The sequence below is a fragment of the Undibacterium sp. Ren11W genome (assembly GCF_049340485.1).
GTDB lineage: Bacteria > Pseudomonadota > Gammaproteobacteria > Burkholderiales > Burkholderiaceae_D > Undibacterium.
Genome location: NZ_JBMPPB010000005.1, coordinates 345,698 through 387,576, shown reverse-complemented (window position 1 = coordinate 387,576; position 41,879 = coordinate 345,698). Strand labels below are relative to the sequence as shown.

General features: G+C 51.4%; 28 protein-coding genes and 1 pseudogene (1 of these 29 cut by a window edge). 10 read left to right on the top strand and 19 right to left on the bottom strand.

All coding sequences use genetic code 11. The features are described from left to right. Nucleotides 1-609 precede the first annotated feature (609 nt). The 4 genes from ACO0K8_RS14200 to ACO0K8_RS14185 all read right to left on the bottom strand — a co-directional run bounded on the left by ACO0K8_RS14200 (nt 610) and on the right by ACO0K8_RS14185 (nt 5,598). On the bottom strand, nt 610-2,205 hold the full coding sequence (locus tag ACO0K8_RS14200; RefSeq protein WP_422947304.1) for a DHA2 family efflux MFS transporter permease subunit: 1,596 nt from the start codon (nt 2,203-2,205) through the stop codon (nt 610-612). A 22-nt stretch (nt 2,206-2,227) separates the two neighbouring features. Continuing rightward, nucleotides 2,228-3,436 (bottom strand): HlyD family efflux transporter periplasmic adaptor subunit, encoded by a 1,209-nt coding sequence (locus ACO0K8_RS14195; RefSeq protein ID WP_422947303.1) that lies wholly within the window; start codon nt 3,434-3,436, stop codon nt 2,228-2,230. A gap of 72 nt (nt 3,437-3,508) precedes the next feature. After that, complete coding sequence (locus ACO0K8_RS14190; RefSeq protein ID WP_422947302.1) at nt 3,509-4,930, bottom strand: efflux transporter outer membrane subunit; 1,422 nt, start codon at nt 4,928-4,930, stop codon at nt 3,509-3,511. Nucleotides 4,931-5,061: 131 nt separating this feature from the next. Then, nucleotides 5,062-5,598 (bottom strand): MarR family winged helix-turn-helix transcriptional regulator, encoded by a 537-nt coding sequence (locus tag ACO0K8_RS14185; protein WP_422947301.1) that lies wholly within the window; start codon nt 5,596-5,598, stop codon nt 5,062-5,064. 773 nt (nt 5,599-6,371) lie between these two features. Between ACO0K8_RS14185 and ACO0K8_RS14180 the strand changes: the two genes are divergently transcribed. Beyond that, nucleotides 6,372-8,117 carry a methyl-accepting chemotaxis protein gene (locus ACO0K8_RS14180; protein WP_422947300.1) on the top strand — a complete coding sequence of 582 codons (1,746 nt, stop codon included), beginning with the start codon at nt 6,372-6,374 and terminating at the stop codon, nt 8,115-8,117. 141 nt (nt 8,118-8,258) lie between these two features. On the opposite strand, the gene ACO0K8_RS14175 is transcribed toward ACO0K8_RS14180, so the two are convergent. From ACO0K8_RS14175 to ACO0K8_RS14140, 8 genes are all read right to left on the bottom strand, one after another. After that, nucleotides 8,259-8,474 carry a TOBE domain-containing protein gene (locus ACO0K8_RS14175; protein ID WP_422947299.1) on the bottom strand — a complete coding sequence of 72 codons (216 nt, stop codon included), beginning with the start codon at nt 8,472-8,474 and terminating at the stop codon, nt 8,259-8,261. Between the two features lie 128 nt (nt 8,475-8,602). Beyond that, entirely contained in the window at nt 8,603-9,511 is a 909-nt protein-coding gene (locus ACO0K8_RS14170) for an ATP-binding cassette domain-containing protein (RefSeq protein WP_422947298.1), read from the bottom strand. After that, the gene (ssuC, locus tag ACO0K8_RS14165; protein WP_422947297.1) at nt 9,508-10,389 is read right to left on the bottom strand and encodes an aliphatic sulfonate ABC transporter permease SsuC; all 882 of its coding nucleotides are present in this window, start codon (nt 10,387-10,389) and stop codon (nt 9,508-9,510) included. The genes ACO0K8_RS14170 and ssuC overlap by 4 nt, the downstream gene beginning before the upstream one ends. Before the next feature lie 14 nt (nt 10,390-10,403). Continuing rightward, entirely contained in the window at nt 10,404-11,543 is a 1,140-nt protein-coding gene (ssuD, locus tag ACO0K8_RS14160) for an FMNH2-dependent alkanesulfonate monooxygenase (RefSeq protein ID WP_422947317.1), read from the bottom strand. A gap of 25 nt (nt 11,544-11,568) precedes the next feature. Beyond that, on the bottom strand, nt 11,569-12,555 hold the full coding sequence (locus tag ACO0K8_RS14155) for an aliphatic sulfonate ABC transporter substrate-binding protein (RefSeq protein ID WP_422947296.1): 987 nt from the start codon (nt 12,553-12,555) through the stop codon (nt 11,569-11,571). Between the two features lie 9 nt (nt 12,556-12,564). After that, entirely contained in the window at nt 12,565-13,563 is a 999-nt protein-coding gene (locus ACO0K8_RS14150; protein WP_422947295.1) for a sulfonate ABC transporter substrate-binding protein, read from the bottom strand. A 103-nt stretch (nt 13,564-13,666) separates the two neighbouring features. Next, nucleotides 13,667-14,245, bottom strand: a complete 579-nt coding sequence (ssuE, locus tag ACO0K8_RS14145; RefSeq protein WP_422947294.1) for an NADPH-dependent FMN reductase — start codon at nt 14,243-14,245, stop codon at nt 13,667-13,669. 43 nt (nt 14,246-14,288) lie between these two features. Beyond that, nucleotides 14,289-15,308 carry a sulfate ABC transporter substrate-binding protein gene (locus tag ACO0K8_RS14140; protein WP_422947293.1) on the bottom strand — a complete coding sequence of 340 codons (1,020 nt, stop codon included), beginning with the start codon at nt 15,306-15,308 and terminating at the stop codon, nt 14,289-14,291. Nucleotides 15,309-15,453: 145 nt separating this feature from the next. Here ACO0K8_RS14140 and ACO0K8_RS14135 point away from each other — a divergent pair. The 7 genes and pseudogenes from ACO0K8_RS14135 to dnaB form a co-directional block, all read left to right on the top strand. Then, a pseudogene (locus ACO0K8_RS14135) lies at nt 15,454-15,828 on the top strand (ATP-binding cassette domain-containing protein); the annotation flags it as partial. Nucleotides 15,829-16,489: 661 nt separating this feature from the next. Further along, nucleotides 16,490-17,788, top strand: coding sequence for a tyrosine-type recombinase/integrase (locus ACO0K8_RS14130; protein ID WP_422947292.1), 1,299 nt, complete (start codon nt 16,490-16,492; stop codon nt 17,786-17,788). A gap of 100 nt (nt 17,789-17,888) precedes the next feature. After that, nucleotides 17,889-18,860: a hypothetical protein gene (locus ACO0K8_RS14125; protein ID WP_422947291.1), complete on the top strand. Its 972-nt coding sequence runs from the start codon at nt 17,889-17,891 to the stop codon at nt 18,858-18,860. Nucleotides 18,861-18,967: 107 nt separating this feature from the next. Further along, nucleotides 18,968-19,192, top strand: a complete 225-nt coding sequence (locus ACO0K8_RS14120; RefSeq protein WP_422947290.1) for a hypothetical protein — start codon at nt 18,968-18,970, stop codon at nt 19,190-19,192. Then, complete coding sequence (locus ACO0K8_RS14115; protein WP_422947289.1) at nt 19,185-19,481, top strand: hypothetical protein; 297 nt, start codon at nt 19,185-19,187, stop codon at nt 19,479-19,481. The genes ACO0K8_RS14120 and ACO0K8_RS14115 overlap by 8 nt, the downstream gene beginning before the upstream one ends. Before the next feature lie 303 nt (nt 19,482-19,784). Next, nucleotides 19,785-20,612 carry a YdaU family protein gene (locus tag ACO0K8_RS14110; protein ID WP_422947288.1) on the top strand — a complete coding sequence of 276 codons (828 nt, stop codon included), beginning with the start codon at nt 19,785-19,787 and terminating at the stop codon, nt 20,610-20,612. Next, entirely contained in the window at nt 20,609-21,949 is a 1,341-nt protein-coding gene (gene dnaB / locus ACO0K8_RS14105) for a replicative DNA helicase (RefSeq protein ID WP_422947287.1), read from the top strand. Before ACO0K8_RS14110 ends, dnaB begins: the two co-directional genes overlap by 4 nt. 1,325 nt (nt 21,950-23,274) lie before the next feature. Here dnaB and ACO0K8_RS14100 read toward each other — a convergent pair. The 4 genes from ACO0K8_RS14100 to ACO0K8_RS14085 all read right to left on the bottom strand — a co-directional run bounded on the left by ACO0K8_RS14100 (nt 23,275) and on the right by ACO0K8_RS14085 (nt 36,575). Further along, complete coding sequence (locus tag ACO0K8_RS14100; protein WP_422947286.1) at nt 23,275-23,793, bottom strand: CHAP domain-containing protein; 519 nt, start codon at nt 23,791-23,793, stop codon at nt 23,275-23,277. A gap of 461 nt (nt 23,794-24,254) precedes the next feature. Further along, nucleotides 24,255-24,953, bottom strand: coding sequence for a transglycosylase SLT domain-containing protein (locus tag ACO0K8_RS14095; RefSeq protein WP_422947285.1), 699 nt, complete (start codon nt 24,951-24,953; stop codon nt 24,255-24,257). A gap of 69 nt (nt 24,954-25,022) precedes the next feature. Then, nucleotides 25,023-29,606 carry a hypothetical protein gene (locus ACO0K8_RS14090; protein WP_422947284.1) on the bottom strand — a complete coding sequence of 1,528 codons (4,584 nt, stop codon included), beginning with the start codon at nt 29,604-29,606 and terminating at the stop codon, nt 25,023-25,025. Between the two features lie 9 nt (nt 29,607-29,615). After that, a complete protein-coding gene (locus ACO0K8_RS14085) occupies nt 29,616-36,575 on the bottom strand; it encodes a hypothetical protein (protein ID WP_422947283.1) in 6,960 nt (2,319 codons plus the stop codon). 616 nt (nt 36,576-37,191) lie between these two features. Here ACO0K8_RS14085 and ACO0K8_RS14080 point away from each other — a divergent pair. Then, complete coding sequence (locus tag ACO0K8_RS14080; RefSeq protein ID WP_422947282.1) at nt 37,192-37,782, top strand: recombinase family protein; 591 nt, start codon at nt 37,192-37,194, stop codon at nt 37,780-37,782. A 10-nt stretch (nt 37,783-37,792) separates the two neighbouring features. Beyond that, the gene (locus ACO0K8_RS14075; RefSeq protein ID WP_422947281.1) at nt 37,793-38,512 is read left to right on the top strand and encodes a hypothetical protein; all 720 of its coding nucleotides are present in this window, start codon (nt 37,793-37,795) and stop codon (nt 38,510-38,512) included. 298 nt (nt 38,513-38,810) lie between these two features. On the opposite strand, the gene ptuB is transcribed toward ACO0K8_RS14075, so the two are convergent. From ptuB to ACO0K8_RS14060, 3 genes are all read right to left on the bottom strand, one after another. Continuing rightward, nucleotides 38,811-39,563, bottom strand: a complete 753-nt coding sequence (gene ptuB, locus ACO0K8_RS14070; protein WP_422947280.1) for a retron Ec78 anti-phage system effector HNH endonuclease PtuB — start codon at nt 39,561-39,563, stop codon at nt 38,811-38,813. After that, on the bottom strand, nt 39,560-41,014 hold the full coding sequence (locus tag ACO0K8_RS14065; RefSeq protein WP_422947279.1) for an AAA family ATPase: 1,455 nt from the start codon (nt 41,012-41,014) through the stop codon (nt 39,560-39,562). The genes ptuB and ACO0K8_RS14065 overlap by 4 nt, the downstream gene beginning before the upstream one ends. 352 nt (nt 41,015-41,366) lie before the next feature. Next, nucleotides 41,367-41,879 carry the end of an NACHT domain-containing protein gene (locus ACO0K8_RS14060; RefSeq protein WP_422947278.1) on the bottom strand. Its footprint extends 5,937 nt past the window's final position, so only the last 513 of its 6,450 coding nucleotides appear in the window; its start codon lies off the right edge, out of view; its stop codon occupies nt 41,367-41,369.

The following is a 41,879-nucleotide window of genomic DNA, read 5'->3' as shown; positions in this document are numbered from 1 at the left end:
GTTTAACTAACTACCGAAGTAATTAGCCGCGCTCTTTATCAAGTGCCCACATTTATTGACTGTTAATTGTTAAAGATCACTATTCTGTATTTTTCGCTTCACTATCGATTTGCACCGACTGCGTTGCGTTTCTGCCAGATTGCTACAAAGCGTTTTGTTTGTAAGCAGCAGAGAGATGAGATTATGCGGCATTTCCTTCTGCTCGTCAACCCCTTGTTTTACTAGCGCTTGAATTTACTGTAGTTCTCAATTCAAACCAGGGACTGCTTCGCCTGCCTTACTTTCTTCATTTCGCCCCGCTCTTCAGCGGGAGGCGAACTATAGCAAAGCTTGCTCTGGATTGGCAAGCTTATTTGCGATCCAATTAGAATTAGTTACCCGCGAGACCAAACTTACGGGTATTTTTTGTTACGATGACTTCGACCAAGTGGCAGCAGCAGATCACCTCCGTCATCACCGCTACGCATGCTTAATAGCAAATCCTTACTAACCTCGCTAGGCAATTGCAGCGCCCTAAACCTAACGCTGAATCTGAAGTAAGCAAGTATGCCTTAGCTTACAGCTACAACTGATCGACAACGACAAAATCGCGGAGAATTGCACGGCAGGTCAATGCGCACCACCCGCATCGCCCCCTGCGCCGCCCCCTTTTACAGGGCGGGCCAGCCAAACTATGCCAAGCAAAAGGATAAAGACAATTGAAGAGGCGAAAAAAATATCATTCGCCGACATCATGTAAGCCTGCTGATCAATGCTGCGATTTATCTGTGCCAGCGCTTGCTGCATGCTTAAGCCTGATGCTTGCATACTATCAAGCGTTTGAGTGGCGGTCATATTAGCCAAATTAATATTTTCCGACAAATGCGCATGATGCATAGCCGCACGACTCTCCCACAAAGTGGTCGCGATGGAAGTGCCGAAAGCTCCGGCGGTGATGCGGGCAAAATTGGATAAACCAGACGCCGCCGGAATCTTATCCGGTGTCAAGCCAGACAAAGTCAAAGACACCAGTGGGACAAAGAAGAACGCCATCGCGACACCCTGAATGACCGTGGGAATGAGTATCGTCGCTATATCTGCTTGCACATTAAATCGCGAACGCATCCACAGCACCAGCGCAAACACGATAAATGAGACGGAGGCAAGAAGACGTGGATCAACCTTCCCTATATTTTTCCCGACCAAGGGCGACAATAAGATTGCCATCACGCCCACCGGTGCCAGCACAATGCCCGCCTGAGTAGCGGTATATCCCATGTATTGCTGCAACCAAAGCGGCAGCAACACCACATTACCAAAGAAGACCCCATATGCGAGCGACAATGAGACCGTACCGGTCCAGAAATTACGGCTCCTGAATAAATGCAGATCAACCACAGGATGCTCGTCGGTCAACTCCCACCCGATAAAGAAAGCAAAGCCGACTACAGCGACGATAGCCAGCGCGATGATTTCGCCAGATTCAAACCAGTCAAGCTCCTTACCCTTGTCCATCATGATTTGCATAGCACCGACCCACACGACCAACAAGAACAAACCAACTTTATCAATCGGCAGCTTGTGAATAATAGAATCGCGCTCCTTATAAAGGCTCCAGGTGATGCCGATAGAAATAATGCCGACAGGTACATTGATATAAAAAATCCAGGCCCATGAAATATGATCAGTAATCCAGCCCCCCAGCAAAGGACCCATCACCGGTGCGACCATCGTGGTCATCGCCCACAGAGCTAATGCATGACCCGCTTTAGCCTTAGGATAACTAGACAACAGCAAGGCCTGCGACAATGGAATAATCGGCCCGGCAACCGCCCCCTGCAATACCCGAAACGCGATTAGCGATTCTATATTCGGAGCAAAACCGCACAACCAGGATGCGATTACGAACAGCAGGATACTGATCACGAACAAACGTACCTGACCAAATCTTTGGGTCAACCAACCAGTGAGTGGAATTGAGATCGCATTGGCTACTGCAAATGAGGTGATCACCCAAGTACCCTGGGCAGGACTCACTCCCAAATCACCAGAAATTGCGGGGATGGAGACGTTAGCGATCGATGAATCCAGCACTATCATGAAGGTAGCCAATGCCAGAGCAAATGTGCCCCAGATTAAAGCGCTACCAGTGAGAGGAGTATGGTGTACATGCCGCATCGCCGGTTTAGGCGAGTTGGCGGCATCGTGAGAAATAGCCTGGGACATGGTGAGTCAGTGCCAATCAGGGTTAGTGAGATTTGCCAGAATGCGATGCTAAATTACTGGCAATAATTTTTTTTATCTCGACATCGGCCTCTTTGTTTTTTGGCAAAAATACTTCTGCTGCATTGTCGCTTTTGATCGTATCAGCCAAAGCTTTGCCGCTCTGATCTGCCACCTCAACATCGACCTCCATCGACAAGCCTATCCGCAAGGGATGGGCAGCCAAGTCCTTGGGATCCAACTTAATACGTACCGGCACGCGCTGCACCACTTTGATCCAGTTGCCGGTCGCATTTTGCGCTGGTAACAAGGCAAAGGCGGCGCCGGTCCCCATTCCTAGCCCCTCGATAGTGCCGTGATAACTGACTTTATTCCCGTACATATCGGCTTGCAGATGAACAGGCTGGCCGATGCGCATAGTACGCAATTGCACTTCCTTGAAATTAGCATCGACCCAGAGTTGATCCATAGGCACGATCGCCATCATCGGCGCACCGGCTTGTATGCGCTGCCCCAATTGAATACTGCGTCTCGCCACATAACCGGTCACCGGAGAAACCAGATCGGTGCGCTGCAAGTTAACGTAGGCTTCGCGGAATCTGGCCGCCGCACGTTGTACATTCGGATGCTGCTCTATGCTGACGCCATCAGTAAGCGTTTTATTCGAGTTTAATTGTTCGCGCGCGGCGAGCGCACCTGCATGCGCCGCGGATTGAGCACTTTGAGCAGTCACCAAGTTGGCCTTGGCGTGTTGTAGTTCTTCATTAGAAACCGCACCGGTACCAATCAAGGATTGGCGGCGCGCAAGATCGTCACGGGTACGTGCCAGCTCATTGTCGGCCCTTGCAATGTCTGACTCACGCAAGATCACGTTAGCGGTGAAGGTGTCATTGTTCGCGTACAGGTTACGCACTTCCCTGACAGCTTGTGCCAACTGCGCGCTGGCCTGCTCTAACACTACTTGCGCGTCAGTCGCGTCCAGTTTGACAAGACTCTGTCCAGCGCGAACAAAATCAGTATCCTGTACGGCAATTGAAGTGACGGTACCTGAAATTTGAGGGGTAATCTGCACGACATTTCCCTGAACATAGGCGTTATCCGTCGTTTCGTGTTTGCCGTGACTGACAAACCAATACGCACCGTAGCCGATCGCGGCAACGGCAAATATGCCGGTCAGTGACAACATTATCAATTTGCGATTGCCATTTTTACTGTTTGTGGTTTGAGTATTCATCATGTTTTCTGTTCTGTCCTAGCCTAGATCGACGTGCGACGGCTTATGGCGATAATTTATATGTTTGAGCTTTTACAAAGTGTCTGCGCTAAGCGGTGCACCAAAACCGCCACCTAAGGCACGATTAAGATTGACACTCAAATCCAATGCCCTGGCCTTGAGTTCAATCGCAGACTTACGTTGCTGCAACACCGCGCTTTGGGCGTTAAGCGTGCTTAATTTACTCACCATTCCGGCACGCTCACGCTGCTGCTCCAATTGGTAGCTAGACTCGACAGACTGCTGCAAGGCTACTTGCTGCTTCTGCTGCAGCGCCAATGACCGCAATGCAGCAACTTGATCGGCAACGTCATGCACCGCCTCAAGTAAAGTCAGGTTATAACTTTCCAGCGCGGCGTCATAGTCCGCTGTTTTACCGCGCAAATTCGAACGCAAGCGACCACCATCAAAAATCGGCAAGCTGAGTGCTGGTCCAATGCCATAATCCCGACTACTGCCATCAAACCAATGACTCAATCCAAGACTAGAAAACCCTACAAACGCCGTCAGGTTAACGTTGGGGTAGAACTCTGCTTTAGCGACCTCAATTTGCTTACTTACCACCATAACGCGCGAGCGGGCGGCAGCAATATCCGCACGACGACCGATTAAATCAGCCGGTATTGCATCGGGCAAACTACTAGTGACTATTACAGGCAGGCTCGCGGTCAATTCACTGGTAGAACCCTGGCCGCTACCAGTCAAGGCAGCCAAGACATTGCGCATAAGAGCAATATGCTCTTCCTGCCTAATAGTCTCGGCGCGAATCGCGGGAATACTCGCTTCCGCCTGATTCAATTCGAACTGACTGTCCATGCCAGCAGCGACACGTTGCGAGATCAAGCTCAGCAATAGCTCATGCTGCGCCAGCATCGTTTGTAAATTCCCCTTCTGCTCTAAGGCCCCAGCCATACTAAAATAGCTCTTGGCGACACTGGCGGCAATCAACAGCCTGGCCGACTTCAGTTCTGCCTGCGCCGCGCTTTCGGAGCTCAAGGCCGCATCGAGGGCTGCGCGGTTTTTACCCCAAAAATCGATTTCATAACTGGCGTTGAGCATGAAAGAATTGCTAGAGTTGGTTGCACCTGCAAATGGAGGCGGGATTAAACCATTCTCGGTAAAACGCTCGCGTATCGACTGTATGCCAAGCCCCAGCTGAGCAGATTCAAGCGATCTTGCGTTGGCACTTAGTGCAGCAACTTGCGCCAACCTGGCTTGAGCAAGCTTGATCCCCGGATTATTCGCCAGCGCCTGAGCAATCAACGTTGAAAGGACTGGATCTTTATACGCACGCCACCACTGCTCATCCGGCCACTGCATTGGTGTCGATGAAAGTGACAAATCGGTCGCGGATTTACTCTGGGACTGGGGCTCGATGCCGCTGAAATTGGCGCAAGCTGCCAACATCGCGGACGCGACCACAGAAGCGAGGCGGGACAAACGGGTAGATTTCATATTAATTCCGTAAATAATCGTCTCAGCACATAGCTGCGTAGTCGGTAATTGCCTAGGCAATCAATTAAATAAAAAAGTACATGCATTTTTAATCAATAAAATAATGAATCAGGAATAAATGGATAGAAAAACTACAACGACAGTCCGTTACTTATCATCTGTTGCAATAAGCGTTTTAAGGTTTCAAACTCATCGTTTGAAAATCCACGCAGATGGTGATTGATGGCCGCGCACAAACCAGTTGGGATTTGCGCACAAATACCTAGTCCCTCTTCGGTTAACTCCAGATGCACCACTCTACGGTCTTGCTCGCAACGTTTACGCACCAGCAAATCTTTGGCCTGCAGCCGGTCTAGCATACGTGTCACCGCGCCGGTATCCATGTTCATCTCTTTTGCCAGCACTGCCGCCGTTTCACCTTTACCCTGCGAGATCAACCAAAGTGGTCGCCATTGCATCGCAGTTAAACCATGCACTTGCATTTCCACATCTATCGTTTTCAGCATTGAAAGATGCAAGGTTTTAACTAGGTAGCCTATGGTTTCTTCAGGCTTACAATTTCCAGGAAAATAAAATTCACCAGAAGACAAATGCTCAGCCAGATCCGCGACTGACACCTCCCCATTGCGGGAATCGGGTACGGGGATGATTTTCTGAGTATTTGCCATACGCAAGAATATAGCTGCCTACGCAGCTATTGTCAAGGCAGCCTATATGAATTTAGTTTTTTACAGAATGTCTTGCTTAAGACTCTTTGTCTGAGAAGAAAAAGCAAACATGGAAGAGGTAAGTTTAGTTGGATTTATACTGGCCGTCAGCAAGGAGCTCGCCGACATAAATACCACCAAAACAACTTACTATAATCAGGATTAGAAGCAATTGGAAAACGTTCCTCCAAAAATTGAAATTTGATTGACGAAAAAAACAAAAGACTTGCAAAAAAAATTTTAATCCTTTGCTTTACAACGAATTACCTAACTCTAAGGATAGGTATTGAAAATTTTACCGGCATTCTTTTGTGTGTCAAAAAGCAGGAATAACTTGCGGAGTACCTTGCACTCTCTTCATTGGGTTAGACCTGCATTGCTATCCTCAGATAAACGCCCAGAAGCGAAAAACATTCCTAATTGGCGCTCTTACACTGTTGGCGGCCGCGCTAATGCACTTGACCGCCTGAATCAAATTCAACTGACTACGACAAAAGTTATCACGCAAGTTGCCGGGCAGCTTTCATCATTAAGGGACTAGGTAATACCTCATGATACAGGTCGCTACTGGCCTCATATCGAATTCTAAAGGCCAAGTGTTGTTGAAATCGGAAACGTATCACAGGTCTTTTTCAATGTGCGTCCACAAATAGTATATTCTTTACGTGAGTTCTTCTCATCGCGCCTAATTGCGACGGTCATTTATTGTTTAGCTTTTATTGGAAGGTTTTCCCATGAAACAGTTTTACAACCTCAAAATTTCCGCAAAATTATTTGTGGGCTTTATCCTTCTGCTCACGCTCACTGGTTTTCTTGGTGGGTTTTCAATTTATCAACTATCACGCGTGAATACCACGGCCTATGATCTGGGTACGAATTGGATGCCATCCATCAACGCAGCGATGGGGATTAAAGAAAGGATTTCGCGTCTGCGCACTCAGGAAATGCAGATAGTTTTATCGGCCGGAGATAGTGCGGCACTGGATAAATATCAAAAACGCTGGAGTGACTACGTTGCTGAACTAAAAAAATATGAAGAAACTTATGCCAAGCTGATCACTGAGCCAGAAGAGAAAATATTGTATGCGGAATATCTAAAACTCTGGGATCTATATGTGATTGAAGCCGGAAAATTAACCGAGCAGGCGCGTGCCAATGATATGGACGCAGCACGTAAAACATTGCGCGGCGACTCTTCTAAGCTAAATGCCGAAATGCTCATCAGAGCCGACAAAATTGTGAAGATAAATTCAGACGGCGGGGTAGCGGCATATCAATTGGGTGAAAAAATTTACGCCAATTCCCGCGCCCTGATCATCGCCGTTTTGTTAGGTAGCATCGCGCTGGGTTTGACTCTGGCATATTTTATAGCGCGCGTTGTTTCCCGTCCTTTGCAAGAAGCGGTACGGGTGGCGAAAACTGTGGCTTCTGGCGATCTGACCAGTCAGATTGAGGTAAAAACCACGGATGAAACTGGCGAACTGCTGCAGGCGCTCAAGGAAATGAATAGCAGTCTATTATCGGTAGTCGGAGAAGTGCGTAGCGGCACGGATCTGATCGCGACAGCATCCAAACAGATTGCCGTTGGCAATATGGATTTGTCGTCCCGCACCGAGACTCAGGCCAGTTCGTTAGAAGAAACTGCCTCGTCCATGGAAGAAATTACCTCCACCATCAAACATAACAGCGACAATGCCAGGCAGGCGAATCAATTGGTGCAGTCGGCTTCCGAAGTTGCACAAAAGGGTGGCGCCGTGGTATCGCAAGTGGTGAGCACCATGGGTTCCATCAATAACTCTTCCAAGAAAATCGTCGATATCATTGCGGTCATCGATGGCATTGCCTTTCAAACCAATATCCTGGCCTTAAATGCGGCAGTAGAAGCGGCGCGCGCCGGTGAACAGGGCCGTGGCTTTGCCGTCGTGGCATCCGAGGTGCGCAATCTGGCGCAACGTTCTGCCAGTGCCGCCAAAGAAATTAAGGAGCTGATCAACGACTCTGTGGATAAAGTCGATCAGGGCACCAAGCTGGTCGATCAGGCGGGCAGCACCATGTTAGAAGTGGTGGCCAGCGTTAAACGCGTTAGCGACATCATCAGCGAAATTACCGCAGCGGGACTGGAGCAAAGTGCCGGCATAGATCAGATCAATATCGCCATCACCCAGATGGATCAGGTAACACAGCAAAATGCGGCGCTGGTTGAAGAAGCCGCCGCTGCCGCCGCTTCTATGCAGGATCAGGCTAGCAATTTGAGTCGTGTGGTGAGTGTATTTAAATTGGATCTGAACGAAGCCGCAAAAAGCCAGATCGATAAGCCCATGAGTGTGCATGCGTCGCCCAAGATTCAAGCCGCAAAAAAAGGCGTGACCAAAGCACCTGTAAGTAAGCGAAGTGTGACGCCAGCGCTAGCAAAGCCAGCAACGGTAAAAGCTAAGCAAACTACACAAGGCGCACAAGCTGACGACTGGGAAGAATTTTAGACATTTCTTGTGACTGCTGTCGCCACGCGGAATACGGCATAGCTCAACAAAAAGCGGCATTCGACAAATAGTTCGAATGCCGCTTTTTTTAGTACTTATTTTTTGCGTGATCGACCTTTTCCACAGCAGCCTCTGACGCCCTTAAAGCTTGGCAATGGAGACTTCCGTCGCCTTCACCAGCGCGACCACTTCGGTGCCGACGACCAGACCCAGATCGCGGATGGAGCGGGTTGTGATGACCGAGGTGACAATGCCGGCTGGCGTTTCTACATCGACTTCCGAGACTACCGGTCCTTCGATGATTTCCTTGATTTTTCCGCGGAATTGATTGCGTACATTGATGGCTTGAATGGTCATGGTGATTTCCTTTGTATAGAGCGTGCGGGGATATACTCCCCTATAAATATTAAAAAATGTGCCAATTACGCACGAATGTAAAGCGCTAATGAAAAATACTGGGTGGTGTATATGGTTTTAAGAAAAAGTTAGATCGCCCAGGAAACCTGACTCACTGTGCGTAATAGTGAGACATCACCGAGTTCGCTATCGAGTGCTACCGCTGGATGATTGAGTACCCGCGACAATATCTTTGCTTCCAACTCGGCAAATGCCAGATTGCCGCGAACGCGCGGCCTTGGCAGATCAACCGTTTGATCCAGCGTAATCTGGCCGTCTTCGATCAGTATCACGCGATCGGCCAGCGCCACGGCCTCCTGCACATCATGGGTTACCAGCAGCGCCGTAAAGCCGCGCTGTTGCCACAGGCTTTCGATCAGGTTTTGCATCTCTATGCGCGTCAATGCATCGAGCGCGCCCAGTGGTTCGTCCAGTAGCAACAGAGCTGGCTCGTGGACCAAAGCTCTGGCCAGTGCAACGCGCTGACGCTGTCCGCCGGAGAGCACTGATGGCCAGTCGCTGGAACGATCGTACAGCGCGACCTTGTCCAACACTGCAGCGGCTGCTTGTTTGCCATTTTTCAATCCCAATGCGACGTTGTTCAAGACGTTTTTCCACGGAAGTAATCGTGAATCCTGAAACATCACACGAATTTCTGGTCGGCCAGACGCATCGTCAAATTGCACGCCACCGCTGTCAGCTTGCTCCAGACCTGCAACCAGACGCAACAGCGTACTTTTGCCGCAACCGCTACGTCCGATCACGACGATAAATTCGCCCGCCTTCACTTGCAAATTGAGCGACTTGATTACCTGACGGCCTTGATACGATTTTTGCAGCATGCGTATCTCGAACGCGCTTCCCTGGCTTGGCCGCTTGGCAGGCAAAGCCGGCTCTGGCCATTCATCCTCGGTATTCCAACTAGGGCTGAGCAGGTCTCTTAACGCAGCAATCTCAGCCACGGCAGCACTTGGATAAAGACTATTTAAACGATTCATACTGACCTCTTTTGATAGCCCGGATGCCAGCGCAACCAGTAATGTTCCAGCGCACGTGAAAGCACGTCGGCCAACTTACCCAACAAGGCGTACAGCAAGATCCCGACCAACACCACATCGGTTTGCAGAAATTCACGGGCATTCATCGTCATGTAACCGATACCGGCTTGCGCTGATATGGTTTCTGCGACGATCAGCAACACCCACACCAGTCCCAGCGAGAAGCGCACACCGACCAGTATCGATGGCAAGGCACCAGGCAGTATCACATCGCGATACAAGGCCCAACCTGACAGGCCGTAACTTTGCGCCATCTCGATCAAGCCCTTATCGACTGAACGGATGCCGTGAAAGGTGTTCAGATACACGGGAAAAAACACGCCGACCGAGACCAGAAACAGCTTGGCAGTCTCATCAATACCAAACCACAAAATCACCAGCGGGATCAGTGCCAGTGCCGGAATATTCCTGATCATTTGCAGCGTCGTGTCGAGCAGGGTTTCTGCTAGCCGGAAGCTGCCCGTCAACAAGCCCAGTAGCAAACCTAGGCCACCGCCGACCGCGAAGCCTGATATGGCGCGCCACAAGCTAGTCTTGGCATGGAGCCAGATTTCGCCAGAGACGGTCAAGGTCCAAAATGCCTTGGCCACGGCCAGCGGTTCCGGCAGTATCCGGCTGGACAACCAACCTAGCTGCGCGGCGATTTGCCAGAACAGTATCAGTGCCAGAGGTACCGCCCACGGTGCCAGCCGGTACAGCAGATCATGCAAGGGCTGGTGTAGATTCGATGCGCGCCTTCCGACGTCGCTCGCTGCCAGCACATTGAACGTGCTGGCATTGCCGGATTTTTCTACAAATGGAGTGATGAACTGACTCATGTTAGTCACCTCGCCTAGGCGGCCTTAGGCACGACACTATTGGCGATGATTTCGCCAAACGGACCGGTCAGGCTGCTAGTCACGGCCGGATTGCCTTTGCCAAGCAAAGGAAACACCAGCTCGGAAAAACGATACGACTCTTCCAAATGCGGATAGCCCGAGAAGATGAAGGTTTCTATCCCCAAATCGGCATATTCTTTGATGCGTGCCACCACGGTTTCCGGATCGCCGACCAGCGCTGTTCCTGCTCCGCCGCGTACCAGGCCAACACCGGCCCAGAGATTAGGCGACACTTCCAGCTTGTCACGTTTGCCGCCGTGTAAAGCAGTCATTCTTTGCTGGCCGACAGAATCCATCTTGGCAAAGGATTTCTGTGCACGAGCAATCACATCATCGTCCACATACTTGATCAGGTCTTCGGCCGCCTGCCACGCCTGTTCATTGGTCTCGCGCACGATCACATGCAGGCGTATGCCGAAGCGCAGGGTACGGCCATGTTTTGCCGCACGGGCACGCATGTCGGCAATCTTGACCGCTACCGCTGCCGGTGGTTCGCCCCAGGTCAGGTACACATCAACCTGTTCTGCTGCCAGCTCATGCGCTGGCTCCGAGGAACCACCGAAATACAGCGGAGGATGCGGTTGCTGAACCGGCGGATACAGCGTTTTCGCTCCTTTCACTTGCAGATGCTTACCTTCAAAGTCAAAGCCGGCATCGCCGCCCTCCCCCGCCAATGAAGCACGCCAGACACGCAGAAATTCATCGGTTATTTCATAGCGCTTTTCATGATCGGCAAACACGCCGTCCGCTTCCAGTTCAGCTTGATCTCCACCAGTGACGATATTGACCAACAGGCGTCCGTTGGACAAACGATCAAAGGTGGAAGCCATACGTACCGCCAAACCAGGGCTGCTCAGTCCCGGGCGAATAGCGACCAAAAACTTCAGATTGCGCGTCGCCCCTATCAGGCTCGACGCAACCACCCAGGCGTCTTCGCAAGAGCGTCCCGTCGGCAGCAAGACACCATCAAATCCTTGGGTATCGGCAGCCACCGCCACTTGGCGCAGATAGTCGTAATTAATCGCCCTTGCGCCCTGACTGGTACCTAGATATCGGCTATCGCCATGGGTAGGAATGAACCAAAATATTTGCAGACTCATGATATGACCTTTATATTTTTTAAAGCTTGCTGCCAGGCGGTAACCAGACGGCGTCTTTGATATTGACGGGTTTAGGGATTAGCTTCTGCTGATAAAAATTGTCGGCCACGCGTTGCTGTTCATCGACGATGTTTTGCGTCAGATACACCACTGGCGAGCGTGGGCGGCGTTCCAGAAAAGCGGCAATCGTGGGCTTATCCAAACCCGTGCTGGCGGCAATTTCCGCGATTGCCTCAGCGCGATTTTTCTGTACGAAGTTGTCGCTCTTGGTCAGCTCTTCAAACAAGAGCTGTATCACTTTCGGGTACTTGTCGGCAAAACTGCGGTTCGATAAATAGTGCGACAAATTGTTCACCAGGCCTTTGCCGGTCACCAAGATCCGGGGCTTGGCACTTTGTTCGACTGCAGCCCAATAAGGGTCCCAGATTGCCCAGGCATCCACGCTGTCACGCTCAAACGCGGCGCGCGCATCGGCCGGAGCCAGATAGATAGGCGTGATATCGGACCATTGCAAACCGGCTTGCTGAACAGCACGCAAGACATGGTAATGCGCGCTGGAGCCCTTCTGAAACGCGACTTTCTTACCCTTCAGATCGGCTAATGTCTTGATGCTGGAATCAGGCTTTACGAGAATTGCGCTGACGCCTGGCTTAGCCGGCTCGGCGCCCACATACACCAGATTGCTACCTGCAGATTGTGCAAATATCGGCGGCGGCTCGCCAGTGGTGGCGAAGTCGACGCTACCGACCGACAAAGCTTCCAACATTTGTGGTCCAGCGGTAAATTCAAACCAGCTAATTTTCACGCCTTTCAATTGCTGCTCCAGCGCCTGACGTTGTTTTAACAATGTCAGGTTGACGGAGCTCTTTTGAAATCCGATGCGAATTTCTTTGGGTGCGTCATTGACTGCAATTGCTGCTGTTGCCAGCGCTGGCAACAATATTGTCACGGCGCTCAACAGCCATAGAATTTTCCGACGAAAAGTTATTAGGGTTTGCGTATTCATGGCAGGACCTTAAAACTTGATGCCGACGACCGCATCCCTGATATTGATTTTCTTAGGAATCAATTTTAGATCTGCGAAGGTATCCGCGATATTTTGCTGCTCTTTGATAACCTGTTCACTCAATGGTCTGACACCGAACGAGAAACGATTGGTAGAGATGTCAACGATAGCCGGCTCCAGACCGATCTGAGCAGACAAAATCGCTGTCACCTCCTTCAAATTTTTGCCACCCCATTCATCGATCTTGACCAATTCTTCCAGCACAATGCGCAGCACTTCTGGTTTTTTTTGCGTATATGCTCGAGAGGCCAGGTAGAACTGATGATTACTGACGATGCCTTTGCCATCGACTAGCACGCGTGCACCCAGCTGTTTTTCTGCCGCGGCCTGGAACGGATCCCAAATCACCCAAGCATCGACGCTGCCACGCTCGAAGGCAGCGCGTGCATCAGCTGGCGGCAAAAAGACAACATTGACGTCCTTGTAAGCGATGCCGGCTTTTTCTAGCACCTTGACCAGCAGGTAATGTACGTTGGAGCCCTTGTTGAGGGCAATTTTCTTGCCCTTCAAATCAGCCGCAGTTTTCAATGTCGAATTCTTCGGCACCAGTATCGCTTCGGCGGATGGTGCAGGCGGCTCATTGCCGACATACACCAGATCGGCACCAGCGGCCTGGGCAAAAATCGGTGGTGCTTCGCCGGTGGTGCCAAAATCTATGCTGCCGACATTCAAGCCTTCCAACAGCACAGGGCCAGCGGGGAATTCTGTCCACTTCACCTCTACGCCCAAGGCTGCCAGACGCTTATCGAGCGCTCCTGTGCCTTTTAACAAGGTCAGCGTGCCGTATTTTTGATAGCCGATCCGCAAACTGGAATTCAGACTGCCCTTTGTTAGCAACGTAGTTTGTGCGTAAGCAGAAGAAATACTGCCAGTCAGGGTCATTGCCGTCAGCGCCGACAACCAGCCTAGGGTGCGACGTTTTGATGTGTGTTTTTGATCTTTACTCATGCTTGGCCTCGAAATTTTTGGAAAAGCAGTCCCCCTGCCGTGAATACGCGGCTAAGTCGACTACTGAAAATTGGTTTTTTTATTGGCTAGAATTACGTCATCTTTATGCACTACAGTGATCCGGCATTGCAGCAACTAGCAGTTCAGATTCGCGCAAAGGGATTAGACGCGCAGCCAAATGGTTAACTCCGTCTTGCAGGCGCTTTAGAATAGTCGGATCGATGCGCAAGCCAAGCTGTTCCGTCCATTCCACTTGCGCATCGGTGGCGTACACACTAGTGAGCACATGCTCGGCATCGAGCGCCGCCAGCACTGGCCGCAATGCATAATCGAGCGCCAGCAGATGCGACTGACTCCCCCCAGTTGCCAGTGGCAAGACCAATTTTCCACGCAAGCCATCCTGCGGCAAGATATCCAGAAACGTTTTCAGCAGACCGCTATAGGCGGCCTTATAGATAGGAGTAGCAATCACGATCGCCTTGGCTTGCGCCAGTTTGTGCTTCGCAGCGACCAGTTCCGGGTGAGAGAAGTCTGCGTGCAGCAAAGCTTGCGCAGGCAAATCTTTGACGTTTAAACTCACCGTGTGGTAGCCCAACTCCTTCAATTTATCGCCGACATAATAAAGCAATCGACTTGAGCGAGATGGTGTTGACGGGCTTCCGGATAGCAGCAGTATGCTCATGATTGTTCGTCCTAAAGCGTGATTGAATGTCTGAACGGCTGCTTTATCTTAGTTCCTTACCCGGTTGATAAATCTGATCAAACACACCGCCATCAGCGAAGTGATCTTTCTGCGCCTTGGTCCATCCACCAAACGACTCATCGATATTAAACAACTTGATTTTGGCAAACTGAGCCGCGTATTTCTTCTGTGCCTTGTCAGTAGTCGGACGATAGTAATTCTTGCCTATAATTTCTTGCGCCTCGTCGGAATACAGGTAATTCAGGTAGGCTTCAGCCACTTTGCGTGTGCCGTGTTTGTCGACGACTTTATCGACCACAGCCACTGGTGGTTCCGCCAGAATACTGATAGACGGTGTCACGATCTCGACCTTATCGGCACCAAATTCCTTGATCGCCAGATAGGCTTCGTTTTCCCAGGTCAAGAGCACGTCACCAATACCGCGTTCTGCAAAGGTCACCGTTGATCCGCGTGCGCCCGAATCGAGTACTGGCACATTCTTGAATACCCTCTGCACATAGTCTTTTGCCGTAGCCTGTGTCCCACCTTTTTGATTTAAGGCATAACCCCACGCTGCCAGATACGACCAACGTGCACCACCCGAAGTTTTAGGGTTTGCCGTGATCACGGACACGCCAGGCTTAGAAATATCCCCCCAATCCTTAATTCCTTTTGGATTTCCCTTACGTACCAGGAACACGATGGTAGAGGTGTAAGGAGACGCATTGTGCTGCAAGCGCTTTTGCCATGCCTTATCGAGCAAACCTTTCTCTGCAATCGCATCAGTATCATAAGCCAGCGCCAGTGTCACCACATCGGCATCGAGACCATCAATCACAGCACGGGCCTGCTTACCAGAACCACCATGTGATTGCTTGATGGTGACGTTGTCACCGCTCTTGGCTTTCCATTGTTTAGCAAATGCCTGATTTACATCCTGATATAACTCGCGTGTCGGATCGTAAGATACATTGAGCAAGGTAATGTCAGCAGCGTGGACTATGCCGCCCACGGTACCGATGACAGCGATAGATGCGGCGAGAAGGAGTTTCTTGATTGTCATAAGGGTTTCCATTAAAAATTAAATTGATTTCTAAGGGTTATAGATTAAATCGACGATCGAAAAACAAGAACGAATCATTTAATCGTTAGATATTCGTTTTTCACCTATGTCTCGCATTGGATCTATTTGAGCAGGTTGCATGGGGCATAAAGCGCAGTCTTACCCATCGCCACTATCGGGCGGACAACAGCAACGCGTCGCAATTGCAAGAGCTCTGGCAATGCAACCGCCGATGATGTTGTTTGACGAACCCGCCAGTGCGCTTGATCCGGAGATGGTCGGAGAGGTGTTACTTGTAATGCGAGATCTGGCGCGCGACGGCATGACCATCGTCTGCGTCACACTTGAGACGGGCTTTGCGCGCGAAGTGGCGGATCGCGTGCTTTTCATGGATCAGGGGCAATTGCAAGAACGCGCCACACCGGATGATTTTTTCAATCGGCCAAAGCATCCTCGTATGCAAAAATTTCTCTCGGATACGGTAACAATATATCCAGAACGATGCCTTGCACATCATTAAATGGGACGCGAATAGCCTCCCATTCTTCGCACCACAATCACCGAGCAATAGACCTGCAACGAACACTGAGATTTTTAGTTTTTGGCGCGTATGCAGACAGTTGTACAGAAGAAGTGGATGGACAACAATCTGGACTCGACTAATGAAATACTGCGAAGAAAAAGAAAAAAATGAAAGGTGTAAGTTTTGTTCAATTTACACTTACCGACATGCGCCCAGCGACAGTAAGTGATCGAAAGGAAAGTGGTGAGTTAAATATCATCAATGCAAATCGACATGCAGTTGAGTAAATGATTCATCAGGCATACAACCGTCGTACGATTAAACGCGCTAAAGCGACTAAGTCGAGAACACGTTGAAAAATCATCTTCCGAAAAAACAAAAGGCTTACAAGTTTAAACTTGTAAGCCTTTGATTTGCAACGAATTCGGTGGGGTGGACGATGGGGCTCGAACCCACGACAACAGGAATCACAATCCTGAAAAATTCACATTACCAAACATTTCCAATTGTAGCGATACCTCTTGAAACCCGCATGGATTCTGCGTTTGGCACAGAATTACAAAAATTTAGTATTACCTTATATTCCTCTTTGTTGCTATTATTTGCCTACATGGTGCCTACATGACGCCTACACAATACCAACGAGAAACGAAAGAGTATGAGCAAAGAAAATTTTACAATAAAGCTTGTCGACAGTTTTAAATGCGCTGAAGGCAAGCAACAATCAATATTATGGGATGGAAAAACTCCAGGTTTGGGATTACGCGCAACAGAAGCAAATGCAAAATCCTACATTTTCGAATCACGCCTGCATGGTCGAACAATAAGAATAACAATCGGCGATCTCAAGACATGGCCGATCAGTAAGGCGCAAGGCGAGGCTACTAAATTGAAATCCCTGGTCGATCAGGGGATCGACCCACGGCAACAAAAAATCGAACAGCGTATCAAAGCTGATGCGACTCGTGTCGAAACAGAACGGCAACTGGTCACGCTGGGTGACATTTGGCCGCGCTATATTGAATCACGTCGTCACAAATGGAGTGAATGGCATATCCGTGATCATGAAAACGTTGCTCGTCGTGGGGGCGAGAAAAAAATTAGAGGCAAGGGATTAACTGAACCTGGGCCGCTCGCCTCATTGTTAGATATTCGCTTATGTGACATGAACGGCAAGCGACTCGGTGGATGGCTCGCATTAGAATCCTCGAACCGACCAACGCAAGCCAGTTTAGCGTTTCGACTTTTATCTGTATTTGTTAACTGGTGCGATTCTCAATCTGAACTAGCTGGATTGGTACCGCCGGGAGCTTGTAAAACTCAGCATGTACGAGATGAAGTGCCAAACAAAAATACCAAAGAGGGAGATAGTTTACAACGCGAACAGCTTGCGCCATGGTTTAAGGCGGTGCGAGAAATGGAAAACAGTATTCAATCTGCCTACCTACAAATTCTTCTTATAACAGGCGCACGCCGGCGCGAATTGGTCGCATTGCGCTGGGAAGACGTGGATTTTCAATGGAAGAGTCTCACCATTCGCGACAAAGTTGAAGGTGAACGCACGATTCCTTTAACCCCCTACGTCGCTACTATCCTAGAATTACTTCCACGAAGGAATGAGTGGGTGTTTTCTAGTCCTGCCGCAGCAAATGGACAACTCACAGAGCCTACTCCGGGACATAAGCGTGCACTTGTCGCTGCTGGATTGCCTGATCTTACCTTGCACGGACTACGCAGATCCTTTGGCACCCTTGCGGAATGGTGTGAAGTGCCGGCAGGCGTAACAGCACAAATTATGGGCCACAAACCCAGTGCCATCGCTGAGAAACATTATCGCCGTCGCCCACTCGACCTCTTGCGTCAGTGGCACGAAAAAATTGAGCTATGGTTCTTAGAACAGGCCGGTTTCGATTTTGCACCATCCAAAGCATGTCTGAAAATCGAACTCAGCAAATAAAAAATATCTTTACACCTTGAAAAATAAATTTACAAAATAATTGTTACGTATTGATGCAGACAACATCCATAGTAGTAAAAGCTCTCATAAAGAATGCAAAATGTATCTATCCGATTCGAACACTTTAAGCGAAGCAGCTGAATGGCTTACCGAAAACAAATATGAACCATGGACTTGGAGGAACGTCATTGAAAAATATGCGGAAATGCATTCAGCGACTATCAATGTCGTCATTCCGTGTGGCGCCAGGCTTACCAAACTTTCACCGGGTGAAGTTATGGAAATTGATTTTCTCGATCCTTGTCTGCTCGAAGTATGCAATGTAGAGAGTTTTTTGGAAGATATTTTATTGGGAAATAACCTGGAAAATGCATGTGCCCGCCCACTCGCACTTGTTTCTTCGGACGGCAGTTTGCGGTACCACTCAGTTGCACCGATTCGTGCTTCAGCAATTCGCCTTAATAAAATGGCGATTTTGCGTTTGGCAGATCTTCCACCATTGGATCCATTTAGATTCCTGGTGAATGATATGACAATTGGCCTGCAAGACAATTTAGCCAAACTAGTAAGGAACCATAAGAAAAATGTAGAGACGCCGCCCGGTGAAGTTCTCGAAGAAACGCTTATCTCGTCACAAGTATCGATAGAAATTAGACCAACAGACGGCGAGGTACCTATCCCATTGCAACCGTCCCCCGTTACAGCCCTCAAAGAAATAGATACCTCGTCAAAAGCATTGAATATCGTACCAAAAGGTGGCGATACACTTACTCCATTGGTCTGGAAAATTTGCAACGACCTATATAACGATGGAACTAGACATACAACAGTTCCAGTAATGAGGAAATTGAAGATTTTGGCTGACTCTGACAACAAGGAAGCGAAATACCCTCTCCTATCATCGATCGCTGGTGGAGTAAAATACGACGATGGGCTAGGAGATGAACAAGAATTAAATGCCAAACAGTTGCGTGAACGCATAAAAGAATGGAAAAAAGGAGTTAAAAAAGAATTAAAAACTCGCCATACTAACCAGCTAAATGTCGACCTGCTTTATAGAATAGGTGACTAATAGGTGGCTAATAGTAGGGAATAGTAGGCTACTAGTAGGGATGCCCCCTCCATCACATTTTATTGAATATATTCCGTATCACTATAAATCAACAAAGGTGATACAAAATGAATAGAACTCAACACGCCGACAATAATCAGAAATTGCCGGCGCTCCTCACTACTGCGGAACTTGCCGCATACGAGCGAATATCTCCGTTCACGATCCGCAAGAACTACTGTATGCAAGGCCAACATCATGGAATGGTTCCTATCAAACTTCGCAGCGGAAATTTGCGTTGGCCGTCTGCAGGTTTGATCGCAATGCTGAATGATGGAGCATCTAATGTCTAATCACAGCGAACCAACAACTAACTTAGTCGATACGTTAATCAGAGTCTGTGTCGAACTGGTCGATCCTATTGAATTTTTGACGCCAGAACCGGACGAAAGTGGCAATTGGTTTGAGCCAGACTTATCTACAAATCTCGACGTTAGGTATCTGCTAATTGAAATTCAAAATTCGTTAGTTGCAGTACTAACTCCAATTTTAGGGCGAGATGTCAAAAAAATGGTAAATGATATTTCCATCGCAAAGTTGGAAGCACTACGCGCAATATTGTTCGCCCAAGGAGAGCGATAGTGAGCTATCCACGGAGGACAACAAAATTTAGGGCCAACTTTTCTGCGACTCATACAGAAAGTACCCAAACGAATACGTTTGCAAAATTTCAATTATTCATAAAGTTTCTGCATCATCGAAGCCAATCCTGCGCACTGCCTCCGGCGGGCATGTCACGCGGCAAACAGTTAAGTGTAGGAATCGCGAAATGAACTTACATGAAATGGCGAATCAAATTGGCAAGCTGAAAAATCCAGAGGTAAAAAAGCGCCAAGTCCGCCTACTGATTGAAGCGTATAGAATCCTACTTAAGCATAGTTAAATATGCATTATTACAATTTTCACATAGGCGACTTTAGATCAGGGTCAATACACTTGACCAGGATCGAACGAGCAATTTACCGTGAACTCATCGATGTTTATTATGATACTGAAAAACCGCTCCCCCTTGATTTAGATGCGCTCTGCCATACCGTCGGTGCACGTACAGAAGAGGAGCGTATGATAATCGCCGAACTTCTTAAATACAAATTCGTAAAAACTGAGAATGGTTATTCAAATAAGCGCTGTGACGACGATATCAGCGCCTATCACGCAAAAGCTACGACAGCAAAAGAAAATGGCAAGCGAGGTGGTAGACCACCAAAACAAAAAACGAAGCATAACCCAGAAGAACCCAGCGGGTTTCCATCCGGTTACGATCCGGTTCCAATGGGGTTGCCAGAACAAACCGGATCACAAGCTAACCAAGAACCAATAACCATTAACCAATTAAATACCCCCAAACCCCCTGATGGGGGCTTAGTTCCACTTCAGAAAAAACCTTCAGCGATCTCTTTGCAAGCTTTTATTGACTCATGCAAAGCAAGAGGTGAAAGACCGTTACGAAACTATGCGCCTTTATGGGAGTACGTAAAATCTGTCGGACTAGATAGCGATATGGTTGCCCTCGCCTGGGTTGAATTTTGCAGGCGATTTACTGCTGGAGGGGTGCAGCCCGAGAAGCGCCAGAAAGATTGGCGCATCACCTTCCGAAAATATGTCGAAAACAATTATTTCAAGTTTTGGGCGATTGACATCAACGGAAAATATTTTTTAACCACGCAGGGCAAGCAGGCTGGTAAATTCCACGAACCTAAGGATGCCGCATGAACCAAAACGCATCGATGCCGGCCGCAATCGAAGCCGAGCAATCGGTCATCGGAGCACTTCTGTCTGACAACTGTGCAGTCGATCGCATGGGTGATTTGAGAGCCTCGCATTTTTTTCATAACGATCACCGAATAATTTTTTCCGAAATCATTCGCCAGATAACTTCTGGCAAGCCATGTGATGTTGTGTCCGCAGGATTATTGTTGGCGAAAATTGTCCCAGATTGCATGGTCTATTTAAATGAGATTTCTCAGAACGTTCCAAGTGCTGCAAATATTGCTCGATACGCAGAATTTGTTCGAGACAGTTCTCTTAGACGCGGTTTGCTTGCTGCCACGTCAGAGATATCTGAGATGGCGTTTAATCCCGGCATACGCACTGCTGAAGAAGTCTTGGACTCCGCACAAGCTACTCTTTCAAGATTGTCAGAAACCCGCTCCGCTCGCGAACCAATTCGAGCCAGTGACGCAATGATTGCGCACATTGATGTGATGGATGGTCGTGTTGATCGCAAATACTCGGGTATTCAGACAGGGTTTGCGACCATCGACGAATTACTGACCGGAGGACCGAATCGAGGTGCACTCGTAGTTCTTGGAGCGCGCCCATCAATGGGGAAGACAGCATTCGCACTCAACATTGCGACTCATGTTGCGCATGATCACTCTGTACTATTCCTCTCACAAGAGATGCAAAATGGAGAATTGCTCGATAGAGTACTAGCATCTCTTGGACGCATTCCACTTGGGTCTGTAATTCGAGGCGATATGACGACCGCCGACTGGAATAACTTTACTGCCGCCAACGCGAAGCTCCAGGAACTAAATTTACATCTGGACGACCAACCTGCCCTCACGCTGCTGGACGTGCGATCAAAAGCTAGACTCATTAAACGAAAACATGGACTGGACTTAGTTGTGCTCGACTACCTGCAGTTAATGTCAGGTGTTGGAGATAGTCGAAACCAGCAAATCGAAGAAATCAGTCGTGGTCTCAAGGCATTGGCGAAAGAACTGAATATCGTTGTGCTTGCCTTGTCACAGTTGTCACGGAATGCCGCCAACAAATCGCGCCCACAACTTTCCGATCTGAGGGACTCTGGAGCCATCGAACAGGATGCCGATATTGTGATGTTTGTGCATCGCGATGAAGTTGACAATCCCCAGTCTCATTTATGTGGATTTGCTGACGTATTTATTGCAAAGAATCGCCAGGGCCGCATTGACGATGTTCTATTGGCCTATGAGGGTATGTACACACAATTCAGCGACAGTGCGAAACAAAGGCCAACTGCACCTGCTCAGAGCTATCGCAAAGGCCTGGCAGCAGCGCTATGAAGGTAACTAATGGTGCTGATATTAAAAACTCAATCAGTTAAAAGGAACAAAACATCTCAGGGATGAAGCTAATTTCTCCTTTTATTTCTTTACTCTCTTCTGGATGTCTCGTTGGTTGTCGACTTGGTTGACAACCAAATTGACAACCAAATTGACAACCTCCTTTTTCAACCAAGGTTGTCGTGACTGCATATTAGATTTCAATCTTCCAATGTCATTTTTTAGTTTGCGTTCAAAAAAACGAAGATCATAAATCGCTTATTTATTCGCGCGCCGAGACGATGAACTGAAATGCTATCACGCTCGCTTTACTGATTGCCTTGAAAATTCAATGCTAAAGAGTGATTGTCACACTTTAGAACAGGAGTTGTGTTGGAAGTGAGTTGATAAAATTTCGTGTCTTAAAATTTCTTCAAGACAGCATGAACACTTGTGAAAAATATGCAGTGGCAGTCAAAGGACAAGCAATTGGTTGTCGCTAAATGAAACTTTTTAAAGAAAAGTATTTGATCATGCCAGGTAAAAGAACATCCTCTTGGAGTTTGACAGATCACGCCTGCCGCTACTGTCTTGGCAGAGTGTTACAGCGTGCTGGTCGATCCTCGCCGAGAGTGAGATGTGCCCAGTGCTATCATTCAGCTGACGGAGGGTTCTCGGCGCTATGCTGCTGTGGCGCTGACTGCGGTACTCTCGGGTATGCGCTTGAGTGTTTCAAGAACACAAACATCACTAGGGAAGTGCCGCATGAAATTTTGGTGCGTGAACGATCGGTTCGCGGAGTTTAAATTGTTTGAAAGAATATCTCGAACTTCGTTGGTGATCTGGCGCCATCATATATGGCCAGTTTTTTTATCGACGGCACTACATTTTGAATCTAAGGCGTGACGATGTTCTTATTTTTCTTTGGGTTAGCATTTTTCCGGAATGAATTGTTTAGCGGCGTCTGCTATTGCTACATCTTCAACGTGATCGAAAGCGCTGGTGTCACCAATGAAATCATGAGTGAGAACTCCATCGCAATCAGAGCATAGCCGTGCAACAGTTTCGGAATCGTGTGAATCAACGCTGAGTAGCCAGGGCTGGCGTATCTCGGTTTGATCCATCAATTCATACGCCACATGCGCTTGTGCCCACCTTGTTACATGCCGAATGCATGTTTGCGCATTAGCTCAATGAATCGTTCTAGCCCTACCATTTCAATCGGCGTGGCACTAGGACGTCGAGCTTCGATTTCCGCGCTTGGCGTGAATGATGACGTTGTAAAAATCAAGCCATATTGTCAGCACACTGAATGGTAGACAAATTATCGATGGACGCTAGTGATCTCACTCCTCTACGCTTTCAAACCATACAATAATTGAATTGACGTGTGCTTGCCAGGGCTCAGAACCAGTGGCTTGTATCGCGTCTCCTTTATTCGTCCAGCCATTCATTGAGCAATGCACAATTTTTGAGACTCCCCTGACGCCACTACCATTAACTTCGATGACGATGCCTATATGACCGTCATGTTTTTTTCCATCACTGCCTATGTAATCGGGGTAGACCAGCATCGCTCCTGGTTTGGCTGTTTCTAGTTGAGAAAAGTAGCCGACTGAAGCTAAGCCATCGGCATGAATAGCGGTTGTTTCAAACCATCCTCCATTAATCTTCTTATAGAGCGGGTGATCAACGACACGATTCGGTGAGAAGCGAAGGCACCAATCCACAAACCCGCTGCAATCACATGCACCATTCTCTTGCCAGCTAGAAGCTTCAAAGGAAGGCATTTTGCCTGGGCTTTTATAGGCCGTGGTTTTGGCTAGACCCGACATCGCTCTACTAATTACTGTGGATACATTCATGTTTAAGGTCCTCTATATAAATGGTAATGTTCCCCATAATATCGATGGCTACGATATAAGATATGTCACCGGTTCCCGAAAGGTCACTTTTGGGTGTGTCACAATTTTCCACACCAACCAAGTCCGTATTCACCACTTCGCAATCAAGAAAGACCAATTCAATGCTGAATGCCTTGAATTCAGATTTTCATTAAATACGGCAACTAATCGCGTCGAACCATATTTCAAACAACTGACAGTTCTTTGAGGCTTGAAGCTCTTCACCCTGTTCACTGAATAATTCTAAAACTCGGTTGATTACTTTTTTTTCGATTTATCTCGCTTATAAAAACATTAAATTTGCGCAACTTTGGTGTCCACCGGGGCGATGTTTCACGATAGCACCGTATATAAAATGACGCTTAGTCTGTTTCAACGCCGCGCCAAGAGTTTGTTGAGTAGTAAACAGATGCGACGCTACATTAGGTATGGATGGCGTTTAGGCATAATTGTGGATTGGCAGGATTACCTTTCAGGCACTTTTCGCAAGCAAGTATGTTGGTGGCGTATCCCGCACCTGTACCATAGTCCTCCAGCCCCTGTTTCACGACATTCCCTGCACGTTTTATCCGGAGTCCCAGGTAGTAGCTTCCGCATTGGATGTTTTTTTCAGCATCGGTCATATCGCTGTGGCTAAAATGCGTGCCGGAAGGCGTGTTGGCATTGACGTCGTCAACAGCATCCTTAGTCACTTGCATCAACCCAGTGGCGCTACTGCCGGAATTAATTGCAGCAGGCTTGAATCCGCTTTCCTTCCAGATCAATGCAGTCAGAAGTTCGGTTGACACAGCTGTACAATTATTATTGCTACCCACCAATTCAACAATACGTTCGTAGGTCAGCGCCTTATCAGTGAACAGAGTAGTCTCCAGTTCTAGTGCGCTATCAGTCTTTACCACTCCGTCGAGTTGCAGTTTCAAGTTGCCGTCTGCGTCAAGCTGCATTTCCAAACGGCGCAAGCCGGATGGAAAGTATATGACTTGACGTGCAATGAAGTTCGACAGCTCTAGTAACGTAGAGTCGCTGAGCGCAGGCGAAATTCCCGCTGCTTTCAGGTCTCGCGCTTTCTGAGTCAGCCTTGCAGGAGTCCTAGCTACTGCAGATTTTTTTTCGACCATCATGTTTCTCCCTAAAGTTAGTGAATGACATTGTTCGTTGTTCAGCGTGATTTAAGAAACGTTAAACGTTTCTTAAAAATAATGTAGCACCATGCGGTCAAAATATACGAGGCGTTTTCCCTGCACCTCATCGGACAGTTGTTCATATTCCTCTATCCGTACTGAGTATTCACGCGAAACCCGTGATTGAAATGGCAGCGTGACACTCCACGAATTCGTAGCCGCGTCGTGGGTCAGTAGCTGTTCGTCCGCTTTGTTGGACACTGGCACCCATGCGCCATTGATGGGTTCAGCTGGCTCATCAAGTACTAATCCCACCTGCCTTTCTTCGATCGTAGCCAAGAGGGCTGTCTTCAACGCGGCAGCCTTGGAGTCCGGAATCGTTGTGCCTGTGATAGTTACACGCACACGCACGACATGTCCGCGTGCATCGCGCTCACTGGTGAGCGTCGCTGTCCGCTCTGGCATGAGCTGGATGAATTCCGTGGCAACGATCGGCGACAGACGTAGATCCTCAAGGTCGTCATGCCTGGCGTGGGCTTGATAACGGGCCAGTGCGAGCCGTACAAACGGTTGGTATGCGAGGGCAGGATCGATCTGTATATCGACAAACATCTTTCCACTGCCCCGGTCAAGTATGGGGCGGTAAAGGGCGAGCTTGATCGTCGATGCACTGGTACCTCCTGCACCAATCGGTCCGAAGTCGATGTTTTCATATTCCTTGAGCAGGGCCAGGTCGATGCACGGCTCGAGCGGCACGTCCTGCAAATGATACATGTCGATGTCGAGCACGTCGTGGGGACCGCCGGTCCGTTCTAGATCAGCTTGGGTGCACAATCGGTTCATTAATGCTGATGCGGGAATATTTCCGAACTCCATATCTTCACCAAGGATAGGATCAAGTCCCCAGCGTGTGATTACAGGTTCCACCGCAGGGTGTGGCGTTGCGTTGTCGGCACCGTTTATTCCGAGTATCGCCTGTAAGGCGCTCGGCTTCGTCGGTAGTGCGGCGCCCGGCCAACATACCAGCGCGAGCAGTTCGCCATTTCCTGATTTGTACCAAATTGGGCCGAGCCAGACCCTAAACCAGCCCGCTTGGCGCGAGCGCTTGCTTGTATTGAACGGTGCTGTTCTATCGTCCCAGGCGAACACGGGAACCACATAGTCGACTGTGGGCTGTTCTGGCCGTTCTGTACACGCTACGACCACCCGCCGCGATTTGGATGAGCGCCGGATCTTCTCGCCATCGAATCCCGTAAACTCGTCGGCGTGCCGCGCTTCTCCGGAGGTAATGACGTTGATCGCGCGGGCGCGCGTGTCGCCGAAATCGACATCGCCCGTGACGGCGGTCGTCTTGCTATGGTCGGCATCGCGCACCGACAATTGAGCATCGAGCCGTTGGTAGCGCTGAAACGGGGGCAACTGGCGCGGCATGGGAGCCAAGGCCGGCGAACCGTGGTCATCGCCCGCGACCATTGCGATATTCGGTACGTCGAACAGTTGGACATTTCTTAGCGCTGCCGTAAAGGCATAGCCTCCGGCCCGATCGGCTGCGGCCCGCGTCGGCAGATCGATCCAATGGGCGACGCCGCGCAAGTGATTGGTGGAAGAGCGCTCGAGTAGGACATGCCCGAGAACGCACGCGCTTGTCTTGTTCGTGAAGCGTTCGAGCGTCAATGGAAAATGCGCATCATCGGGTTCGATCGGGCGCATCGCCTGGTCGACCGCGTGCACCAGGTCGAGCTCTTCGTAGGGATTGATCATCCAGAACGAGGAACTCTTCAAGCTCATGCCGCCCTTGGCCAAGCCATCGCTTTCCCAACGCTCGAGCAAATCGACCACTTTCGCCCTGACGGTCGTGATATCGGCGGCCTCGGCGTCGCTAATTGCGAATGCTTGTCTGACCGCGGCGCCCTCGACGACGTGGTGCGCCAGCTGCGCGATCTGCTCCACCACCCCGGCTTGCTCCAGCATCGGCCTGGTCACTTCGTGCCAGACGCGCAAGATGACCTGCGCACCCTTGAGCAGCCGCACGGTCAGGCCATGCGCATCCATCGTCGCCGCGAATCCGACATCGGGATCGATGCCGTCGGCTTGTGCGAGTACTTTCAAGCGCATCTCGGCGCAGTCGGGCCAGCTGCGATTGCCTTGGTAGTAATTGAACGAGTCGCAGTACATCAACCGTTCGTCGCCTTTGCGATAGATCGCGACGACCGCGCGCGTGGCCCATGGGTCCGGGTAATAGGGGGTATCGGGGCGGCCTGCCAGCGCATGCCGCTCGAAGAACTGTTCGAGCGGGTGCAGCTGCGCTCCCTTCGCGTTCTTGAAGGTGGTTTTCCGGCTGGGGAAGTCACCCTCTTTGGTCAGCTTGACGCCCTTGAATGCGGAGCCAGGCCAGGTGCCATGGTTGCGGAAGGCGTCGAAAACGCCATGTCGCAGGCACAGGTCCTGGCTGCTGGCGCGCGGCGGCACCAGCACTCGCAGAGCTTCGCCGCGCTCGCGGCGGTGGTGCACCGAGGTGGCCACGATCACGCGCCTCGAAGCGTCCTTGGCGAAGTGCGCGCGGTCCAGCGGATCGATCAGCAGCACGTTCGGCGGCGCTATCGGTTCGAAGCGGTGGAACACCTGTCCTCGTGCGCCGTCCCCGATCGTCAGCGGCGGCGTGGCTTGGTTGTACAAGCGCTCGGCGCGCGCCAGTTCCAAGGAGTTCCCGTCGATCATAGCCAGACGCACGCCGCAGCGGTACTGCTGGCCGAAGCGCTGGTGCGGGGCATCGGCGGCATCATATTCGATGATTAATTCGCCGACGGCCGAAGCGCTGTCCGCGCTGCACATCTGGAGTTCCTGCACGGGTGTTGCCGTGTTGCCAGCGCCCAGTCCGAGCGTTCCCCATCGAAACATCTCGCCTTCGAGTTGCCCTTTGACCGAGCCGCTTTCATCTTTGGCGGTGCGGGTCATCTCCGTGAGGAAGGCTTCGCACCGGCCAATCTGGCTGAACCAGTGCGTGACGTCCTCGCCGTCCTTGCCGAATTGGACGCGGCGAATCCGGCGTGCGGTCAGCGATTGCCATCCCGACGCGGCGGAGGCGCTGACGTTGCGTATGTCGGGACGGTATCCGGCAAGCAGATGCTCGAGATACAGTTCGGTCCTGGTCGCCGGCGCGCTCGCCGATTCAGGCTGCTCCTGCGTCTTGACCGCGGCCAGCTTGCGCTTTTCCCCAATTTCGATCAGCGAGACCCCCACCGTCTCCTGGGGCTGGATGCCGATCTGGCTGGCCAGGCGCCCGGCCTGCTGTTCTGTGCTATAGCTAATCGCGCTTTGCACAAAACGGTCGGGAGTGCGGTCGACGTCAAGCTGAGCCAGGACAAACTCATCGTGCCCGCCAAGGTTGAGTACCCCTTGCTGGTATGCCTGCGCGGCATGAATCGACACGGGAAAGCCGTCCTTGAGCAAGGTCCACTGGGGATCGCCGACCGGCTCGGCTGGTGCGCCTGGCGTCCGGCGCACGCCGGTCACGGCGATCGCACTCATGGCCGTGGGCGGCACGGCAAACTCGTGCTCGACGCTGATGCTAATGCCCAGCAGCTTGGCCAGCCAGGGGTGCACCGACATGGCTGCGGCGCGCCTGCAAAATTCCTGAATGAGTGCGGCGTTTCCGCTTTCTTCTTGGCAGATGCCCAGACTCGGGCGCGATGACGGCTCGCCGGCATTGGCATAGACCAGCTTGCGGCTTGCCAGGTGGACGGCGAACGCATCCATGCCATGCTCGTCGCCGGCGACGGCCTTGTGGCTGTCGGCGCCGGGCGCGCGCGTATTCTTGGTCAAAAGGAAGTCGACGTGGGTGCTCGAATAGGGCACCCGGGCCGGCTCGTGGCCTTCCTCGCTGTCGTCGCCCGCCGCTTTCGTGCCGGAAGCGGCGCTCAGTACCGTGAGGGCCTGGACCGACCAACTATCGACGGTCACCTGGGCCGCGAACGCATGGAGATTATTGAAAGCGCTAATCTGGTTCGCGGCAGCGTCGATCTGCTCGGCCAAGCCCCGCCCCTGTACCTTGACCGATGTGTACAGCGCGGCCGCGCCGTGCAAATTGCGCAAGCTCGCCTCGCTGGGCGGGACGTGGGGGACGCGGCCGCTGACCGCGTCGTCGGCCGCGGCCAGCCCTGCTGCGCGCGCGGCGCCGCTGTAGCGCATCAGGCCATCGGCGAATATGCCGGCCACGCAGCGCCCGGTCACGCTGGCCAGGCTGGCGGAGCAATGGGCTTTTTCCAGGTTCTGGTTGGCGCGGTTGAGCAACGTGTCCTCGACCCCCAATGACCTACCTTGACGGAAGCGCGCCGCCAGGTCGCCGAACAGCGCCTGCCACAGCCGTGATGCCTGGTCGAGGGTGATTCCCTGGCTGGTCAGGTTGCGCTGGTAGTGCAGCGCCAGGTCGACCTCTTCCGGATCGCGCTGGCCCGATACGCCGATTTGCGCACTTCCCATGGCCGCCAGGTAGCGCGGCCAGTCCGCGAACGCATCGACGTTGGTCCAGTCCTCCTGGCGCAGCATCATGCGCGCGCTGAAGCGCAAGCGCTTGGGAAGGTGATCCGCTACACCCCATGGGACAAGGTACCAGTGGACTTGGGCGGGCGCGGACGCGGTTGGATCGAAGGGCATGGTGTCTTCCTATGCAAGTGCGGCACATGGTGTGCAGGTGGACTTCAAATCGGCTGCGGTGCAGTTGCCGGCCGCCGTACAGGCCCACAGCGTCGACCACGCTGCGTTCGAATACGGGTGATCGGCCGGGTCGCCGGATGTGCCGGACGCAATCAGCCGGCCGGCGTCGACCGCGCTGTACTCCAGCGCCGACTGTTGCGTCTGATTCGCATCGCCGCTTTTGACGTAGTCGACGTTGATGCTGTAGCTGTACTTGAACCAGCCGATCGAGAAGTGAAACTCGTACTCGGCCACGCCAGACATGTTGCCACTTTTGATGCCATAGGATAAGGAAACCCGCAGCGACGCGCCGGCATTGAAAATCCCTGCCAGGCTGACTTCGCCCACGGCGCAAAAGAAGCCTTCGATGACCGGCATGCGGCCGCCGATGCGGATATACACGCCCGCGGTGATGCGCCCGGCCCCCTTCAGGACGCCGAACGTGAATCCGGCCACGACGCCATACTCGAACGATGCCTCGAGGATTTCGAGCGTGTCGGCGCGCGTGCGGATGCCGAGGAAGCCGCCGCCGCCGTAAATGCCGGCCGAGATCAGGAAGGGCTTGAGCTTGTCGCCCACCTTGATGGCAACCCGCACCGGCGAATTATCGAACGGCAAATCGGCAGAGATCGAGAAACCCAGGTTCTGGACAAAAAAGCCGCCGAGCATTTTGCCTTCCTCGTACATCTCGTAGCCAACCTTGATGCCATTGAAGGTGGGCAGAATAATGAAATTGGAGTCCAGTCCCAGCGATTTCGCCAGGTTGCTCACGAAGCCCAGCGCGGGCCCCGGTTCGACCATCAGCACCTTGGTTTCGCAGGCGAGCTTGCCGTTGGGCGGGACTGTCAGCACCAGCCTGTCCATGGTCAAGGTCAGGAAATTGCCCGAGCCCTTGCCGAACAAATTGATCTTGAAGCTGGACATATTGGCGCTCATGCTGGCCACCGGGCCGCCGCCCAATCCCGCCTCGACCAATGCATGGATTTCGAGCCGCTTGTCGTCGAGCGGTTCGAACAGCGCGCCATTGCCCTCGGGGAATTCGTGGATCGCGGTATCCCAGTCGTACGTCACCTTGACGCGCGTCGGAATGCCCATCATGGCGACCAGGTCGGTGAGGATCTTGTTGATGTTGACCAGGCCGCCGATGCCGTCGATCGAGAGCGAGCGCGCCAGCAGATCGCCGAGGCGGCGCGTCGACAGCTCCAGCGCGCGGCAGGTCTTCCCATCGAGCAGGGAGCACGTGTCCAGGTCGGCCTTGAGCTTGCCGATTGCATCGAGCAATTCCGTGCTCAGGTAGTCGGAGACCTTGGCACCACCCACAACGAGGTCAAGGACATGTGTCAGGGCCTGGCTCAAAGCGCCGATAGTATTCGCGCAAAAGGTATTCTGGATTTGCGTCAGCTGCGTTTGCGCGTCTTGCTTGGCCTTCTGCAGCTTATTCGCGCATTCGTTCAGCAATTGATTTGCCGAGTCTTGCAAGCCGTTCCAGACCGCTTCCGCCTGGACCAGCGCATCGGCCACGCGCCGGGCCTTATCCAGCAGGTCGGGCAGAAGCGCGGCGACCTTCTTCGCTTCCTTGCAAATGGCGTCGGGCGCGGTGGCGCACACGCCCGTGAGGTCGAACAAGGGGGGCGTCGCCCCCGGCCGCAGCCTGGCAATGAGCGTGCGGGCGGCATCGGCGGCGCCGGTCAAATTGGTGGCCATGCCATCGAGGTACTGTCGAATCGCCGGAACCTGTCCCGCCGCCGGCGACGCGGCAATCGTGCCGAGCCGCGTGGCGCATAGCGCAAGGCGCGCCACGACATCGTCGAGGTTGACCTGCGGCAGGCCGCCCTGGTTCAGGGTATTGCCGATGTAGGCCGTGAAGGCATTGACCAGGGCCTTGATCTGGTCCTCGCACCAAGTGCCCGCGACACCGGCCTGGTTGGCATAGTCGACCAGCGCTTGCACCAGTTCGGTAACGCGGGTGAGCTGGAGCAGCACCGTGGCCGGAGCCGCGGCGATATAGCGCACCGTGTGCAACTCATCGCGCACGTTGCGATTGAATGCGCCGAGCCTGGGCGGAGGCGGTTCATCGGGGAATCTCGGCTTGTTTTCAAGGGCGGGGTCAGCCAGGACCTGCAGCCGCCTGAGCTGGTCATTGACCGCCTCGGACAGGTTCGACGCCGCTTGACGCGCATTCGCCAGCAAGCGCTCCGCGGCGGCGCGCTGGTCGGCTGGCAGCGCGGCATGGGCACCGAGGTCGCGTTCGAGCTCGCCCAGCGTCTTGCTGATGTCCACCTGGAAGGACGCGACTTGCACCTTAAAGACGTCGATGGCAGTCGGATCGATGGTCGTATAAGTGCCGGCGAACTCGGTTACGGCTTTCTTTATTTCGGCAACCACCTGCTGGACCTCGACGACACTCGCTTGCAGCAGCGCTGCCATCCCATAGAATTGCTCGATCATCCCGAACAGCCTGTCCAAGGCGTCGTTCAAGTCGGCGGCCAGGGTGTCCTTGGCGCTGGCAATGACGCGCTCGATCAGCGCCACTTGCTCCTGCACGGCGCGCGCCATCTCGTACATGGCCCGCAGTTCGGGACTCTCGCCCGCCGCCTTGTACAACTTGGCGAGCTGCTCGGTGAGCACCGTCTGGATGAATTCGGTGGCGATCGGGGTCAACCAGTCAATCAACAGTTGCTTGAAATTGAGCTGCTGCAACTGCGTGAAGAGCAGCTTCATGCGGGCGATCGTTTCGGCCAGCTCGGGCGGCAGCAGCAGCTCGGGCTCGTTGGCGATGCCTTCGATCGTGTGCGCCACTTTGCCCATCGCGTTGCCGAAGGCGCCAGCCTGGGCGAGCAGCTGCGCGCCGTTGACCGGCCGTGCGGCCAGCAATTGCCCGAGCGCGGCCGCCTTGGCGTCGAGTTCCTCGAGCCCCGGGCGGATCCGCGCCGCGACGGCGGCCGAGGGAACGAGCGTCGCCAAATTGCCGATGACGTCCTTGAGCTGTTCCCGGACGACGTCGACAATCGGGCGCAGCGCGTCTTCGGCGAAATCGAACAGCGATTCGGTGTTGATGGTCGGGATCGCCGTTCCGCTGGAGGCCAGCGCGGCCTGGATGATGTCGGCAATGCGCACCACGCCGAGCAGCTTGGCGTCGCCGATGAAGGTGCTGAAGAATTCAGCCGGCACGAAGTTGTCGCTATGCGCGTTGGTGATCTCCACCTTCGACACGCCACCCGCCAGCGCCTTGAATACATTCGGGCTCGGGCTTGCGGTGCCGAGTGCAATCAAGTCCGCCAGCGCGCCGCCCAGCGGCCCGCGCTTGGCCGACAGGTAGATGATGGAGGTGCTGGGGTTGGCAAAGCCGCCCGACTTGGACGTATTGCTGCTGAAGTCCAGTTGCGGCGCCAGCGCGACGAAGCGCGCGAAAATCTGGCCCGCGTTGCTGTCGACGGCCAGCCCGGAGGTGCCGTACACCGGGTCGAATTCGATCAGATAGGTTTGCGCTTGCGCGCCGTTGAGCACGGCGAGTTTGCTCATCTTGATGCGGCTGCGGCGGCGCACCGGATAGAAGGGCGGCTGCTTTTGCGCCTCCATGCGGGCGTTGACGCCCCAGTCGATCCAGTTGTTCGCGTCGAAGGCGGCATAGCGGTAGGCATTGTTCGGACCGGCCGTGAGCTTGGCCTGTTCGTCCAGCCTGGTTTGCACGTCGAGGATGATGCGGTCGGTCTCTAGGTTGGCATTGTCGCCCTGCAGGCCGACGATATACGGCAGGCGTCCCGATTTGACCGTCGCCATGCCCTGCGCCGTGGCACCCGGCCATTGATCGGCCGGCGTGGCCAGCAGACCGGCGGTCCGCGCGCGCCAGGCATCGATCACCAATTTCAGGTAGGCGCCAGCGTGGGCCACGTTGTTGTCGACAAATACCAGCGGGGCGGTGTATGCCGACTGCGTGCCCGGCTCGCCGAACGCGAACTCGATCAGCGCGCCGCACAGGTTGCGCGGCCAGAAGGCGCTTTGGCCCAGACCGGCAAAGCTGCAATCGGTGCCGGTCGGATCGGCCAGGTCCGGCGTGGTGAACTCGTCCATGAAAATTGCCGCATGGCCCCACAGACGCTGCTCGTTCGGCTGGCCGACGGCGGGAAAGGCGCGCGTAAATTTCGGCACGTGGATAAAAAAGCGCTGCACCAGGCGCGCGACCAACTGGATTTTTCCCGTCGGGCTCGTTTCAAAGCAGAAGCGGCGTTCGGTCAGCTTGACCAGGATGGCCGGGTGCCCGATCGGGAACAAAAAGCCCTTGTACTCGACGCGCGCCAGGATGTCGCGCCCCAGCTGGCCGTGGTGGTCGTACTTCATCACGCTCAAGGCGCCGGACGCGCCAGCCGGCGGATCCCAGCGGCCCTTGTATTTGAAGTTCGCTCCCATGCTGGTCAGCTGCAGCAAGGCGGCGTCGATCGGTTTCGAGATAAACTTGCCGGGCTGGTTGACGTCAACCTGACATTGCACCTGCGCGCTGCCGCACAGGGATGCGAAGCCATTGAACGAACTGAGAGCGACGATTTCATGGCGATCGCGCGCATCCAGGCTGGCGCGGAATTCGCATGTGGCGTTGGCGCCGGCATACGGGCGCGGCGGCTTGAAGACGTCGACCTGGTAGCGAGCGGGGTTGACCGTGCACGGGTCGCATTCCGGCCATGCCGCGCAGTTGCCCGGCCCGGCGCGCCTGGCGTCCGGCGTGTAGATGGCTCGTATCTTCGCGCCCGTGATGCGCACGCTCCACAGTTCATTGCGGTGCGTATTGGCGGCGAGCAAGCCGGTACCGGAGCCGGTCCAGACGACCTGGTCGCCGGCAATCGGGCTCATCACCAGCTTGGCCGGCACTTCGATCGCCGTCGCATAGGGTGCGTTGGGGGCGTCGGATTGCGCCAGGCTCAGCGGGCGTTCGATGTACGGTGCATTGGGATCATTGTCTTGGCCATCGAGCTTGACGAAATCGACCTGGTCGCTGCGCGCAGCGCGTTGCGCCAGGCGAGCCACGTAAGTGGCCGGTCCCGCGTGGTGCCGCTCGGACTGCCGCGGCGACGGCACGGCCCATGCCAGCAGCTCGTCGACGGTGAACATGATGCCCGCCGGTGCGTTGAAGTCGAACGTCAGGTGGCTGGCCCGCGCACGATCGATCCGCAGTGCCTTGCGCGGGCCGGGAGTGACCTTGCCGGCGATTTTTGCGCGCAAGCGCGAGTCCGCGCGAAACACGTTGAACTGCTTCAAGCGCGCCAGGTCCGCATGCAGGTAGTCGAGTAATTCGCCGAGCTTGGCTTCGGTGTACTGGGCCAGCTGTGCACGGTTGACCGGGCTGCTATCGAGGTCTTCCGTGCCAAGGGGGAAACTGAGCATCGCCAGCGCCGCGATCTCGTCCGGAATGGCCAGTGGCTCCAGTTTGGACGGCTGGCAGGCGCTCTTGGCGACCCCGTCGCACCAGTCCGCAATGTAGATGGCCTCCTCGAGCAGGTGCTGTGAGCCGAAATCGAATTCAATCAGACTGCCGCTTTGCTGGCCGATCAGCTGCCATCCGTGTCTGGTGTGGACAAGGTGGATATTGCGGAAGCGAACCGTGAGTGCCAATGCATCGGTCGCACGTTTGAGTATCAGGTCATAGGGGTCGAGGTCGATGTCATGTTTGCCGAAGTCGAAAAGACCGGTGCCGACAACAAGCGGCAGGTCGGTATTGGCACCGACAGGCCACGCGCGTTGCACAAACATCGCCGCGTCGCAGCCAGGAATGCTGACTACAAATCGATGTACCTGAGGTTGTGCTGGGGTCGGTGCACTTTGTGTTGTCTGATTGTAGTTGCGCCGCGACCCTTCCGGCTGATTGGAGAGATCAATTGACGAAAATTCATTCGTTAAGGTGAGTTCGGCTGCGAATTTTTCATCGTGGTGCCAAGTTGCTCCGGACAGCGTCGCAGTGCCGCTAACGCTTGGGGAAGTTCCTGCATAGAGAGCGTTCATCGTGACGCCATGTACGGGGAAGGCAACCTTCTTCAACCCCGGAGAATGCCACACCAGCTGAGCCTGTGGCGCCTCGTGTTCGATCATTAACAGAGTTGATTGTCTCGAGCATGAGATAAATGCTTTTGCCTGTTCAGGTGGAAGCACCAAAGTCTTGTTGAGAGAAACAACGGTGAGTGGCGCCTCGCCGCCAAAGTTTGGCCAAATATGCAGGCGCGGGACCAGATTGTCTGCATTGACTGCCTGTTTCTGCTCAAACTCTTGGCTGGCGCTTGGAAGCTCAATGCGTAAGGAAGTGATGGAAGTATGTTGTGTACCGATCCGCATTAGCGAACTGTCCAGTTCCAACATGTCGAAAATCCAGTCTGGACCAATAGTCGCAGGTCCACTTAACTGGTCGAACCTTACCTCATGCGCTTTGCGAAATGCCAGTTTTCGTATAGCAATGAATCCGGCAGCGCGCTGATACCCTAGCAGCCAACGTTCAAATGGAAATTCCGCCGCGAAACCTAGGCCGCTGAACGTCAAACGTGCGATCCATTCTGCGCCAGTCAGCTTGACGATCAAATCGAAATCCGCTGCCAGATCGGTACCAGGAAAATTGGCATTGCTGAGCTTGGCGCGCAAGTATCCATCGAATTGTTTCACGCTTAAGCGGGGGGCACCATCAAACCACGCAGTGTTGACCTGCCAAGCGACGTTTCCACCGACTAGCACTTTCAGCTGCTTTTCGGTCGCCACTGCAGTGAAGCGGAACGCGGCGCGCGCCAACGCACCGACGAGTGGCATGCCGACAGTGACACCGGCGATTCCCAGCAACACGGATCGTCTGTTCGCTCGCAAATCACACAGCCGATCGATAAATCGCTCGTAGTGCGCAGTCAAACTGGAAGGTAAGGGAAGCTGCTTCAACACGGTTTTTCCGGATTTGCTTCCCATGCCAGACCTCGCAATCAAATTGATGGTTACGTCAATGGTTCTCGATCCTCGGCAAAAGTATGCAAACACCAGAGTCAAAAAAACATACTTCTTTTTTATTTAGCAGCAAATCCGAGAATATTAATAATAACTCAAAAATAATAAATTATTACCATTTGTTTTTTAACACGTTCCCGCCAGTGCGAAGACGGAGTTGAGAGAAGACGACGTTGTCAATTAGCGCTGTAACTTTTCCATATTTTTGTTAAATTGATGTTCTGGAAATATTTTACAAGTCAAAACAAACGATTACCTCCGATGAGTTGGGAGAAAAAAGTACACGCTAATTGGTTGAAAACGCAAGTTATTGTTTGAGAGCATTATGCATTTTGAATGCTCTTCTGTTTTTTGGAAAAGTGCCTTTGACTGTTTGTTGTCTTGTAATTTTTCTGATGCTTTTGAGGTGCGGCAATTTCTTGCCCGTGTCCAAAATCAAGGTCTACAGGTGTCTCAAAACGACCGATTTCCAACACCTTAGTTAGCGACCATAAAATATGTTAATAAATTAGGGGCTATATTAATTAACAGTATGCTACATTCTGACATCGTTTTCTAACATACGATCAAGGAAGTAGAAATGGCAATCTTCGCTTATGGTCGCGTCAGCACAAAAGATCAAACTACAGCAAATCAAAAACTCGAAATTGAGAGTGCTGGCTACAAAGTAGAGTATTGGTTCGCAGACGAAGGCGTCAGTGGAAAAATGCATGCCAGTCAGCGACCACAATTCAAATCCCTGCTTGTGCAGATTAGGGATGGGGAAACCCTCGTGGTTTCCAAGCTGGATCGACTCGGTCGCGACGCCCAGGATGTCGGCAGCACCATTAAGGCATTGACAGCCCGCGGCATTGAGGTAATTGTTCTGCAACTCGGCAAAATGGATCTAGGCTCGCCGGCAGGAAAACTCATGCTCGCTATGTTGGCAGCCGTGGCTGAAATGGAGCGTGATCTGCTTGTGGAACGCACTCAATCTGGTTTGGCGCGGGCAAAGAGCGAAGGAAAAATACTCGGACGCCCGACCAAGACAACATCAGAGCAACGTGCGGAGATTATGGCCAAATATGGGCAAGGTGTAACAATCAGCGAACTAGCCAGACAATACTGCATTTCGCGAGCGTCAATTCTCGCCGTCGCGAAACCGGCACCAAATCAATCATCTGATCATTAGGAAAATTAAAATGTGGATTCAAACTACGCAGGGCACGTTTGCAGTAGCGCGCTCACCCGAGGATGCTGGCAGCGGGATGCTCCGACTTTTATCAAATAGTTATGGCGATCTTCTACTGCTGAGCGACCGACATTTCAATAGCATTGATCCAGTTAACTGTAGCTCCGGCTTCTTCACCCACTACCTACAAGCACCAGAATCTCTGGTTACACTGGTAATTGCCAAGCTTGCTTCAGAAGTCTGGTACACAGAATTACCAGTAGCAATCGAAACCCTAAGCGGATCGAAACACAGTGCAGAGTACTGGAGTATGCACAACAATCTTCACAAACTCCAACCGCAGCAAGAATGCAATGTGGCAGAGCTTAGCGGCAAAGAGCAAGTTATCCTGGAAGTAGGCTGTGAAGGTGGATCGCTATCAATTGGAATGAAAGAAGAAAATGGACAACGAAGTTTTGTCGCTCACATCTTCGATAGCACTCCATTCTTCTTAACCGAAGGAGACGGAGATGGTGTTGTAATTAACAGAGGAAATGAATTTACGCATTGGGATGAGGCTATGGAATGTTTGTCGCAACGTCAATGGTGGAAACTTCATCCACTAGCGGTAGCTCAGCAATTCCGAGGGCTGATCATCGCAGAATTAAGGCAACGTGGCGTTGATCCAACGTGCGATGAATGGTCGCATCTTCTTCAATCGGCTATTGATTTCAAAGATCACAAATATTGAACGACGGATTAAAGTTCAAAATGCGGAAAGTTTCAGCACGTCATATTCATTTTGATTAAACGCGATGCTCCATATTTGCCAACTGTGAATGGAGGTGCTAAACAAAATGAATTTTGCATTAATTATTTTAATCGCATTTTTAACAGTTAATTAAACAAGTGAACAGAACAACCGCAGAGGGCATGCCAGTTTATTAGCATGGATTGCTGCAAAAGGTCCGTACTGAATAACACATCTTCAAAGTATGTTGAATCAAGGTTTTCCCGATGTTCAACAAAACATTTGATGAATATTTTAATTAACCTGTATAACCATTTTGTTGCAATCTATTTTCTGCAGAAATTCCCAAATACCAACGAACACAAGTGAAAAAAGTGGGGTGCGAATTGGTCGTAAATTGTGCATTTGCAACGATATTAACCGCGTCAGATATATCATGCCCGCTAGCTATCAAGCCCGCTATCGCCTCGTTTAACCCCATCATGACTTCCTTCCTCATATTATTTAATCGCTTTGAAGCGAGATTCAAATGAGTAATGCTAGCACCGACTTTTTGCTTTTGCTCTTCTGTACAATTGATTTCGTTCGCAAAAATTTCACCACTCTCTTTATATTGGAATATCGCCGGAAATGCCGGAATATCTGTAAGAGGATTGAGGATAATTCCATCTAAAATTGTGCCTCCCTTAGGAGCATCGCAACAAAAATTCTCTTTTGTGGTAAATCGAGTTGGATCGATGGCTAAGTTTTGTGTTCCTCCGTGGCAGACGCCGAGCAAATTATTCCATTCTAATGCCCAGTTCGGCGGAGGCGTGTGCGGATTTTTCGGATGAAAATGTTCAACTCGAAAATCACTTTCTTCAGAACTGCTTTCCAGTAAATTAATTTCACAATAGGCACATAGTCCACGCTGATCTTGGCGTAATTGTTTGGAAAGATTTTTGTAACGGCTTTTATTCTTTCTAAATTTTTCCCAATCGGCATTTGGTCGCGTGCTGATTAATGCTTTAAGCTGCGCTGGAACAATAGAAGTTTTTAATATTTTTTTCATTTTTGACCTCGCCGAAATGCTCGCATTTTGATATCTATATCAATTCGCGCCAATTCGGCTTCTTTATTTCCAGCCCAATTATTAAGTTTTTCTCTGAGCCTTAATGCGTCGGGTTTATCCCATTCATCATTCTCAACAAGTGACTTATATCTTTTCAATGTTTTGACGATAGGGATTGGGGGGCGAGCGTCCACGTGAAAGATATCTTCTAATAGCTGCACACTCTTAGCTCCAAGTGAAAAATCTGGAATATTCACTAAGGTTTTTTCGAGACTTTTTTCCAAATTCCGAATAGACCTTGCTTCGACAGTAGTAAGAACTTGCGGGCTATGTGTGGTGACAATAAATTGTGCATTTGGAAAAACTCGCCGCAAGTCAGTCAAAATTGTTTGCTGCCAACTTGGGTGCAAATGCAAATCAACTTCATCAATCAACACAATGGCTTCGCATTTTAGTGGATCATTTGTGTTCGACGGCGGATTAGCTTCAACTAAACGACAAGCAAGATCAACGATCATTGCCAGCGTAGTGCGGTATCCATCGCTAAGTTGATCTAAATCGAATGTAATTTTTTGACGAGCATTAAGCTGTTGATCAACCACAAACCGCAATGGCCGTAATAATGTACGTGGGGACTTAAATTTTGGAAAAAAAGCTTCGATTGCCTTCCGAACTACTTCTAATTCTGGATCTTGATAATCGAACGAACGTTGTCGTTTCTGTTCACGATTTTCTTCGGCTTCCTTAGCGTGAAACCATTCAAATACTCTTTTAAAATTCGCCTTTGAATTGAGGGAACCATTTAAACTGTCAAAGCGAGCAAATGCAACTTTGAAATTACGTCTACGCAAAGGCGTATCAAAAACCGCGCGACTAGTGCCGTAATAAACAATGAGTGGCACCAAATAAGGTTTACCTTCATTTTCCGCGCCAGTTAATGCGTCTGCTAAACGAGTGAATGGGGCCAAGCCAAGCCTACCTACCGGTGGATGACTACTAGCAAACTCCGTCCGAGTGGCCGATGTCAGGTCGCGTGCCACTGAACGTGAGACATCGATAGAATACGGTAAGTTTGGTTGATCTTCTAATGCTTTACATTCTGTCTCAATATCAAACTGCCCCCAAATGCGAAATGCAGGTGCTAATTTCCCATTATTTTGAATGCGCAAATCTGAACGACGGGTTCCTAGACCAGGAACTCCCGGTAAACGTTGCAGTAAGTACCCTAACAATTGGGCAATAGCATCAAGAATGCTAGTCTTTCCTAATCCGTTATCTCCCCCGATGACCGTTATGTCGCGCTCAAAACTAATATCCAGTCGATTATGCGAGCGAAAGTTATCAAGAGTTAGACGAGTAATTTTCATAATAAAATAGCTGAGAAAAAATGCAAAAAATAAAAGGAAAGAAAAATTCAAGCCCCAAACCGAAGTATCACTTAGTAAGCTCATTATCACAAGAACCAATATTCACTACATATTATTCAAATATAGATTCACAGGCGCATACCAAAAAAAACGCGAAATTAAACATTCGACAAGAACACCACAAAATCTCGTTTTACAAACAGTAGACACAAAACTGTCATGGATCATTAAGTCAAGTTTGGCTCAGCAATTCACCACCCACTAATTTGAAACAGCCTGGTGAATTTTCCAATCGCTAGTAAAGTTCAGTGCACTGTATGCATTTAGCCAACTAGATATGACAAGGGGGAAGTGCGCACCGACGAGTTAAACTTTCACCAAGCTGCCTGATAATTAATTAGTTGCCTGTTTCTCAGAAAAAGAAAAAACGAATAATCTAATTTGTCACGTGTAGTTTGTTAACTAAGCCGGGGATAAACTCAAAATCCAGCGTTTGTTTAATTCTGACGACCGCAGTTGTATGCCAAAACTCGCTGTCCCGGCTCCCAGATCCTTTGTTGTACCGACGCAATAAGATAAGCACAATCAACTCTGCATCTTGCTTAAGCAGCACACTCTTCAGTAACTCAGAACTACAAACCAACCGTTCGGCGCTAAACGATTCGTCGTCGCGCTCCTGGTTCCGCCCCCAAGCTTCAGAACGGGCCATCATACTTCCTGTTGAATCAGCCCACATTCGTTTGAAAGGATCCACGGCCGTAAGCGAACTGATTGCATTTACAGCTTTCGAAAAGCGAAACCGCCGTACAGCCGAGTTCGCACCGAGTGGGTCAGTTTGATCGAGTCTCGCTTCGGTTGAAGGCCAGACGATCCAAGGCGTATAAGGCGTCTCTTGCGACCGAAAGTACTCATCGCCATCATCGTACCCCTCAATGCTCGGCAACCACGC

Excerpts from the sequence above, each read along its gene's own strand:
- ACO0K8_RS14200 (WP_422947304.1), bottom strand. The coding sequence starts at position 2,205 with ATGTCCCAGGCTATTTCTCACGATGCCGCCAACTCGCCTAAACCGGCG.
- ACO0K8_RS14195 (WP_422947303.1), bottom strand. The coding sequence starts at position 3,436 with ATGAATACTCAAACCACAAACAGTAAAAATGGCAATCGCAAATTGATA.
- ACO0K8_RS14190 (WP_422947302.1), bottom strand. The coding sequence starts at position 4,930 with ATGAAATCTACCCGTTTGTCCCGCCTCGCTTCTGTGGTCGCGTCCGCG.
- ACO0K8_RS14185 (WP_422947301.1), bottom strand. The coding sequence starts at position 5,598 with ATGGCAAATACTCAGAAAATCATCCCCGTACCCGATTCCCGCAATGGG.
- ACO0K8_RS14180 (WP_422947300.1), top strand. The coding sequence starts at position 6,372 with ATGAAACAGTTTTACAACCTCAAAATTTCCGCAAAATTATTTGTGGGC.
- ACO0K8_RS14175 (WP_422947299.1), bottom strand. The coding sequence starts at position 8,474 with ATGACCATTCAAGCCATCAATGTACGCAATCAATTCCGCGGAAAAATC.
- ACO0K8_RS14170 (WP_422947298.1), bottom strand. The coding sequence starts at position 9,511 with ATGAATCGTTTAAATAGTCTTTATCCAAGTGCTGCCGTGGCTGAGATT.
- ssuC (WP_422947297.1), bottom strand. The coding sequence starts at position 10,389 with ATGAGTCAGTTCATCACTCCATTTGTAGAAAAATCCGGCAATGCCAGC.
- ACO0K8_RS14155 (WP_422947296.1), bottom strand. The coding sequence starts at position 12,555 with ATGAATACGCAAACCCTAATAACTTTTCGTCGGAAAATTCTATGGCTG.
- ACO0K8_RS14150 (WP_422947295.1), bottom strand. The coding sequence starts at position 13,563 with ATGAGTAAAGATCAAAAACACACATCAAAACGTCGCACCCTAGGCTGG.
- ssuE (WP_422947294.1), bottom strand. The coding sequence starts at position 14,245 with ATGAGCATACTGCTGCTATCCGGAAGCCCGTCAACACCATCTCGCTCA.
- ACO0K8_RS14140 (WP_422947293.1), bottom strand. The coding sequence starts at position 15,308 with ATGACAATCAAGAAACTCCTTCTCGCCGCATCTATCGCTGTCATCGGT.
- ACO0K8_RS14130 (WP_422947292.1), top strand. The coding sequence starts at position 16,490 with ATGAGCAAAGAAAATTTTACAATAAAGCTTGTCGACAGTTTTAAATGC.
- ACO0K8_RS14125 (WP_422947291.1), top strand. The coding sequence starts at position 17,889 with ATGTATCTATCCGATTCGAACACTTTAAGCGAAGCAGCTGAATGGCTT.
- ACO0K8_RS14120 (WP_422947290.1), top strand. The coding sequence starts at position 18,968 with ATGAATAGAACTCAACACGCCGACAATAATCAGAAATTGCCGGCGCTC.
- ACO0K8_RS14115 (WP_422947289.1), top strand. The coding sequence starts at position 19,185 with ATGTCTAATCACAGCGAACCAACAACTAACTTAGTCGATACGTTAATC.
- ACO0K8_RS14110 (WP_422947288.1), top strand. The coding sequence starts at position 19,785 with ATGCATTATTACAATTTTCACATAGGCGACTTTAGATCAGGGTCAATA.
- dnaB (WP_422947287.1), top strand. The coding sequence starts at position 20,609 with ATGAACCAAAACGCATCGATGCCGGCCGCAATCGAAGCCGAGCAATCG.
- ACO0K8_RS14100 (WP_422947286.1), bottom strand. The coding sequence starts at position 23,793 with ATGAATGTATCCACAGTAATTAGTAGAGCGATGTCGGGTCTAGCCAAA.
- ACO0K8_RS14095 (WP_422947285.1), bottom strand. The coding sequence starts at position 24,953 with ATGATGGTCGAAAAAAAATCTGCAGTAGCTAGGACTCCTGCAAGGCTG.
- ACO0K8_RS14090 (WP_422947284.1), bottom strand. The coding sequence starts at position 29,606 with ATGCCCTTCGATCCAACCGCGTCCGCGCCCGCCCAAGTCCACTGGTAC.
- ACO0K8_RS14085 (WP_422947283.1), bottom strand. The coding sequence starts at position 36,575 with ATGGGAAGCAAATCCGGAAAAACCGTGTTGAAGCAGCTTCCCTTACCT.
- ACO0K8_RS14080 (WP_422947282.1), top strand. The coding sequence starts at position 37,192 with ATGGCAATCTTCGCTTATGGTCGCGTCAGCACAAAAGATCAAACTACA.
- ACO0K8_RS14075 (WP_422947281.1), top strand. The coding sequence starts at position 37,793 with ATGTGGATTCAAACTACGCAGGGCACGTTTGCAGTAGCGCGCTCACCC.
- ptuB (WP_422947280.1), bottom strand. The coding sequence starts at position 39,563 with ATGAAAAAAATATTAAAAACTTCTATTGTTCCAGCGCAGCTTAAAGCA.
- ACO0K8_RS14065 (WP_422947279.1), bottom strand. The coding sequence starts at position 41,014 with ATGAGCTTACTAAGTGATACTTCGGTTTGGGGCTTGAATTTTTCTTTC.